This window comes from Shewanella sp. 125m-1 (assembly GCF_052977065.1).
Genome location: NZ_JBRILT010000026.1, coordinates 1 through 57,671, shown reverse-complemented (window position 1 = coordinate 57,671; position 57,671 = coordinate 1). Strand labels below are relative to the sequence as shown.

Below are 57,671 nucleotides of genomic sequence, written 5' to 3'. Positions count from 1 at the left end.
GTTAATTACAAGGTATGGGAAACCGCATTAGCCAACGGCAAAGTGGATCTTAATAAAGTGAATGTGATTTGGGAAAGTCCAGCTTACCCTGATTATCAGTGGACGATTCGCGGTGACGTTGATAAAGAGTTTGGCCCAGGCTTTGCTGCAAAAGTGGAGTCGGCGCTCATTGGCATGACCGATCCTCATCTGTTAAAAAGCTTTCCTCGCCAGTCATTTGTCCCGGCTGAGAATCAAGATTATGAGCCGATAGAAGATGTGGCTAAAGCAATAGGGCTGATAGACTAACCTCATGTTAGCGCTAAAAGATGTCGTTATTCAGTTTGGCGATAAAGTGGTTGTAGATCTTGAGAGCTTAGTCATCAGCAAAGGTGAAAAAATTGCCATTATTGGTCGTTCCGGTAGTGGCAAGTCGACCTTGATAAATCATATTTATGAACGATTACGGTCAAGCTCGGCGCTATGTTCACAGCGACAAGGTTTAGTTGAGAATTTAAGTGTGTTTCATAATATTTTTATGGGGGCACTTAATCGCCATCGCTGGTATTACAATCTATTGAACCTTGCTTATCCATTGCACCAGCCGTTAAAAGAGGTTAACCAAATTGCCACCGAACTGGAACTGGACTGCTCACTAACGAGTCCAGTTTCAACCTTGTCGGGTGGGCAAAGGCAGCGTGTGGCACTGGCGCGCGCCTTATATCAACATCAAACATTATTTATTGGTGATGAGCCTTTTTCTGCGCTCGATCCTGTTATGGGGCAACGCTTGTTAAGCCATGTTTTAGCCTGCCACAGTACGGTGGTAATGGTTTTGCACGACATGGATATGGCCTTGACCCATTTTGACCGTGTTATCGGTTTAAAAGAGGGCAGAAAAGTACTCGATGTGTCTGCAAGTTCTCTGGATGTCGATACGCTAGAAGATTTTTATCAAGATAAGTTAGCTACAGACTCTGCTGCGCACGCTTTATTTAACCGTCATTCAGCTAACAGTTCAGCTTGTACAAGCGCTTCGCTACAAAGCGACGCTAAACATCTTTAGTTTGCGCTCCCACAATCGCTCGAGGTTTAGTCTGTTTACCTTTGTTGGTTACTGGCAAAAAGTGACCTTGCTGCTATGGCTGATAACCTTTATCTGTTTTTATGCCGCGGATACCGAAATTATTGCCCTAGATCCGTGGGCAGAACTGTTATTGATTGCTAAAGGTATTGCCGCGCCGGATTTCTTTGCCACTGAATACCTACTCGATGCGTTATGGCAGACCGTGAGTTTTGCACTGCTAGGCATATTCTTAGCGCTGGTGTGGGGCGCGCCCGTATCCCTTATCTACCACAAGCCTTATATTGCCGCCATGTGTGCGTTTGTTCGCTCTATTCATGAGATTTTCTGGGCACTGCTGTTTTTACAGATTTTTGGTTTATCACCATTGACCGGTATTCTTGCTATAGCATTGCCATACGGGGCAACCTTTGCCCGGGTCTTTAGTGATATTTTGCAGCAAGCTCCCACCACAACCTTGCAAACTTTCCCCAATCAGACTGACCGAATTAGCCGATACTTTTATGGTCGAGTTGCACATGTTTTAGTGCCTATTCGAGCCTATGTACGTTATCGGTTTGAGTGTGCATTGAGAAGTAGCGCAGTGTTAGGTTTTGTCGGTATGCCGACCTTAGGTTTTTATCTTGAATCAGCATTTCGCCAAGGTCATTATCATCAAGGCGCTGCTTTACTAATGCTATTTATTGCCTTGATAGGCACTATTCCATATTGGGGGCGTATAAAATTACTGCCGATTTATTTTATAGTCGCAATATGGGCATTGCCAACCATACCTCATGTTGATGGTGGGCTTATTTGGCGTTTTCTAAGCCAAGATATTTTGCCGCCCATGTTTCAAGACTCTTCGCTGCAAAGTCATGCATATCAAAGTGGCGCGATTTCAGGCATGGCGTTACTGAGCCAATTTGTTGATTGGTTAAGCAGGTTACTCAGTGAGCAAGCATTACCCGGTGTGATAGCAACGCTATTACTCGCTTTAGCTGCACTGGGCATGAGCCACCTGTTTGCGCTAATAGGGAGCGCGGTGAGTGACAAACGCTTAAGTGGACGCTTTATCGCTAATATTAACCGGCTGGGATTATTGGTACTGCGTTCTGTACCAGAATATATATTTGCCTTCGTGTTTATGCTTTTGCTAGGGCCGTCAATGTTGCCAGCTATACTCGCTTTGGCAATTCATAACGGTGCACTTATTGCGTACTTAACCATTCGGCACGCGGACGATGTCACGGTATCGGCCCATTTTAATGGCAGACTCGATGGTTACGGCTATGAAGTGCTGCCTGCAATATACCCCAACATGATGGCGTTATTGTTTTATCGTTTTGAGGTGATATTAAGAGAAACCGCCATTTTAGGCATGTTAGGCATCGCCACATTGGGGTTTTATATCGACAGTAATTTTGAAGAGATCCGCTATAACGGCGCATTAGTGCTGATGTGTGTAACAGCTTTGGTCAATATAGTGGTTGATATCTTGAGTCGGCGTATTTTGTACAATAAAAACAAAACGCAGCTAGGGTGTGCTCATTAACAATAAAGCGTTGTAGGAGCTAGCTGCGTTTTTGATAGACGATAGATCTGTTAACTAAAGATGTTACGTTGCTTGCGTTTTTCGATGATGCCATTACCACACCAAGCCGCTAAAAGCGTAAAGGCAATAACACCCGCCATAATAGCACTCAGGCGATACCAAGGCGCGTCAGCCAATATTCGGGTTTGAATGTATTCAAAGCTACTAACTCCCCACACTAAAAATGCCGATACGACTAAACCCACTTGCAGTAATCGAGTCGCCCAATGGGTTTTAATAAACAGCAATAATGGACTTAGGGCAAAAGCAATACACGCCTCATTTTGTCCAAAGCGTAAAAAGTGTGCGCCGATAAGAAGATAAGCTAAACAGATAAGAAGGATCCGCCACCACATGAGACTCTACCTTTGAAATGATACTTGTGGTGTAGAGCTTACGTGAAAGTATAAGCGGTATTCTATAGGCGGCTTCACAATAATGACATTTAACCAGATTAGAAACACTGAAGCCAAGCATCAGACAGAAGCATCAGATAATACACATCGCATCAGAGCTGTACCTTATTCATACTGAGCCATCTACCACTACAACTTATCGCGGATACTTGCGAAAAACTTTGAGTTTACCAACTCACTTTTGGACAGAATGTATGGTACGCCCCGTTATTGCAAACAGTTTCAGTGCTAGTTGAGCAATCTACAATTATGACGGAACCTCTAGGAACAATCTTTGTTGACGCTCCCGGAACAGCCAATCCGTAAGCTTTAAAAGTTGTTAATAGCGATCGCCATTGTATTAGCGATAGACCGTCTGTTTTAAACTTCGGTGAGAACGGATTATTCTCATCAACAAGGTCAATTACATTACCGTTTTTATCAATAACTTTAACAAACTTAAGATGTATAACGTTATCCATATCTTCAAACGAAAGAACGGCATAAGCCTTACCATCATCAAATTCAAAAACGATTGGTCTAGCATTAATCTTTATATAAGAATTAGCGGCTACTGTGGTCATTGATTCTAAATATAAACCTGTTTTCTCAACAATAGTTTGCTTAACTGGAAGGCTGTTAAAGTAGTTACTAACTGCAGTTTCGTTATATGAGGCACCAATAAGCTCATATGCGCTATCTAAAACCTCTTTAGGTGTATCAATTGCAAATAACGATATTGATGAAAGGTGATTTTGTAGGTCTGCAAAATAGTTAAATGTATTCAATTCTGCGTTAGTTAGACTAACTTCGTTAGCAGTTAAGGTATGTTCAAGCCAACAATCGTAAATCCCCCCCCCTTCGCCATCAGGTTCTCTACCATTAGGGTCGCATACAGTTTCATTGTTTTTGTAAACGCTATATTTTTTTACGGTATAATTTTCAATGTTCATCACATGGATGTAAACAGTTTGTTTGGGTATAGCGTTATCTTTTGCAAACTGAGTGAATTGTGCATCAGTAACGCATGAATTACATTCAACATGATAGCTATCAATAGCTACAGCTGATGTGGTTAGCGAGCCAAATAAAAGCGCCGATGTTATAATTTTCTTTAACATTTCATAATCCTTAATGATTTTTATTATTCACGATACGAATTAACGTTTCCCCCAGATAGAGTGCAACACTTAAGTTGTACCTTTTTGTAATACAACATTGTACATATGTATCGCTCATCGCCACACCTAACAAATGTTTCTCGAGCATTTTTTTAGGTATGGTAAAGGGTTTGTAGATACAATATCTTTCATCGGCGAACTTCACTTTTATATTGAAAAGCAACTGAGCGGTAAGGTATTAATACGTTACATTGCAAAAGAGTTACCTCGTAGTAATGGCATAGCCTTAAGAGAAGCCAAACAAAAACAATTTAGGTGTATGCTACTAACCAGTACTATCAGTGAAAATGATTTTGGGGCATTTCCAAGTTGTAAGCCGAACAATTAAAGCCCAAATGTAAGTACCAATTATCCGGTGTAGATGCGGTTGAGGCCGTCGAAAACAGGGACGTTTTCGTTGAGCTCACAAGGACGTGCTCGCAGCGAGCCTCAGCAGTATCTGCACATTCCCCCGCTGGAGGCGATTGATAACTACGAAGCAACAAGTTCAAAAACTCTACTTGATAACACCAACCCAAAAATAAATGTAATCAATCTTCATTTGAAGGCTAACTCACTTTGGGGCATTTCCGTGTTAGACAACAAACCACTACGGCCTAATAAATACACCAATTATCCGGTGTAGATCCGGCCGTGACCGTCCATGATATGGACGTCATGGCCGAGCTTCCAAGGATGGACTTGTTGCGTGTCACGGCAGTGTCTGCACATAAGGTCGTTCCTTCACATCTGCCCCATAGGGATATGGGAAATGTCATTATGATGTAGGGAACATCATTGACCATGTGATCACGACATTCGGACGTCCTGTCCAGCACCCGCTGCAGGCGATTGATAACTCTAAAGCGACTATTTCGAATTAGCAGCCCCGTAGCCACAGCTCAGACAAAAAATGTAATCAACCTTCATTCGAAGGGCAACCAACTTTGGGGCATTTTCAAGTTAGACATCAAACCACGACTTCCCAAATGAAGGCGCCAATTATCCAACGTTGATACGGCTGCAACCGATGAAAACATGGCTGCTCTACGTCATCTATGTCATCTATGTCACCGCGGCATTTGTGAATCCATTCACATCAGATGTTTTCGTTAAGCCTACCTGGACCTACTAGGGGCGAGCCTCAGCAGTATCTGCACATAAGGTCATTCCTTCACATCTGACCCTTAGGAATATGGGAAATGTCATTATGATGTAGGGAACATCATTGACCATGCGATCACGACATTCGGACATCCTGTCCAGCACTCGCTGTATTCGATTTGCTAGTGTGATGCCACGAGTCCCGAGATAATCATCAGTGCTACGCCAATAAATACAAGCCCGGTAACGAGATTAATTAGTGGGCTGGCCTGTTTCATTTTAAGCTGAATAGTGAGCTTGGACAGTACTACCGCAATCAAACTAAACCAGATAAAGGATAAAGAAAACAATAGTAAAGCGGCCATACTCTTAGTTGCGAAACTGACCTGTGGGGTGATCAGAGTAGAGAATAGCGTGATGAAAAACACCAGAGCCTTGGGGTTTAAAATATTGGTATAGAGCCCTTGCATAAAGCCTTTATAAGGGGTTATTCCTCGCCCTTGCGTGGCTGTTTCAATCGATACAGGATCTTTCCAGTGCAGCCATGCAGCTTTTATCGCGCCCATGCCCATCCAGGCTAAATAGCTAGCGCCAGCCAACTGAACAAGGGTGAATAAAAGGGCAGAGCTTTGAATGATAAGGCTAACCCCCGTTAAACTGAGTAGGGTGTGCCCGAGAATCGCGACCGCTATGCCAAGCGCCGAGGCAACAGCTGCAGCGCGAGACTCTTGAGTGGCAAGGCGAACCACTAAAGCAAAATCAGGCCCTGGGCTTGCTAGCGCAATGAGATGGATGAATGACAGTGATATAAGTAATTGAAGTTCCATCTGATGCCTAGGTAATCATTTGATTTACTGCTGATTAACAGCAACATAGCTATTGAGTAAATGCCAAGAAGCTTAATTTAAAACAGCCGTGAGTTTAGAAATAATAAATTAACACGATTGTGAGTAATCAGCCCGTGAATAATCGCAACAATTGGCCCATAATAGACACCGATTTTATGCCAACACTATTGGAGCGCAGAACGTGAAAGGACAGATCTTAAGAGAAATGAAAGTGCTTAAGGCTATTGATCCCGCTTTTGAAATACAAAGACGGGTTGCATTTATTAAGTCAAAGCTTAAGCAGTCCAGTACCTCTTCTTTAGTTTTGGGGATCAGTGGTGGTGTCGATTCTTCATTGGCTGGTCGCTTGTGTCAGCTTGCTATTGATGAGCTGAACGCTGACTCAGAGACTAACCAATACCAGTTCATTGCAGTTCGTTTACCTTACGATGTACAAAAGGATGAAGATGAAGCGCAATTGGCTTGTCAGTTTATTCAACCTTCAAAGCAAGTTACGCTGAATGTAAAACTTGGCGTTGATGGTGTTCATAGTGAAACGCTGGCTGCCGTTGAAGCCGCGGGTATTAGCTTACCAGAAGATGATAAAATTGATTTTGTGAAAGGCAACGTGAAGGCAAGAATGCGCATGGTTGCTCAATACGAGATCGCGGGTTTAGTCGGTGGTTTAGTGGTTGGTACCGATCACAGTGCTGAAAATATAACCGGGTTTTATACTAAGTGGGGCGATGGAGCCTGTGATTTAGCGCCTTTATTTGGCCTAAATAAGCGTCAAGTTCGCCAGCTAGCTGCATGCTTAGGTGCACCAGAACAGCTGGTGGTTAAAGCGCCAACGGCTGATCTGGAAGAGGGCAAACCGCAATTAGAAGATGAAGTCGCACTGGGTTTAACCTATGATCAAATTGATGACTTTTTAGAGGGTAAAGAAGTCAGCCACTTCGTTAATGATAAGCTAGTTGGTATATACCGCGCGACTCAACACAAGCGTGAGCCAATTCCAACAATTTATGACTAGGGTCAAAGCGGCTGAGTAGCGGCTTGGGTTGCGTTAGATGCTAAATTTTATGAGCAAATAATGTGATTTATAAATTTTGATATTAACCCAATGACTTGATTAACAACAAAGGCGCCTAGGCGCCTTTGTTGTTTGTACTTGCCTAGAAAATATGTTGTTCTGTATTACAACATCGAGTATTGGCATGACTTTAAGAAACCGCTTTAAGCAACAGTTTTATACAATAGCTTTAAAAAATGGCTTTAAGTAATAGCGTTAAGCTTTATCTTTAAGCGGCATCGTTAAACCATAGCGTTAAGCGCTAACCTTAAGCAAACGAGCTCAGAGGTTGGCTTAGAGATTAGCTTAGTGCGGGCAAGTTTAATCTGGCCCTTAACTTATCTATTTGCAGGTTCGGAAATTGACGATAATCAAGATAAGGGCAAAGATAGATGGCTTGATTAAGGTGCCTGCTGATATAAGTTGTTGTGGGATCTACTGGATTAAATTGTTGTTCAGATAATGACAATGCGTGAGCGCTTTGCTGGCCACAAACAATGTGAAGTGTGGCGCCTGGCGTTAACTTGGTGGCACCGATGCAGATAGATTCGTTGTGTTTTAATAATTGTGTATCGCGATAGTGTTTCCACTGTTTATCGGTCACTGAAATTTTAGCCATTATGGTAAATATTTTACGCCAATGATTGCCATTAGCGTCGATAAGTTGCGCGATTGCATCGCTTGAGTGGTAATGCCAGTCATCAATGATTGCTGGTGGAGTGGGTAAGTAAAAGCAGGTGCTCGCGGTGAGTTCGCCGATGAGGTAATTATTTTTATTCAATGTAAGCCCTTATCTTTACCAGTTCGTATTAAAAACGTGTACGTTATCTTTTATTATATTGCCTGTTTAGGATGAATAGCGACGCTTATGAAAGCCATTATTATTGGATCAACAAAACATCTTGCCTTTGCTTTGTTTTATGCATCTTTAGGCACTAGCATTGCGTTAATTGCTATGGCCGTATGGTTTTTAAATTCCCGTCCCGATCTGTCACTTTGGCATACTACCGACTTAACCTCTGAATATCGCGTAAACAGCAACCTTAATAGCTTTGAAGAATATCTGGAGCTTGAAGATAAACTGTTCGCTGAGCTAGAAAGTAAAGTGTATCAGCAGCCTGTCGACCCACAGTCCTTCGATATCATTAATCGTTATGTGAGAGGCAGTTATTCGGATCCTGGCCACTGGGAGCAAGATTGGAATCGCAGCTATGAGTGGCCCAAAGCTGATGCCGAATACGGCGTGTTGCTACTGCACGGCATGTCTGATTCTCCGTACGCCATGTCACACTTCGGCAAGCATTATAAAAATAAGGCTCATGTTTTAGGGCTTAGGTTACCAGGCCATGGCACTTTACCCTCAGCACTCACCAATATCTACTGGCAAGACATGGCTGGAGCTGTAGCGCTGGCTACCCAGCATATGAAAACAGCGTTGGGGGACAAACCCCTCTACTTAGTTGGTTTTTCCACAGGGGCAGCGCTCGCGCTAAACTATGAATTAGAGCGCTTAGCGACGAAAAAACTAGCTGATTACTCGGCGATGATTTTTCTTTCTCCTGCAATCGGTTTACCTCCTGTTGCCGCAGGGGCTAAATGGCAAGCAAGGCTAGGTACTGTGCTGGGGCTAGATAAACTGAGCTGGAACAGTATTCAAGCTGAATACGATCCGTTTAAGTATGGTTCTTTTGCGGTTAACGCTGGGGATGTTGTTTATCAACTTTCAATGCGTAATCAACAGCTGATAAAGCAGCTCGGGCAGACGGGATTAAATGCTTTACCTCCCATTTTGACCTTTCAGTCACTGACTGATGATACCGTGGATACAAGCGCTGTGATAAGTGCACTCTATAGCCAGCTACCTGATGCAGGCCATGAATTGGTGCTATTTGATATTAACCGTACGCAAGTCAATTTAAGCCTGATTCTAAATGATCCGTTACAACCTTATCGACAGATGATGACCGATGGAGAATTCAATTATGATTTTACCTTAATTGAAAACCAGAGCCTTGATAGTCGTGCAATTCAAAGCCGTAGTATCAATGACGCTAGTGTCATACCGCTGTCATTAAGCTGGCCTAAGCAAGTTTATTCACTGTCACACGTAGCATTACCGTTTCCTATGAGCGATGGCTTGTATGGCCCTGTTTGGGATGCTGACAAGCAACATATTCAGATAGGCTCAGGTGCTTCTCGAGGAGAGAAAGGGGTGCTCAGTGTTCCGGCTAGCGAGATCATGAGACAGAAATGGAATCCATTTTATCCCTATATACTCAGTAAAATGGACGAGACGATTATCCCCTAATTGTCAGGGAGATCTTTATCTTCTAAGGTCGTGAACACTAATTGGTTTCGACCGGCTTCTTTGGCTTGATATAGGTTGAGATCAGCTTGTTTAACCCAGTCTTCCAGTGATGTACTAAAGGTACCATTACCAATAACTGCTCCGATACTGGTGGTGACTTGAAACGTTTGCTTAGCATCGATGACTAGACTTTCAAGTTTCTGTCTAAATCGTTCCAAGTGATGTTCAATTTTTAGTGCATTACACAGTGGCATGATCAACAGAAACTCTTCGCCGCCATACCGAACAATAATATCTGAATCGCGTTTAAACTCTTGTTTTAGCAACTTGGCAATGCGTTTAAGGGTGAGATCGCCTCCGTCATGACCATAGGTATCGTTAATAAACTTGAACTTATCAAGGTCTAGCAATGCGATTGCAATGACTTCATCGCTTCGTTGGCAAAGCTCTTGAATCGCTGGAAACTTATCTTCTGCATAGCGGCGGTTATATAAGCCCGTTAGTGGGTCTTTTTCTGCCAGCGCTTTTAACTTGCTATTGGCGTGCTCAAGCTCCAGGGTCCGTATTGCTACTTTCTCCTCTAGCTCTAGTTGATAACCAATAAGCTGACTCTTACTTTGCTGTAGACGTTTAAATAGCGAATAAACCTCCTGAGGAGACTCTTCGTTTACAGCATATTCGACATTATTACCTTCAAGGCTAGTGCTGAACTTATTGGCGATATTTTCTAAAGGCAGAGTCAGGCGCGCACTGATCACTCGTGAAATATAAATAGTGATCAATAATGAAATAAGCAGTATTGCAAACGTGGCTAAGTACATGCTTTCGACCAATTCTACCAATGGCCTAAAAGGATTCAGTACAAATAATTGCCAATCATTACTGAGCGTCACACTGGCATAAACATACTCAGGCGCCTTATTGTCGCCGTGGCTGATATTAAGCATTGGGAGAGAGGTAATATAGTTTTCGCTAGGTTGTGAGAAGCTAAACTCGCTCAAGGGCGCTATATCGAGTCCATCTGAGGCGTAAATCACTTTTCTATTTTTATCGATGAGCACAATGGACTGGTGCTGTGAATCAGTGTTGAATTTATCAACCTTTTTAAATTCATTTAAATTGAGTGAACCTTCGATAATACCTATCGGTTGATGAGGGTTGTTGGCTGGGTAAATGGGCGAGCTAATCGCTACAATAGGATCATTACCAAAGCCTTTACCTAAAAACGGTGGTGAAATATAAGCGCGTTGGTTTATATAAGATTCGATAAAATAGTTTCTGTCACGGATGCTAAATTTTTGAGGATTAACAGTGCCATTGGTAAGCAAGGACGCGGGGCTAGCGGCAATGACGTTGCCTTCGTCATTGGCGAGCAACATAGTAATGAATCCAGAGTAATTATTATGTAGCTCAGACAGTAATATTTGTTCTTCTGTCTTACTGTGTTTATTTAGGCTGAGCCAAGCAGCTGCATTGGTAATCGCTCTTGTATGCGAATCAAGATAGGCTTGCGTTGATAAAGCCAGGTGGTTGGCTGAGCTTTTAATATTGCTATACAGCAAGCGTTGTTGGCGTTCAATAAATTGGTTATTAAACAGTAAGGCTGACAATAGCAAAGCGATGGTGATGACGAGGGTAAAAGTATAGGTGAGTTGTGCATTGAACGTTCGACGCTGCTTGTCCTTTACTTTGTATGAAAAGTACCAGAAAGAGGGCGTTAAGATGATCAGCAAAGAGCCGATACAAGCATAAACCAGACCATTAATTCCCTGTTTTAAAATGACGAATGCAATATGACTGCTAGGCAAGTCAGAAAATAAAAAGATATAAAGGTAGAAGAGCGGCATACCGATAAATAGCCAAAAGCTAAAGCTGGCATATAAGGCGTAAATATCTTTTCTTCTAGCTAAACCTAAGCAGAGCGCTTCAACGCCGAATAAGACGTAAACGTGAGGGCTGTCCCAGGCAATCATTAAGCCGGTGACGGTAATGATTGCGGTATAAAGTGCATACCAAGGGCCCAGCAATACTGCGACAATAACGTAGGAAACGTTGCCAAGGATCAGTTGAATGTTAGCAAATAAGTGTATCGGGTATAGGTTGATGATTAAGCCGATTACGCCTAACGAAGTGGCTAACAATAATTTGTTTTTTTCTATTTTCCCCAAAAATATGCGCCTTAGTTAGGGTGGAAGTTTTTGTTTTGTCTTGGCAGTTTACAATCTATTAACTTTATAGCTAGATATCAACTTTTAACCAAATATTAGAGACTGAGTGTGCAAAAAGTAGCCAACAAGGTCAACTTGTTTGACTGAGGCTTTCTTATTGGGAACTATCAGGTTTAAAAGAAAAATATTTAAATTTGATGATATGTCAGACCTCGCTCACATCCTTTACAAGTCATCGAGGAGTCATTCAGCTTTTGTTCAATTTGATGGCTAGATTTAAGTTTCAGTTAAGGTTAATTCATATCATGGTAGGCAAGGGCTGCTGAGACACTAAGTCTTTCATTTATTAGGCAGCACTAACAAAATAAGCCTTAACAGTCTGTGACACCACAAACATTAAGTGCGATAACTCCGATATTAAGGAATGCATATGAAATATTTAACTTTGGTTGCTGCGTTAGCGTTTTCTGCTTCAGCTATGGCTGTAAACTGTACTGACTGCCACGAGACAATTAATGTTGAAGAGCATACAGAAATGGAAGCAAGCATTGCGACTTGTAACGATTGTCACGATATGGCAAGTGCTCACGAGTTAGATACAGAGATCCACACTCCTGACCTAACAATGAAAGAGTGTTCAGACTGTCACGAGTAAATACTCGGCAGTGATAAAAGCGCAGTAGTGATAATTTAACACAGTGCTTTTATCTAATTTGCTACTGCAAATTGCAGATACAAAAAAGCCAGCGATTAGCTGGCTTTTTTGTATAATTTGGTCGGGATAACAGGATTTGAACCTGTGATCTCTTGTCCCCCAGACAAGCGCCTTACCGGACTAGGCCATATCCCGAGATATTCTACAGAACAAGTTATAAAAGCATTTATAACTAAGGGGGTATTTCTGAAGAACCCGCACTTTATCAAGTCATTATTGTTAGCGCAAGCTCTTCATGTGTGATGAGAATTCGTTTGCTTAGTTTATAGTCTTTTATGCTATAGCAGTTTTAGTGGATGTAAAGCCTACGACCTTCTCGCATCACTTCCACAAGCTCTGGGGCACTTAATTTCTTTTTTAACGGCTTAGTATAGTCATTGTCGTAGATACGGTACTTACCATGTCGATCAATAACGGTAATTTCATGCTCTTGATAAATCGCAAAAATACGATGGTCACCAACATAAACCCAAGTCTTATCACTCGGTTGCATTAGGCTCTGATCAGAACTGTAGTCTGATGCAGGGTTGGTACAACCTAAGGTTTGAGTCAAAATTGCCGGCACTAAGCCGTTGTGCGTCGTGCGATATTTTATTTTTTTGGCTGTCTCTTCATTTGACCAATGGATAATCATTGGTACGCGAATGCTATCGGGTGACAGGTTGACTCTTGCTTCGTCAGAATTACTGGTAAACATTTTGCCGCTGATACCTGTAATGACAACCATAGTACTTTTTGGAAGTGTGCTCACAACCTGCTCAATCTGTTTGTCGATAAAGTTAAGCGACTGTCGATACTGGTTAAATAGTACTTTTTGTGCAGGCTTAAACTTTGACGATGCTTGAACCGTTTTAATACCTAAGAAGCCAATAGGCGTGTCATAGCTTTCTGGTGACTTTAGGTTGAGTAAGCTAAACCAGGGTTGGGCCGCCGATTGAGTCCATTTTTGCCAGTTAGCAACGGACTGCAGATCAGATTTTGCGTAGCTGTCGATATGCTCTGAGTTAACGCGTGTAAAGTCGTTAAATATTGCTTGGGGCTGCCCTAGGGTATCTTGAGTGGTAAATAACGCTAATTGATACCCTTTATCGCTGAGTTCTTGGGTTAATACTGGACTACGGAAATGTAAATCTACCGCGTTAGAGTAGCTACCTTGAAGCCCATAAAGCAGGCTAAACATGCCGCTACTAAACTGATTGCCACCGCTGAGGTGTTCAGTAAAGTCCATGTTCTTTTTCGCATAAGATGCAAGGAAAGGCATGGTCGCGCTATCAACTTGATCGGCTCGTAAACTATCAACTGCAATGACTAAAATGTTAGGTAGGTCATCAGCGCTACATTGCAGCTTTGCTAATGGGTAGTCTAGGCTAGCCTTTGGTGGCGTTTGGTTCTGCTGATCTTGAATACCTTCAATACCGTAACTTTCCATTAAGCTTTTAGCCGTAGCGGGGTAAGACAATGGATAAGCATCATCAAAATGGGTAATTTCGGTTACATCTGCGGCATCGCCCCAAATATGGATCAGGTGACTAGCAACAAAACAGGCACCAACAATCACGACTATTCGGTTACCTATATTCCGTTTGCGGATTTTTTCAATCCGTTTCCAAAGGAAATTCGCCAAAGTAAGCTCTATCGCCAAAATGGCGAGAGGTGTGATGATGTAGGAGGTGCCCCTTAATAAGGCATTTAAGTCCGCCCAGGCCAGATCAAATACAAAGGGACTTAGATGAAGACCATAATCATCATAGATAACCGTATCATAGAGTAATAAACATAAGCTCAATGTCGCCACTACAGCGGCATATCCCCTGAGGACCCTTGAATAAGGAAGCAATAAGGTAACAGGGAAGATAAGCACCAGATAAACCATAAAAGCTAAAAAGCTAAAATGACCTACGGTGCTAATAACTAAATAGCCCCAGCCAATAAATGATTCGGGAAGTCCGATGGTGTCGAGATAGCGATAGCCGACAATAATGGCCAGTAGTCCATTAATGAAAGCAAACCAGTGCCCCCAGCTTACTAAGCGTGAGACGCGATCACGTCCAATCTGTTTTTGTCGCTCGACCATGTTGACCCATTTATTGTTTAGGGGTTGTAGAGGCTAAAATCATTATTTTAGCCTCTACTTATTCTGCTTAATATATCTGTATCTTAGTTAGTTTTCACTGACTGCGACAATGCTTTAGCAAATTGCTCTGCAACTACTTGACGCGCCTCAGCTGGAACTTTCTTTTCTAGCAGATGAGTGACGCAATTACCAAGAGCCATCAAGCTTAAGTCTGTTGGAGATTGATGCTTTGCTAGCACTGCAAGTAAATCTGCAATAATAGACTCTACTTGGGTATTAGAATATTTGGATTGAATAGCCATAATTAAAAAGGTTCACTTTAAATCTTGATTAACGGCATATAATAACGGATTTTTTGCAGAAGCTCCGCACTTTTTATTGTACTTTTTACAGTGCTGGTTGCAGTGTTGGAAATTAGGCGGTGGGATTAAGTGACTCTTGTGTTGAAAATCGCCAATCAGCTTTTGCATCAAGCTAACATTCAAGCAATGCTACCTTGTGTGTTCACCCTTCTTGCTTTTGTTTTTATCTTGTTGATTTTCAATGTTTTTACCTTTATTTTCTCGTTTTAATTATAATCTGCTTATTCATTAATACTGCAATCATATGACTTTAAACGTTAGGCCTTAGTTCACTCAAGCAAATATAGATTTATTGCGACTCTCTGGTATGATAGCGGGCATTACAATGTGGTTGGATTAGGTAGGATTGCTCTTCCCTTACCAATGACAGATATCAATTGTTTCCAATAAGAGTGTGAGAAAGCCTTACGCTCCTTGCCAAATTTTATCGAGGCTCAATGAGTATTAACGTCGAACAAGCAATTATCCACTCCATTTCTCAAGATGGTGAAGGTCAACTTAGTTGTCGATTACGTCCACAACCTTTGCTAAATAGCCAAGCGGTTGAGGCGATGCTAGAAGAGTTGCATCAAACTTATACCACCAAAGCCGGTAAAGGGTTTGGCCATTTTGGTATTAGTGGTGAAGATGGCGAAGCAAACACTAAGTTTGAAGAAGCCTTAACCACTTATCGCAGTGGTGAGCTTGGCTTTGTCGAATTTTCTGGGATTGCGGGTAAGTTGCTACAAGAAGAACTGGCTAAGTACGACTTTAGCACTGGCGGGTTCTTGCTGCTATCTTGCTACACCTACATGACAAGCGATTACCTGTTTGTGTCTTTGCTTAACGCAAAATCATCGATGACAGTACTCGACGATATGGAACTGTCGCAAAATACACATTTGGACCTAAACAACGTACAACTCGCTGCACGTATTGATTTAACTGAGTGGCAGGCTGATCCAGAATCGAAAAAGTACATCTCTTTTGTGCGTGGTCGTGCAGGACGTAAAGTTGCTGATTTCTTCTTGGACTTTATGGGCTGTGTTGAAGGTGTTAATACCAAGGCTCAGAACAAGTCGTTGATGAACGCTGTTGAAGATTTTGTGGGTAATAGTGAGTTAACCAAAGATGAGCGTCAACAAGCTCGAGAGCGTGTATTTGATTACTGTAGCGAGCGCTGTGATGAAGGTGCCTCGATTCAGATTAAAGACTTAGCCGATGAACTTGCAGACCAAGGTATGGACTCTTTTTATGACTTTGCCCAAGGCGGCAATTATGAATTAGAAGAGGAGTTCCCTGGTGATAAGCCAACCTTAAGGCAGTTGAAAAAGTTCTCTGGCACAGGTGGTGGTGTAACGCTAAGTTTTGATGGCCAACATCTAGGTGAGAGAGTGATCTACGATCCTGTATCTGACACCATCATTATTAAAGGTGTACCGGCAAACCTTAAAGATCAACTCGATCGCCGTCTTAAGGGTGAGTAACCCCTTAAGCATTACAAATGCCTCTTGTTCATAGCTGATTATGAATAAAGGCAAATTTACAAGCCGAACCTTAAGTGTTCGGCTTTTTTGTGTCGGCTTATATTTCAAAACAGTTCTATAAAAGTGTATGCAGCAAGTTCTAATGGCAAATGTTATTTTGCAGTCAGTAATGAAGATGCATAGTTAACAGCTTCATGGATTGTGTAATGCTTGCTCTAAAAAAGGCAATTCACACTAAAAAAGTCGAATGTTGAGCTTGATCATTGTAAGCTGAAGTTATTATCAGAAGAGTCAGCTTACTGACTCATCAACACATTAGCATCCTGTGGCCATTGCTGCATGGACTAAGACAGGTAGACTGTTTTTCTACCTAGGAGCGAAAATGCAATTGTTTGTTAAAGATTTAACGGTTATCGATTTTTCTTACCTGTGCCCTATACGAGGCATGGTTGGTGAAAGCTGGATTGTTGATGTGTTGCTCGACGGTGGTTTAGATGAGCAAAATATGGTGCTCGACTTCGCGAAAGTGAAGCGCACCATTAAAAATACCATCGATGCGGTGGCAGATCACCGCCTGTTGGTTCCTACTGCCTGTAGTGAAGCCCGTTGGCAGCAACAAGGTGACAGAGTATGGATGGATTTTTCGAGCCAACAAGGTGATATTCATCTGGCCTGTCCGTCGCAAGCATTTGCACTTATTCCGAGTGAAATCATCGATTTTGACAGCGTGAATAAATTTTTACAACAAGCCTTAAAAGAAGTCTTACCCGCAAATGTAGAAGGTATTTCGTTGACACTTAGAAACGAAATACATGATGCTCCTTATTACCATTACAGTCACGGTCTAAAAAAGCACGATGGTAATTGCCAGCGAATCGCTCACGGACATCGTAGTCCTGTAACGGTATTTGAAAATGGCATTGCGGCGCCCAAATGGGATGAGTATTGGGCTAATCGTTGGAACGATATTTACCTCGCGACAATAGACGATCAAGTTCTCGTCGGTTCATTGTCTTTGTCTCCACAGACAGCAGTAAGCGATGCGACCCATTTTGGTTTCCATTACCAAGCGCCCCAAGGTGACTTTCAGTTAGCCATGCCTAAAGCGCTTTGCGATATTCTTCCTCATGACACGACGGTTGAGTTATTGGCTGACTATATGGCACAGACCTTATCTGACAAAGTCCCTAGCAGTGGTTTTAAAGTGATTGCTTACGAAGGCGTGGGGAAAGGCGCTATTGCGAGCAGGACGGTCGGATAACTCAGTATTAAAGGAGTGGCTTTGAAACCATTTACGCAGATTGTTTTTACTAGTTTATTGACTAGCTTAGCTTTTCAAACGAGCGCGGCAGTTCAGCTTAACGGTGAGTTATCTCAAGGGGCACTGATCCGAGCCCAGGTACAACCTGGCACTCAGGTGTTTTTAAATGATGAGCCGGTACGCGTGAACGAGCGAGGTCAGTTTGCGTTCGGCTTTGCCCGTGAAGCGGAGTCAGAGCAGATGCTTAAGCTTGTTTATCCCGATGGTTTGACTGAGCTGAAGCCGTTAAAGATTAAAAAGCAGCAATATAAGATCCAACACGTTAATGGGATCAGTAAGAAAATAATGAAGCCCGATCCTAACGCGCAAGCTCGCGCTGCAAAGGATTCTAAACAAGTCAAAGCGGCTAGGGCACAATTTACTGAGAGTAATGCTTTTGCGCAAAGCTTTATATGGCCATTAACAGGCAGGATCTCAGGAGTGTATGGCAGCCAGCGTGTATATAACGGTAAACCTGGCACACCTCATTATGGGGTTGATGTGGCAGCAAAAACAGGGACTGTGGTTATGGCACCTGCCGATGGCGTGATATCACTCTCTGTGCCAGATATGTTTTATTCTGGCGGCACCATGATCATCGACCATGGTTATGGCGTGAGTTCGAGCTTTTTACACTTAAGTAAGCTTTATGTGAAAGAGGGCGATACCGTCAAACAAGGCGATAAAGTTGCTGAAGTGGGTTCAACAGGCCGCTCGACAGGCCCCCATTTGGATTGGCGAGTGAACTGGTATCAGGTTCGGCTCGATCCAACGACCATAGTCCCATCGATGAAAAGTGTATTGGCACAAAAATAATAGCAATAAACCAGTAATTCTCTGATTTAAAGCCATTAAAAAGCAGTCTTGATGACTGCTTTTTTTGTGCTCTTTGTTCAACAAACGAACAGGCTATTTATAGCGTTTTTTCCACTTAAATAATACTGAGTATTTCCAGAGGTTTTTTATCACAAAGTAACCGACCAGTGAGAAAATACCTGCCAACACAATACAGCCAAGCAAAAACGGCGGACCTATGGTTTCAAGTGATGCTTGGACCCAGTGCCAGCTGGCTTCAAAATTAAATGCTTGTGGCTCATGCCCGAGTAAACTGGCGCCTAAAAGGTAAGCCATATAAAACATAAAAGGCATGGTGATAGGGTTTGTTATCCACACCAGCGCTACTGCAAGTGGTAAGTTTACGTTAAATAATATGGCTAAAGCCGCTGCCAGTACCATTTGAAATGGCATTGGGATCCACGCGACGAACAGGCCTACCGCAAATGCCCCAGGCGCTGAGCGTCTATTTAACGTCCACAGATTTGGCTTTAAGAGTAGATCACCAAACATGCGCAAGTGTTTATGTTCACGCAATGTTTCGGGCTTTGGCATAAATTTTTCAATAATTTTTTTTGGCATAACTTCAATTTGCTGTCTTAACTTAATTCACTATGAATCGATTTATGTGCGGTTACTGCATCACTATTCTGTCAACGATGCTTTGGCCATCCTTGGTGAACCTATACATCCTACCTTTGTTGATCGTAGTGGTTATTACAGCCTGTAAGCGTGCTCCATTTATTGCTGGCAGCTTATTAGCAATAAGCTGGATAAGCATTTTCTATTCACTACTAATGGACTGGAACACTGGCGAAAATATTGAAACATTGAATGTTGAGGCCGAAATCATATCACTTGTTCATACAAACGGCGACCGGATTAGTATGGATATTGTGCTGATCGATTCAATTTCACCCCATCTTGTCAGTAGGAGGATGAGATTAATTTGGAACGAAGCGCCGTTTATTGTTCCTGGTCAGCGTTGGCAATTACAGATTAAAGTTAAACCGATCACGAGCATTTTAAATCAAGGGGGATTTAACCAACAAAAGCATCTGCTCGCTAAGCACATTATAGGCAAAGGTAAGGTTATTAGTGGTCAAATTTTGACAACTGATTTGTCTTACCGTATGAGGCTAATCGAAAAGTTGAAACTAGTTTTATCACCTTATGAAAGTGCCGATCTGCTTTTAGCGCTGCTAAGTGGCGATAAATCAATGATATCGTCTGAGCGTTGGCAACAACTTAGAAATACAGGGGCGGGTCACCTTTTTGCTATCTCGGGGTTACACCTGTCAGTGGTATCACTGTGGTTGTTAATTGCTGCAAAATTGGTTTTGTATCGTCGTTTTCCAGTTTCGAGTCGGCGTAATTGGCTTTGTTGTTTAGCATTCTCACTGCTTGGCGTAGTGGCTTATGCTTATCTTGCGGGCTTTTCGGTGTCTACCCAGCGTGCGCTTATCATGTTGATTGCTTATATCAGCTTTAGCGTGCTGAGCCGTCACTCCTCAAGCTGGGAAAGATTGCTCTATGCACTTTTTGTCATTTTGCTTATCGACCCACTAAGCCCATTGAGCGCAAGTTTTTGGTTATCATTTTGTGCGTTAACCATTATTCTCCTCACGGTAACACGCTACTTCTCCGTAGCTGCTGAGGCGACATCAGGCTCACTAATGTCAGTGACAAATAGGCTTGAGACTCATTCGGCCCAAATCTGCACTTCCGCCCCCCATTCTCTTGAAACTAATGCTCCCGAAATCAATAGCCCGGCGGCGCCAACCCGTTGTATTACGGCTGCAGAAAATAAAAGCTCAATCCCTTATCGGCATTTATGGCCTCAATTAAAAATTGCAGCATTGGCATTTTGGGCAGTGCAGTGGCGCTTAACGCTAGGTCTAGGTGTTATTCAAGCGATTTTCTTCTCTGGGACTTCTCTGGTGAGTCTTTTGGTCAATCTGGTTTTGGTGCCTTGGTTTAGTCTAGTGCTTATTCCGATAAGCCTGATGTCTTTGCTAGCTTTTATCATTATGACAGCTCTGGGTTTTTCTGGCGGTGGTGTTTTTACTCTGGCAGCGCTGGCGATGACTCCTGTGGTTAATTTACTTGATTATGCTAGTGAGGTTAACTTTGTTTGGCTCGATCTTTCTGACGAAGTTGTAGCTGCGTTAATCATGGCCTCTATCGGCCTTTACTTACTGGTTAATATTAAGCAACTTACATGGCGTTTGCCATTGTCAGTAATGTTACTCCCGTTAGTGCTCAGCGTGTTATTTCACTTTAGCGGAGCACCAAAAGAGAACCGTTGGCAGGTTCATTTACTCGATGTCGGGCAAGGATTATCTTTGGTCATAGAGAAAAATAATCGGGCACTTATTTATGATACTGGCGCACGATATGGTGACACCTTTAGTTATGCAGATAGAGTGTTACTTCCTTTTCTAAAAAGTCAGGGGATCGGTAATATTGATTATCTTGTCGTCAGTCATGGTGATAACGACCATGCCGGCGGGGCTGCTTATATTATTGATAAGTATCCCGATGTCGCAGTGATCTCTGATTTGATCCCGATACAGCAACATAGCTGCAGACCTAAGACATTGGTTTGGCAGAATCTTAATCTTGAAATTTTAGCGCCGTTAGAGCCTAAAAAGGGGAATAACGGCTCATGTGTTATTCGAGTTAGCGATACCGGCAATAGCGTGCTACTAACGGGGGACATTGAAAAGCAGACGGAATATCGGTTACTTGAACGAGCAGCAAAGTACGGCTTTAGGTTACAGAGCCGGTTACTCATAGCCCCTCATCATGGCAGTAGAACCTCCTCTACCACATCCTTTATCGATGCTGTCGCCCCCGAGCTGGTTTTATTTCCGGCAGGATTTAGAAATCGCTATGGATTTCCTAAAAAGGAGGTCGTCGAACGTTATGAACAACGTGATATTGCTATGTTTACGGCTGGGGAACAAGGACAGGTTAGTGTTTTATTTGACCAAGAAACTATGAAAGTTCGAACATATCGTTCAGATTTTGCACCATTTTGGTATAGCAAAGTGTTTAGGTTTGGCCAGAATAAAAATCCAGAGTAGAATGCTTCTTTTGCCAAAATGTTAATCTCTCAATGACAACATCTCCTAAAAATGAAGTCTGGACTGTATTTAAGCGCTTATTAGGTTATTTGAAGCCTCTTAAAACAGTATTAGCTTTTGCCATAATCGGCCTCATTATGTACGCCCTTGTGGACGCAACATTTATTGCCGTGATTAAACCATTTATTGATGAAGGCTTTGGTGGTCAAGCAGGCCAAGCGGCCCAAGCTGCTGGTGGTGTAACGGGCGGCGTAAGTAGTCTCGATTTTGGTACTGGTGACGGTTTTAACTCTGGCAGTGATGTTTTGCTGTTGGCACCATTTGTCGTTATCGGCCTGTTCTCACTTCGTGGCCTTGCAAACTTCCTGTCGACCTACTGTATTTCTTACATGAGTGCACGGGTGATTATGGATATGCGCCAAGAAGTCTTCGAGCATTACTTGACTCTGCCGGTAAGCTACATGGATAAAGAAAACACCGGTAACTTAATTTCTCGTGTGACCTACGACACCGAACAGATTGCGCGCGCATCGGGTAGTGCACTGATCACTATCGTTAGAGACAGTATTACCGTGATCGGCATGATTGCTATCATGTTCTATTTCTCTTGGAAACTATCTTTAGTTATCTTAATTGTCGGCCCTATTATCGGCGTAGTGATCACCGTTGTGAGCCGCCGATTCAGAAAAGTGTCTAAGCAAATTCAGACCGCCATGGGCGGAGTCACTGCTGCGACTGAGCAGATGATTAAAGGCCATAAGAACGTATTGTCTTTTGGCGGACAAGAAACAGAAGCTCAGCGTTTTGCAAAAGTTAACGATCAAAACCGTTACCAAACAATGAAACTGGCTACAGCTCAGGCTATTAGCCAGCCGTTAGTGATGATTATCGGTTCGTTTGCATTAGCATTTGTACTTTATGCAGCCAGTATTGACAGCATGAAAGCAGAACTAACAGCGGGTACGTTTGCCACTATTTTAGGTGCCATGCTAGCGATGCTGCAGCCGATTAAAAACCTTACCCGGGTTAACGCTGAATTCCAGCGTGGTATCGCGGCCTGTACTACAGTGTTTGAACTACTCGATACTGAGCCTGAAAGTGATACTGGTACTCTAGAAGTTGAGCGAGTAAAAGGTGAGCTTGCCTTTAATCAGGTAGACTTTAGCTATCCAGGACATGAGAAGCTAGCACTAAGCGGTATTGACTTTAAAGTAGAGCAGGGGCAAACATTAGCATTGGTCGGCCGTTCTGGCTCTGGTAAATCGACCATTGCCAGCTTAGTCACTCGTTTTTATACTGGACTTAAAGCGGGTGAGATCACGCTTGATGGCCAAAATATCAATGATTACAAACTTAAGTCGTTGCGAAGCCAAGTTGCATTAGTCTCACAACAAGTGACCTTGTTTAACGACAGCATTGCTAACAACATCGCTTATGCATATCCAGGTGTGGCGACAAAAGAGCAGATCATTGAAGCGGCGACACTGGCTCATGCGATGGAGTTTATTGAGCCGATGCCAGAAGGGTTAGATACCCAAATTGGCGAAAATGGCGTGATGTTATCTGGTGGGCAGCGTCAGCGCATTGCAATTGCTCGTGCGATATTACGCAATTCGCCAGTACTAATTCTTGATGAAGCGACCTCAGCGCTTGATACTGAGTCTGAAAAGGCAATTCAGCAAGGGCTTGATAACTTACGTCAAAACCGAACCTCTATCGTGATTGCACACCGCTTATCGACGATTGAAAGCGCAGACCAAATTTTAGTGGTTGACCAAGGTAAGATCATCGAGCGTGGTACTCATGAGTCTCTGCTCGCCAAAGGCGGCGCTTATGCCAACTTGTATCAAATGCAGTTTGGTAGCTAAATGCAGTCCTGGGTAAATAAACTGTGGTATCAAGGTCATCCGCTGCGGTTTGCGCTCTGGCCGTTGTCGCTGTTATTTGCGCTGATCACAGGTTTTAGGCGCTTTCTGTTTCGCTTAAAGGTAAAAAAAGCGCTTAAGTTGCCTGTGCCTGTGATTATTGTCGGCAATATTACCGTTGGCGGTAGTGGTAAAACACCCACCGTCATTTATCTTATCGAGTTGCTGAGAAAGCACGGTTTAAAACCCGGGGTTATCAGCCGTGGCTATGGCGTCGAAATTGATGGTGTGCGTGCGGTTTTTCCCGGCGATAGCGCGGATAGTGTTGGCGATGAGCCTGCGATGATAGTGGCTCGAACTCAAGTGCCTATGGTGGTTGGTGCTAAGCGGGTCGATGCCGCTAAACACTTGTTGGTAGAGTTTGATGTGGATATCATTATTAGTGACGATGGATTGCAACACTATCAACTGGCTCGTGATATCGAGCTTATCATTCTTGATGGTGAACGACGTTTAGGTAATGGCATGTTATTGCCAGCAGGCCCACTACGTGAAGGTGCGTGGCGTTTACGCAGTGTTGATCATGTTATCGTTAATGGCGGTGTTGCACTTGCTGATGAGCAGGTGATGACCCTTGAACCTGCCAAATGGTTACCGGTTTCTGCAAATCATAATGCTAGTGCTGCTCCAACAAAAAGTGAACCTCTTGTGGCAATGGCTGGTATCGGCAATCCTCAACGTTTTTTTGATTCTCTGCAAGTGCAGGGATATCAAGTTGCGCAATCGCAAGCATTTGATGATCATAGTGCTTATAGTGAAACAGCGCTTAATCAACTAGCAAATGGCCGTTTGTTGGTGATGACTGAAAAAGATGCGGTGAAATGTCGCGATTTTGCAAAAGATAACTGGTGGTATCTCGCGGTAGATGCGAAGCTATCTCCCTCATTTGATAAACAACTACTGGCCAAAATTGATCGGTTGGTAGCAGATAAGTAAAGGCATTCGAAATGGCATTTGATAAAAAATTACTCGAAATCGTTGCGTGTCCAGTGTGTAAAGGCAAGCTTGAATACAATAAAGAAGCCCAACAGCTGATCTGCAAGGCAGACAAGCTGGCTTATCCTATCAATGACGGTATTCCGGTATTGCTAGAGAACAAAGCCGAGCCTTTGGCTGAATAAGCTAAGCTTGTTATTCTAGAACTAGAGAAAACTAAAAGCACCGAAGAGGTGCTTTTATCATTTTGGTTATCTAAGAGTGCATATGCTGGATAGCAAATAACGGCTTAATAAATTGACGAACAGTTTTAGATTCGTAACTGCTACAGCAATAAAAAAGGCGAAGGTAAACTCTATCGCCCAAGTGTTGCTATAGCTTATCTAGCTTCAAGCACTAGCTAATTTTTTACAGCGTTGACTTCGATATTTACGCCATGAGAAACCTTACTTCCTTCATTGTCTTCTAATAACACTGTTACACCGTCGTTAGCTGGTGTGGCATAATTGATAGCGGCTGCGCTATCAATACCAGGTAGAAGCTCAACAGTAAAGGCACACTCATAGAAATCGTTATCGTTTAGAGAACCACTATATCCAATGGTGTGTCCATTAGCACATGCTGGGTATGGCACAAATTCATGAGACCCACCGTCATTGAGCAATGTATGACCGGGTACCGGTGACAAATGATCAATCACAGACTCACCGTGTATGGTGATATCTGTTAAGGTCACATCTTCGATACCGGTATTTTTAATTTTCAACACCATAAGCTTACTGCTGGCAAATGTCATTGCTGTTACTGGTGGGAGGTTAGTAAAGGTTACGGTTTCATTATCACTGGCCTCTCGCTCTACTAGGTCATCATCGACACCGTAGACCGTAGCAAGGTTGATATGATTACCTCCAGCATCACCTTGTAGCTTCATGGTGATAACACAACTCGCTGAATCACCCGCTGATAGCCAGATACCGTTACCCAGAATGGTACCATTAACATCACAATCTGCTGTGATATCTGTGGCTGTACCAATGGGGTTCATGTTGGCATCCAAAAGCACGTCATCTAATTTGTAGAATTTAACAGCATCAACTGTGGAGGTATTGGTAAACATAAATGTATAGTCAACATCTCTATAGACTGAGGGGTCATCACCGGTTTCACTGACACTCTTTGGAACTGCTGTTTTAACCAGTGAGATCGTTGATGCCACATCAACGACAGCGACCATTTCCGTACTGTCACCAAGTGCTGTGTCACCTTCATCATCTTTGGCTATTGCATCCACTTTATTCATGTGTTTAAAGCCTGCATTGCCGGTAATAGCCTTAGTGAATTTACAAGTGTAAGTTCCGTTCTCAGCGATACTAGTAGACAGCGCGCCACAATCACCCGCTAGAAGATCACCGTATACGCTGTCAGATAGTGTCGTTAGCGTAAGTGGCGAGTCCCAGAATTCGGCATCATTTTTAACCTCAATGGTAAACTCAACATTGCCACCTGGTTCTAATACTTCATTTGGATTAGCCGTTTTAGTCACGGTAATTGCTGGTGGCAGGTTAGTGATCTGTACAGTGATCTCATTACTACAATGATCACCCTCAATACTGCCAGGAATATCGATACAACTATCACCGTCAACAACGGCTGTACCGTTCTTATCTTCTAACGAGAGCATGACTAAGTCATCGTAGAACTGCGGACTTTGGTCATTGGGTAAGTCTCTGTCGACAATGTGTACCGTGAAGGCACAACTGTAGGTGGCACTAGGCAGAATTTCACCGCCGTTAGCAGGCATAGAGCAGTTCGTCGAGGTCAGGTACTGTCCTTCAACATTTGTATTGACTGCAACTGGAGTAGCCCAAAGGTTAATTGAAGCATCGAACGTTCCCTCACCACCAATATCTATTTCATCAGTTAGTGATGTGATAAACAGTGATGTCTGAGCATTAGGGTTAGTAAAGCTTACTGTATAGTTAAAGGCTCCACCTGGTTCACTGCGGGTTGATGATTGGCTGGTTAGGGTTTTAATCACGGTTGGTGGGTTAGGTTTGATAAATACATCGATATCGAAGGTGTCACAACGACATTTAGATGGTGAACCTGCGGGAGTGGGAGCCCCGGCAGAACAATTGCCATATTCTTGTTGGTTCCAAGAAGCACAGTAATTAAAATCGGCCTTGTCTGAGTTATCATCATCACGACACAGCATGGTGATCGTTTCTCCGACATATTCGTGTACTTGACTGTTGCCTGCTTTTTTACTTATATCGGCACAGGCATCACCATCTAAATCGATACCAGGTAATTCAGTTGCACTACCACTTAACACCGAACAGGTATTAGTTTCGCTCTCGTCTTTAGCACTCCATTTGCCTTCTGGTAACCAGATCCCATAACCATAACGGCTGGTGGCCGTGGTTACAATGGTGAAGTCGGCTTTAAAATCAAATTCTTCTCCATCGGTACACTCGACCGGCGTTGTTCCGTCAGGGTTAGTCACATTTTTGACTTCACTGACTCGAATATCATTGGCGGTACAGGTTAAATGGCTACCAGAGTATTGGGCTAAGCAGACATTATTTTTCAGTTGCGGCAAGAATCCCGCATCTGCGGTTGACAGACTCGTGACGCCATAAAGGGTCGTTGCGCTTACCAGCGCAATACCGAGCGCTTTGATAAGTCGTTTGCATTTAAATCGTTTCATAATATTTACCATCTTAATTAGTTAATATGGATAAAACGTACTTGTTACTTTTTGCTAGCCAACTTTTGATAAAGTGCTAGCGTGAAATGTTTAGATATTCGGCGTAATTTAGCGTTGCGCCGTTGTCGACATAGTGCCGATAAAGCTGAACACCGGAGTGAAATAGCTCTATGTCACCGGGCTTCAGTGAGTGAGATTTAGTGAGTGGGTATTCAAACTTGTGACTAAAGAATAAGCAAACACTGCGCCATAGATGTAAGGTTCTGAATACAAAGTTAAAAGTGATACTTAGCGCAGCTTTAAAATGTATTGATGTTTCAAGGATGAAACAGGGGACGATTAGAGTTAATTTTTAACTGTTTGTTTGTGCTCGATTTACACTCTAATGTTGTTCAAGCAGATAGTGTAACGCTTGTTACACTTGGTGTTGCAGCGCATGTCTTTGTAGTATTGGATGTGTCGACATTATGCTGCAATAGTGGGAGTCACAAATGGTGTTTGCACCGCTAGAGTTCGATTTTGCATTTCTTAATCAAACGATAAAAGGTGGTTCTGGATATTTTAAGTTCTCGGGCAGCTGCCGATATATTGTGGTTATTACGTTTAATGGCATCGAGCAGTAGTTCTGTGTCGATTTCAACCCTGTGCTGGGCTAAGTCAACAACATCGTTGTCAGCAGGTTGAATCTTGGTGATTTTTATCCCTAAGTCTGCTTCACTTAACGGGTCACCATTTGCCATTATAATGGCTCTATGTATGCGGTTTTTAAGCTCTCTGACATTACCAGGCCACTCATAGGCAAGCATGGTTTCTGCTGCTTGAGGCGAAAGCGTGTATTGCTGTGCTTTAGAGCTGAAGATTTTTAAATATTCATTGGCGAGCAGTGTTATGTCCGCTTTATGCTCTCTAAGACTCGGTGCGTGAATGTGTAGAATATTAATCCGATAGTATAGATCTTCACGAAATCGCCCCTCTTCAACAGCGGTTTCAAGGTTAATGTGAGAAGCGAAAATAATTCTACAATCAATAGTAATGGCTTTATTGCCGCCTAGGCGCTCTATGATGTGTTCTTCTAGAAAATGTAATAGATTAACTTGAGACTCTAATGATAGATCACCAATTTCATCTAAAAATAGCGTTCCCTTATTAGCCCTTTCTATATGACCAATATATTGCCTATCAGCGCCGGTGAAAGCGCCTTTTTCATGGCCAAATAGTTCGGATTGAATAAGGTTTTGGGGAAGGGCGCCGCAGTTGATCGTGATTAATGGGCCTAAACGCCGTTTGGATTGCTCGTGGATCAAGCGGGCGCAAAGGCCTTTACCTGTACCTGTTTCGCCGCTAATGAGAACTGATTCATCAGAGCCTGCCACTTTGGATAGGTTACATCTTAGCTGCTTGATAAGCTTAGTCTCCCCGAGTAATTGGTGATTGTTACAAGGAGAGGGGCTGAGAGAAGAATAAGGACAGTTGCTCTGCTGGGAAAGCGTTTCTTTTATGACGGCCATACCATATGCGTGGCCTAATGTGTGATTTAGACGATCCCAGTCAATGGGCTGGTGGTGATAATCAGCAAAGTAGCTAGATAAACATGAGGTTAGGTTTTTATCCTGAGTATGCGTTTTTGCAGTGATCGCTATCCAGATAAGGTTATTTTGATGAGCATTGAGGTGTTTTATGGTGCGTAATATCTGTAGTTTGTGACCGTTTGAGATTATTGCTATTGCAACTTTAATCTTGGTTGAATTTACGCATTGCAGCGCACTAGCAAGGCCATCGGCCTGAGTACAGTGCCAATTAAAGGGTTTGAGTTGTCTCTCTCCTTGAAAATCGTGGTCGGTAAAGTTTAATACCAATAGCTCCCTTATCGGTGACTCGCTATGTTTAAAATTGCTCATGGTATTGTCTAGAAGAGGGCTTGTGCTTATTACCAAGTAGAGAATAAGTTATGCACAAATTTTAGGCTGTATATGGGGGATCGCAAGTCTCACAATGTGGGAGCATCTGCGTAACACAGTCTTAAGTCATCTAATTGTTTGTAAAAGCGGTTATTATTATTTTTTATGTTGTCTTAATATTGAGACAGTGGGCCTCAGCCTCCAAGCAGTGTTAAGTAAGCAGCGGTAATATGGTGTTTTTTGATGATGAAAAAATGAGCTCCTCCCTGAGCTCTTATTAGTTGTAGCATTAGCATTGGTTATAACTATTAGGTTATAGGCATTAGTATGGACTTGGGAGCGCCGGACAATCTGCGGGGGCGCTCGGTACATACTTAACTCCGTTACCATCGGCAACCTTCATGTTGTTAAAGGTATCGAGCAAGGTCTTGTAGTGATTTTGCGCTGCGGCGTCGGTACCTTGCCATGCCGCAATAGTCGCTGAAACGATATCTGCGCTAGACATAGTGCCTCCGCCAGGCATCATTAACACCGCATCACCGCCAAGGCGGTACTCAATATTGAACAAAAATGCCAGTAATTGCTGGGCAAGTTGTTCCCTTGGATCGCCGCCACCATTGCCGTCAATGAGAAAATGTGACACTTCGGCTTTCACGGTACCCGCACCTGCTGAAATTCCATCTGTGATTGAGTCATTTTTGTAAGCGGCATCGACAGGTGTACCATTGGTGAACATACCGTCAAATGGCTCATCGCCTTTACCGAAGTAGCTTGTTTCGCTGTCATAAGGGTCTAAACCATTGATATAACTTGTGACAAATGCTGCTTCCATTTCGCGCAGCCCGTTTTTGTTATGCCAATAGCCTTTAGTGCCGAAACTCGCCTCCTTGAAACAGATATTAGTAAATACCACGTCACCTAAAGGCGTGCTGCTATTGTCTAGGTAGGCATTACCCATGATAGGGGGTAATCGACCATCTGGGCCGCTAGCCTCGGAGCGCACATCAAACTCAAGAGTGACACTTGATGTTGCCATCCAGCCTTGAGCAGATGCCTCTTCAACTTGGTAGAAGTCTGATGGATAGAGAGTTAGCGGTGCATCACCATATCCATTGGGTAATAGAACGCTGAAGGTCATCATACCGTTGGCATCTGTTATGCGGTTTGCATAACCGTTTTCTAGGATCGGGTCGGCGGTGAGTCCAAAGCGTGCTACCACTTCGTCATACACGTCTTTATTAACCGTGCTACTGATAGTATCGGGTATAGGGCCACCGTTAGACTCAAGTAAGCTAGGTGCATACTTTAATCGAACTGGCCAGTTAGCTATCCCAACTTCGTTGGCATCATGGATCCCATTATTATTGGTATCGAATACTTTTTTAACCGCAATATTGGCAAAACCCACCTGACTTAATGTAAGAGTGATCTGTGGATCGCTAGCTACCATAGGCTCTACACCTAAGGCTGCAGGGATAAAATCAGAGAACTCATTACTGGTATGTGGCGCTAAGCCGTCATCAAACAAATCAGGACAAGGCATTTCCATGACGAAACGCTGGATAAAGTCATTAGCGTCATCGCCATCCCAAAGATTAGGATCCTCTGGGCCGGTATTGAGTGAGCTAAACGCTTGGTAGTCATGAACATAACCTGATGTGGTTAAATATTGACTATTGAGGTTCTTGTCTTGATGCTCTGTCCATCTGAAGTGGTCTAAAGACCATGTATCATTTAACTGGCCTAGTGCCTCTTTAAGCAAGATAGTGGTTGGGTCGCCACTTGACTCGTCATTGGTGTTATCGTCATTACGCACATTTATGCCATCTTCGATACCATATTGCCATTGCCAGATAAACTTCTCGCCTAGGTCTAAACGACAGTTTAAGTTGGCATCGTGGTAGTTACGCAGTGCGATAATACCGTACTGAGGTTTTTTCTCTTTTACCTTAAAGTTGTCGGTTTTAGCATAGCGTGGAATAAAGCCGTGAAAGCCTTCATTTTGCTCGCTATATTTATCCGTAGGGGTCATCCAAGCTTTATAAACTCCACCTTTATTGGGAGTGTCGGCATAAGGGTAGAGCTGAATGACCATGGCATTGAGAGGGGTTCCACCGTGATCGATGTCTGGGTTAAATTCATGAACCGTAATCGTTTTTTTACCATTGGTTGGGAACTCTGTACAGGAAACCAACTTTCCCTTATCCAAGTAAGTACGGCTCTCTCCTAGGTATTGGGTAATGACGCCATTTTCGATTTTTACTTCTCGGCAGTCGACAGGATCGAGGGAGAGTAGTTGCTTACCGCTAGGATCGGTGACTTGGAAATAGTAGTTACCATCAGGAAGCGCCGCAGCGGATGCTGGCGCATTCATTCTAGGCCCACCATCAAGATAGACTTCGAGTTTACTTCCATATCTCACATTCTCATTAACTATGCCACCATCGGCTGTGGTGGTGAAAATCGCACCCGATAGCGCATTAGCTGCTATTGGCAGTCCTGCAAACATAGGTAAAAATGAGAAACGAGGTTTATTGTGAATACTCATAATTGATACCTCATTTATCGCAATATTCATCCTGATTTAATACATATTTGATACCAACAATTAGGCTATAAGATTCAATGAGATAGACTTTACTCATGACTAAGGTGTCGCAAGAGGGTGACACTCCCAGTTATCTTTAGAGTCTTCAATGATTTAACGTGTCGCATTAGTGGAACAGAATCTTGGGGGCGGAGAAAAGAGGAAGGGCGAACATCTGCTATTTTTCTATGAATGCTTTCTATGAATACTTTTCTTTGAACTAAAGTGCAAAAAGGCTGAATAAACAGCCTTTTTGGGTTTCATCTACGTGTTTGTCTGTATTAATTCATCCAAGGTAATAGCCTTCTTGAGAATCTATCAGCTTGACCAAGGCGTATAGCACTGTTGTGACGCATTCTATACAGCGCTTGATAACACAAGGGCACTAAATACAAGCTAGTGACGGTTGAGAAGGTGAGGCCGCCGATAATCGCAATCGCCATCGGCGAGTATGATGGACCGCCACCGCCGAGCTGAGTATCACCCATGGCAAGTGGGACTAAGCCTAATACTGTTGTTCCTACTGTCATAAGCACTGGACGCAGACGGGTGAAACATACGGCGCTAATGGTGTCTGATAACTCATCAAGCTCAGGTGATAGTTGATTAATCTGATCCACCAGTACAATGCCGTTATTGACCACAATACCCATCAAAATCAAAATCCCAATCATCGCCATAATTGACATAGGCGTACCCGTAAACAGCAGTGCCCAAAATACGCCGGTAATGGAGAATAGGATTGAGGTGATAATTGCAGTTGGCAATAATAACGACTCAAACAGCGCGGCCATGACTATGTAGATCATCGCAATCGCCAAGATCATATTGGTTGCCATTACCGCTTCATCTTCATCTTGTTTTTGAAAGCCACCTCTTAATGAATAGCCGTAACCTGCAGGGAAGTTAACGTTGTCCATCACTTGAGTGATTTTGTTCTGCGCTTCCTCAGTCGTCAGTTCATCTAGATTTGCACCAATCGACAGTGCGGTCTGTCTATCGTAATGCCGAATGGTATCGAATCTTGGTAAAACCTCAACCTTGGCCAAGCTGTCTAAGGTGTAGACACGGTTATCGATGCGGATCACTGGCAGTTGTTTTAACTTCTCAAGCGATAATCGCCATTGCTGCTCAAACGACATTTCGATACGCAGTTCTCCATTGGGATCATGGCGAAATGATCGTAGAGGTGTACCTCGAAGCGCCATCGAGATGCTCGAGGCAATTTCATTGAGCTTAAGATCGAGTCTCGCGGCCATTTGGCGGTCGATGCGGATCACCACTTCTTGTTGGGCACCGTTTAATTCAGAACGCACATCAGTGAGTCCATCAATATTGCTAAGCAGAGGAATGACTTGCTGGCTAAGGCGAATTAACTCAGAAGTTGAACGACCAGTGAGAGAGACGCGCACACCGTTGTTTTCCCCACCCCAGCCAAATTGTGGCTTAGCGATGGCAAACTTAGGAAAACCTTCACGAATGGTTTTCTTGAGTGCTTTCATATCGACTTCGGTATCTTCTTTTAAAATCAGTGTCGATTGACCTCTGTCGGCAGAAAAGTAGCTGTATACCGAATCAATTTGGAACTTGTCTTTATTGGCATACAGATAGCTTTCCATCTTAGTTATCATGGCTTCGGTGACATCTAAACTATGGCGGCCTTCCACTTGATAGTTAATGTATAAACGATTATTGCCTTCACCATCTGATTGATCCTGGCTGACCATACTCAGGGGCAGTGCAGTTGACGCTAAGATCACGAAAGCTAACACACCCGATAGGCGTGGGTGAGCTAAGATCCAGTTGAGGCTACGACGATAGTTTGTTTGCAACCGACTCTGCTTAGTCGTCTTTTTGGCTTTAAAAGTCATTTTACTGAGCATTAATGGCAGCAGAGTTTTAGCGACTAACAAAGATGCAGCCAGTGAAATACAGATAGCGATAGCCACATGTTCTAAAAAGATGGTGAGCTCGACTTTGACGCCGAAAATATTGGGTAAAAATACGATTGCCGTGGTCATGGTGCCCGCTAGTACAGCAAGCGAGACTTTGTCGACGCCCAGAAGAATCGCGCTCGTCTTCATCGGTGCATTGACCGCTTTTTGCTCATCAGCGCTAGCACTCGGTTTAGCATTGCCATCAGTATCGAGTGCCTGCTTTTCTTGCAGTACGCTTTCGGTCACGACCACGGCGTTATCAATCAACATACCTACCGCAAGTAATAAGCCCATCATAGACAAGATATTGAGGCTGTAGCCAAGTAAATACATGGCAGCGAGGGTCATGCAGATAGCAATCGGCACAGAAGAGACAATCACTAAGGTCATTTTTAGATCGCGAAGAAACAGGTACAGAACGACAAATGACAGTAGGGCGCCAATTAACCCCGCAGCAAGTAAATCACGCAGCGATGAGGTAACCCCATAGGCCTGATCTTCCATGACAAACAGTTTAATGCCCTCAAACTGTGAGTCCTGTTTAGCCTCATCAATGACCTTCATGACGCGTTCTGATACCTCGACTAGATTCGCGCCAGACTCTTTAAACACATCTAAGCCGACCGCGTAGTTTTGATCTAAATGACGGCCATCTAATCGCTCCGGCAGTGAAAAACTGACCGTTGCAATATCCCCTAAGGTGATCCCCGGCGCGAGCACTAAGGCGGTAATATCATCTAAGTTTCTAAACTCGCCCTTTGGCGAGACTTGATAAGCACGAGAGTTAGTTTTTAGCACCCCCGCGTTAATGACAAAGTTTTCTTGCTGTAAACGGCGGTTAAGTGCTTGGACTGAAATATTGCTCGATGCCAGCTTATCGGCATTAATGCGAATTTCAATCTGCTTCTGTTCAACCCCATAAAGTGTAACCTGTGATACGCCTTCAACGCGCTCAAGCGGTCTTTTAAGCTGCTTGTCGAGCAGGTCAAACGCGCTAGATAGTTCGCGGTCGCTCGATATTCGCAAGTTGAGTACTGGCATATCGGCGGTACTAAATTGCCTGATAAACACTCGCTCAACATCTTTAGGCAGTAAATGGCGCACCGCATCGATTTTTTCGCGGGCTTCTAAGCTTTTGGTGGCAACGTTTTCTTCCCATTTCATTCTTAGCTCAATTTCAGCACCATTTTGTGAAGAACTCGAACGTAGCTCCTCAATACCGCCCATTGTGGCTAATGACTCCTCCAGTATATTAGTGATATCACGTTCCACTTCCGCAGGTGTTGAGCCTTTATAAGGCACCTCAACAATAACTTGAGGGATGTCGATGCCTGGGAACATCTCAAGTGGTAGTAATCGACTTGAAGCAAGGCCAAAGAGTAGGATTGCCACAAAAAACATTGTGGTGGTCACGGGCCTTGCAATGGCTAAGCGGGTGATATTCATGCTTTGCCTCCTTCAAGCGTTTGCTTGTTGACTACAACTGTCTCACTGTTATTTTTATCAAATTCCTTTCGGTCATACTCTTTTCTGTCAAAGACGGCATAAAGTACAGGCAGCACAACCAAAGTCAGTAAGGTCGACAAAGATAGACCGAAAATGACAGTAATCGCCATTGGCGCCCTCACTTCACTGCCATCACCTAGGCCAAACGCCATAGGAGATAGGCCCAGAGCGGTGGTCATTGTGGTCATGATAATTGGACGTAAACGGGATTTGGCTGCGTTTGAGATTGCAGTCAGCTTATCTTCGCCACTTTGACGTAGTTGGTTAATTCTATCGACCAGTACAATGGCGTTATTAACCACAATCCCCGCCAGCATAATAAGGCCGATAAACACCACCACACTGAGATGGGTTTGGGTGATATACAGACCTAAAATACTGCCACCTACCGCCATTGGTACCGCGATAAGGATGAGTAGGGGATGCAGCAGTGATTCAAATTGACTCGCCATCACCAAGTAAACTAAAAACACCGCTAATACTAAGGCAATTTGTAGAGACTTGAATGAATGCTCCATCTCCTCGTTCTGACCACCAAAGCGGGCTTGAACTGAAGTTGGCAGCGTTTGCGCGGCTAAAATATCGCGAGCGGTTAGCACGGCATCATTTAAGTCCCCGTATGCTAAGTTTGCAGACACAATGGCAACTCGTTGCTGGCTAATGCGGTTAATCGCAGAGGGACCAAGTTTTAGGCTGACATCAGCTACTGCGCTGAGCGATATAGGATGACTACTGTTTGGATTAATAATCATCGAATCGATATCGCTTATCTGATTGCGTTCTTCGAGTTCGCTACGGACCAATATGTCAATTTTACGATCTCTCACTGTGTACTGACTGGCAATCGTACCGCCAATGCGCTGGGCAATGCGGTTAGCGACGGTAGGAGCATCCATACCCAGTGCGGCTAATCGTTCATGGTCAAAGCGAATGCTAAGTTCTGGTTGGCCATCACGTAAACTGGTATTGATATCGGCAAAACGGTCAGATCCCGCTATGGCATCGACTAAATTGTCGGCAGTTTGCTTAAGTTGGCCTAAATCGTAACCAATCAGCTCAATCTCCAGTGGGGTTTTGAAGCTAAATAGCTCAGGGTGTTGCACCTTGGCTTCAAGCTCAGGAATGCGCATTGCTGTTGCACGTAGCTTATTCGCAACAGCATCAAAGGCATTATGATCGCTAAGCACAACTTGTAAACGCCCCCAGTTTTCACCCCCGCGTGAAGTGTCTGATGTCATTAAGCCACCACTACCTGCCTGACTATAGGCATGCTTTACATCGCTGCGATCTTTTATCGACAGCGCAAGGGTTCGCAGTACGCGATCTGTTTGAGCCACTTCAGTTCCAGGTGGCAGTAACACCTCCACATAAAACTCGCCTTGATTCATCGGTGGAATTAGCTCCATGCCAAGGCGCGGTATTAACAGCGTCGCTCCCGCAGTGACAGCAATCGCAATAGATAGCGTTAAGACGCGAAACTTAAGTGCGGCGGCTAATAGCTTATGATAGAAGCGCTCTAATTTGTGGTAGCCCCAGTTAAATGCGCCGCTAATGGGGCGCATTATCAACCCAGTTAACCAAGATAGACTACGTCCCACAATAAGCACTAAGGTTAAGAGTGCGCTTGGCAGATAGTTAAATATCAATACAAAAGGAAACGAAAAGACTGTTGCACTGTAATGTTTCAATTTGGCGATTTTAGTCTGAGGCTTTGGCTTAATGGTTTGTTTCAATAAAGGCGGCAAGGCTTTAAAGCCTTCGCGAGAGGCCAGCATCGGAATTGTCGTGAGCGCGACAAGCAATGAGGCGAGTAGGGCGAAGGTGACAGTTAACGCTTGGTCGGAAAACAGCGCTCCTGCTACACCATCGACAAACACTAATGGTACAAATACCGCAAGGGTGGTGAGGGTTGAAGCAAAAATAGCGCCGGCGACCTCTTTGGTCCCCGTAACCGCAGCTTCGAGTCGGTTCATACCGAGCGACTTACAGCGGTCGATGTTTTCTAGCACCACAATGGCGTTATCAACGAGCAGTCCTACAGCTAAGGCAATTCCCCCTAGTGACATGATGTTAAGGCTGATATTGGCAAAGTACATCATATTGAAGGTTGCGATAACCGAAAACGGAATAGAAATTGAGATAATCAGGGTCGGAATAATATCTCTTAGAAACAGGTAGATGACTAGCATCGATAGCAAGCTACCTATCAAGGCTGCAGTGGTGACTTCATTAACAGCACTTTCAATAAATTCAGATTGATCGTAAATAACCTTTAATTCAGCCTTGGCATTACGCTCATTAAGTTTATTCAGTTCAGCGGTGACTTTACGAGCCACGGCAACAGTATTGGCATCACCTTCTTTATAAATGGCCAGTTCAATCGACTCTTTATCGCCTATGCGAGTAATGTCATTGCGCTCTTTAAAAGCATCGACGATTTGGGCGGCTTCAAAGAGGCGAACCAGTGTTTGCTCATCACGGTAGATCACTATCTGGCCGAGCTCATCAAGCGAGTTAAACTGATTAAGAGTACGAACTAAGTATTCTTTGTCACCTTGGATTACTTTACCTGCCGAAAGGTTAATATTCTCTTCGGCAATACGACTGCGGATAAGATCTGCGCTTAAATTAAGCTGAGTGAGTTTTTGCTGGTTTAACTGAATATGAACTTCTTGCTGTAATCCACCTGAAAGCCTGACCGCTGCAACGCCAGATAAAGACTCAAGTTGGCGCTTTAACTCCTCTTCTGCATAAGTGCGCATCTGTTTTAATTCAGTTTCGCTCATCCCATCTGTTGTGCTTTGTCCGCTTTCACTGACATCTGCAACGGATAGGGCTAAACGTACTATGGGGTCTAAATTAGGGTTGAAACGCAGTAATAATGGCTTTTTCACATCCAGAGGCAACTCAATGGTGTCGAGCTTTTCTCGTACATCTAAGCTTGCCATATCCATATCTGTGCCCCATTCAAACTCAAGCACAACATCAGACATGCCTGAGCGAGAAATTGAGCTGATTTTTCTAAGCCCCTTTACAATACCTGCAGCCTCTTCAATGGGCTTAGACACAAGTTGCTCGACTTCAACGGGCGCCGCACCCACATATAGCGTACGAATAGTGATGGTCGGATAGCTCAAGTCAGGTAAAAGCTTTACCGCAAGGCGAGAGAATCCCACCATGCCGAAAAGAATGACCGCAAACATAAACATCCATACTGTTACCGGTCGATTAACCGCAGTTTTTATAATAGACATAACGTGCTCCGTTGTTACTTATCTATTTAGCTGACGCTAGATCTAATGAATGAGTTAACTCAACTGTCGCTTGAGGCTGAAATTTTTTGATAATAGACACCGCAGTCTCCCTATTTATTTGGCAGACGCTAGGTCTAATGAATTGATGACTTCGACTAATGATTGATCTTTGAGATTCTGTTGACCGCGGATCACAATCTGTTCTCCAGGCTCAATACCGGCGACGATTTCAACGGTATCGGCTTCGCGATAGCCAAGAGAGACACTGCGGCGATCGGCATTTTCACCATCGATAACATAGAGGGCAAATTCGTTGTCTTGGTTTATCACTGCGTTGTAAGGCACTGTGATGACATTACTATGAGTGTCGTACTTAAGCTCAACACGTGTGAACATACCGGCTTTAAGTGTGGCATTTTGATTTGGCACTGACAGCGTGACTTTAAAGGTGCCGCTTTGTGGATCAACGATGGGGCTGATCCGCAATACTGTCGCGTGAGTGGTTTGTTGGAGATGTTTATTAGCGTAAATCTCGGCTTGTTGGCCTAAACGAAGGTGCTGAAGTTGTTGCTCTGGCAGATGTACTATGCCGTAAAGTTCGTCTTGATTAACCACGTAAAATAGTTCATCAAACTCTTTCGCCATATTGCCAGATTTGACAAAGCGGGTGGCAACGATGCCATCGATAGGCGAGCGGATCAGACTTTCTTGGACATAAAGCGCGGCTAAATCTCGCTTTGCCATGGCGGCCTGTAGGTTGTATTCAAGTTTTGCCATAGAGTCGGCACTGAAAAACTCTTTATTGGTTATCTTTTTAAGGCGATTTAATTCTTGCTCAATGATCTCTACTTCTGCTTGAGAGCGGTCTAAATCAAACTTCTGTCTCTTAGAGTCGATAACAGCTAACAGTTGGCCCTTTTTAACTCTATCGCCTTCTTCAACCTTAATCTCTTGGATTAGACCAGCCACTCGAGTGACAACGTTAGCTTCTTGAGGTGCTTCTAATGTGGCAGTCGTGCTGTAAAAAGAAGAAACATCTCCTTGGATGACGGTTGCAGTCTCAACAGGAACAGCATACTTCTCTTCTTCCTTAGCTTGCTCTTCTGCGCCACATGCACTTAATAGTGTTGCGATTAGTAGAGTTAAAATGATTCTATTTTTATTTAACGTTTCCATGTAAGTAGGCCCTAATTCTATTTTCCGATAGGCCTGATAAAGCAGGATGTGTGCCAAAGTAAAAAGTTGTTTTTATTCAGCAGCTTATTTTCATGCTGTGTTCGTTTTTTGTGTTTTGATCACAAAATGTAGCGAAAAGTTACATATGTTGGTTTTTTTAACAAAAAAATACTCTGCTGACGATTTACTGCCTATTTACTGCCTTTAGCTAACTTTATAACAGTGCTTTATAACGATTTCTCACAGATATGAGTTGTGACTAATTGAAAGGTTTAGGCTAGATGAGCCATCAATATCGCGTATTTAGCTAACGGATATGACTGTTTTTACTATGTAGAAACGCCTTTTTTGCTGTCATTAACATTTTTCATGATGAATTTTATTTGGCGTATTATCTCAATTTAAGTGACGAGCTTAAATGTGATGATGACTGATATTTATCCGCGTTTATCTAAATCGATAAATTCACGCTTAGCATCACCCGTATAAAGCTGGCGAGGACGACTGATCTTATGATCAGGCTGATCTAGCATCTCTTTCCAATGTGCAATCCAACCGACTGTGCGGGCTAACGCGAACCATATTGGGTGAACATGCTGGAATATTCTATAGGATAGAACCAGATAATAAAAAAGGCACTCAATGAGTGCCTTTTAGGTCGTCGTATCTCAATTTAAGTGACGAGCTTAAATGTGATGATGACTGATATTTATCCGCGTTTATCTAAATCGATAAAGTCACGCTTAGCATCACCCGTATAAAGCTGGCGAGGACGACTGATCTTATGACCTGGCTGATCTAGCATCTCTTTCCAATGTGCAATCCAACCGACTGTGCGCGCTAGGGCGAACAATACAGTGAACATGCTTGTTGGAATGCCAATGGCTTTCATGATGATCCCTGAGTAGAAATCAACATTGGGATAAAGCTTCTTAGACACGAAATACTCATCTTCTAGTGCAATACGCTCAAGCTCCATGGCTACATCTAGAAGCGGATCGTTCACTTTCAGTTCGGCAAGCACTTCATGACATGTTTCACGCATTACTTTAGCGCGAGGGTCGAAGTTCTTGTAAACACGGTGACCGAAGCCCATAAGACGGAATGGATCTTCTTTATCTTTAGCACGTGCAATAAACTCTGGAATACGATCAACAGTACCGATCTCTTCCAGCATATTTAGGCATGCTTCATTCGCTCCGCCGTGCGCAGGACCCCATAGAGACGCAATACCCGCTGCAATACATGCAAATGGATTAGCACCTGAAGAGCCCGCTAAACGTACGGTAGATGTTGACGCATTTTGCTCGTGGTCAGCGTGTAGGATGAAAATACGATCCATGGCACGTTCAACGATTGGGTTAACCTTGTATTCTTCACAAGGTACTGCAAACATCATGCTTAAGAAGTTGCCAGCATAGCTTAAGTCGTTACGTGGGTAGACAAACGGCTGACCGATTGAATACTTGTAACACATCGCTGCAATTGTTGGCATCTTCGATACCAAACGATACGCGGCAATTTCGCGATGACGTTCGTCATTCACATCTAAAGAGTCTTGGTAAAACGCCGATAGGGCGCCAGTTACGCCACATAACATCGCCATTGGGTGAGCATCAGGTCTGAATCCTCTAAAAAAGAAGGCCAGTTGCTCGTTAACCATGGTGTGAGTCTTTACTGTGTGTACGAATTTTTCGTATTCAGCTTTACTTGGAAGCTCTCCATAAAGCAACAAATAGCATAAATCTAAGTAACTTGATTCTGTCGCCAGTTGATCGATCGGGTAACCGCGGTGAAGCAGTATTCCTTTCTCACCATCGATATAAGTAATTGCAGATTCACAAGATCCGGTCGCAAGAAATCCTGGATCGAAAGTAAAGTAACCTTTGCTACCTAACTTGCTGATGTCGATTACATCAAATCCTGCCGTACCTTCTTTAATAGGCAGATCGATTGAATCATTCCCTGGTAGTTCTAATTTGGCTATATTGTCAGCCATACCCCATTCTCCTTACTTCATTCTTATTGAGTGCGGCTTATCAAACGTCAATACTTTACAGTGAATCTAGATCACATTTCAATTTAAATAAGCGTTTAAATTCGTTAGACCATGGTATTAAATGCCATTAACTACCTGTGCCAACAGCAGCTTGGCAGATTTTTTTACCAAAAAAACTAAATTTGCATAATGTGATGTTTGTATTTGACATTTCACCCACGTATACTTGCCGCAGCTCAGAAGAGCTGCATACATTAGCGATTAGTTATCACTTATTTGCATGCTTAATTAGTGGTTGCTAAAACTGTTAAATGTTTGTTTCAAGTTTTCTTTTGTAAAAGTTCTAAACCGTGATCTTGATCACTGATTAGAATTTGAGCGAAAGCGGTTCATATAACAAAAAATAGCTCAATTGAGCAGAGTGAGCAGAACGTGAAAAAGCAAAGACCTGTCCATTTAGATCTGCAGACCATACGCTTCCCTGCAACAGCGATCGCGTCGATTCTTCATCGTGTATCGGGTGTCATCATGCTGTTTGCCGTCGGTATCCTTATCTGGTTGCTTAATGAATCATTAGCATCAGCCGAGAGTTTCGCTGGCGTCCAATCTCTTTTTGATAACTTTGTTGTTAAGTTCATCGTTTGGGGAATTCTTACCGCGCTGGGTTATCACTTAATAGTGGGTATTCGCCACTTAGTGATGGATGCTGGCTACTGGGAAGAACTTTCTTCTGGTGTAACTTCGGCTAAAGTCGCTATTGCCTTGTCAGTAGTGTTTTCAATCATTGCGGGGATTTGGGTATGGTAACTAACGCAGCAAGTTTTGGGCGCAGCGGTGTCCATGACTTTATTCTTATACGTGCAAGTGCAGTAATCCTAGCCTGTTATACCATTTTCTTGGTTGGGTTTATCGCATGTAGCTCTCCACTAACTTATGACGCATGGCATGGCTTATTTAGCACGTTGCCAATGAAAGTCTTCACCGTACTCGCGCTAGTTGCAGTGTTGATACATGCCTGGATTGGGATCTGGCAGGTGCTGACTGATTATGTAAAGTGTGTTTCTCTACGTGGTGTACTTCAGTTTGTTTTTGTCGTAGCAGCCTTCAGTTATTTGGTCGCAGGCATTTTGATTGTGTGGGGTGTTTAAGTGGGTATTCCAGTTCGCGAATTTGACGCGGTTGTAATCGGTGCTGGTGGCGCCGGTATGCGTGCCGCTCTACAGATTTCTAAAGAAGGTAAGAGCTGTGCGCTGTTATCTAAAGTATTCCCAACTCGTTCTCATACCGTATCTGCACAGGGTGGTATTACTGTAGCCCTTGGTAATGCGCACGAAGATCACTGGGAACAGCACATGTACGATACCGTTAAAGGTTCTGATTTTATCGGTGACCAAGAAGCGATTGAGTTTATGTGTAAGACCGGTCCTGAAGCCGTTATTGAGCTTGAGCATATGGGTTTACCTTTCTCACGTTTCGAAAACGGCACTATTTATCAGCGCCCATTTGGCGGCCAATCTAGAAACTTTGGTGGTGAGCAAGCGGCGCGTACCGCAGCTGCAGCAGACCGTACCGGTCACGCATTATTGCATTGCCTTTACCAGCAAAACGTTAAACATAAGACCGAAGTCTTTTCTGAGTGGTATGCACTCGACTTGGTTAAAAATGAAGACGGTGTGATTGTCGGTTGTACTGCAATTGAAATTGAAACTGGCGAAATTGTTTATTTCAAAGCAAAAGCAACGATTTTAGCGACAGGTGGAGCAGGTCGTATCTACGCCTCTACTACTAACGCTCATATTAACACTGGTGACGGTGTGGGTATGGCGATGCGCGCTGGCGTGCAGATGCAAGACATGGAAATGTGGCAGTTCCACCCAACGGGTATTGCTGGCGCAGGTGTTTTGGTCACTGAAGGTTGTCGTGGCGAAGGCGGTTATCTGCTAAACAAAGACGGCGAACGTTTCATGGAACGTTACGCACCTAATGCGAAAGATTTAGCATCTCGTGACGTGGTTGCACGCTCTATGATGACTGAAATCCGTGAAGGTCGTGGTCTTGATGGCCCATTAGGTCCGCACTGTTTACTTAAGCTTGATCACTTAGGTAAAGAAACCCTTGAAGCACGTCTTCCAGGTGTTTGTGAATTGTCTCGCACGTTCGCACATATCGATCCAGCAGATGGTCCAATCCCAGTTTTACCGACTTGTCACTATATGATGGGTGGTCTACCAGCCAAAGTGAGTGGTCAAGTTGTACGCCAAAATAGCGATGGCACTGAAGAAGATGTAATCGGTCTATTCGCGGTTGGTGAAATAGCATGCGTATCGGTGCACGGTGCGAACCGATTGGGTGGTAACTCATTGTTAGATCTTGTAGTATTTGGTCGAGCAGCGGGTCAACACTTAGGTAAAGCATTGGACGAAACACCGATTGCAAAAGATGCAACACAAGCTGATATCGATGCCTCTCTAGCGCGTCTAAATCGCTGGGAAAGCAACAAAGATGGTGAAGACCCAACGGTTATCCGTAAAGACTTACAACTTTGTATGCAGCTTAACTTCTCAGTATTTAGAAGTGGCGATGCGATGGCTGAAGGCCTTAAAGAGCTTAAAGCTATCCGCGAACGTTTGGCTAATGCGAAACTTTCTGATAACTCAACAGAGTTCAATACTCAGCGTATTGAATGTTTAGAGTTAGATAACTTGATGGCAACTGCAATTGCTACGGCAACAGCGGCCAACTTCCGTACAGAAAGTCGTGGTGCACATTCACGTGAAGATTACCTAGAGCGTGATGATGATAACTGGTTATGCCACAGTATCTACGACCCGGTTACCGAGCTAATGACTAAGCGTGATGTGAACATGGAACCAAAACTTCGTGCCGCATTCCCGCCAATTAAGCGTACCTACTAAGGAGAAGACCCGATGAAATTGGAATTTGCAGTTTATCGCTACAATCCTGATGTAGACACTAAGCCATACATGAAGGATTACAGCTTAGAAGTGGATGAAGGTACCGACATGATGGTACTGGATGCACTATTAAAGCTTAAAGAGTTAGACCCAACACTCGCGTTTAGACGCTCATGCCGTGAAGGCGTATGTGGTAGTGATGGTATCAACATGAATGGTAAAAACGGCCTTGCGTGTATTACGCCAGTTTCTACCTTTAAAGGGAAAAAAATCGAAATCCGTCCACTGCCAGGCATGCCTGTAGTACGTGATTTGATTGTTGACCTAACTCAGTTCTATACCCAGTACGAAAAGATTAAGCCTTTCTTGATTAACGACGAAAAAACGCCTGCGCGTGAACATCTGCAATCACCAGAAGAGCGTGAGCATTTAGATGGACTCTATGAGTGCATCATGTGTGCATGTTGTTCTACGGCTTGTCCTTCATTCTGGTGGAACCCAGACAAGTTTATCGGTCCAAGTGGCTTGCTACATGCCTATCGCTTCTTGATCGATAGCCGTGATACGGCAACTGAGGAGCGTTTATCTGGGCTTGATGACGCGTACAGCGTATTTCGCTGCCACGGCATCATGAACTGCGTTGACGTTTGTCCTAAAGGGCTTAATCCGACAAAAGCAATTGGACATATTAAGTCTATGCTGCTGCAGAGAGCCGTTTAGTATGCAGAACCAAGAGCCGATATTGATATAGCTCTATATGAGTCACTTTCCCTGTGGAGGGTGGCTCTTTTTTGTGTCATGGAAGACAAATATAACGAAAATCTGGAACTCTCGGGGCTACAGAGATTACATATCCTTTACGTTACTAAGGATCTGTATTTATGACTTTGGCTAAGCACGTGTATACAGTTTGAAAGGAATAGAAATGCACCAAGGCATCATGAAAGCCTGGCTCGAATCGTCACATCTTAATGGCGCGAATTCGACCTATGTAGAAGAGATGTATGAAGCCTATCAAGTCGATCCACAGTCAGTTACTGAAGACTGGCGTGTCGTGTTTGATAACCTCCCTCTAGTTAATGGTTCATCAGCGGATGTGCCAGAAGCTGCCCACTCTAAAGTACGCGACTATTTTCGTAGTCTTGCATTAGATGGACGTCAAAAAGGTTCACCTAAGGTGACCGATCATGAAGTCGATGCAAAACAAGTTAAAGTCCTACAGTTAATTAACGCTCACCGTTTCCGTGGTCATCAGAATGCCAATTTAGATCCGCTTGATATTTGGAAGCGCGACAAGGTATCTGAGTTAGACCCAGCATTTCACGGCTTAGATAGCGATGATATGCAGCGTCAATTTAATACGGGTTCATTTGCTCATGGTGGTGAAACCATGAAGCTGGTGGATCTCGTTAAAGCACTAAAGGCGACCTATTGTGGTTCTATCGGTGCTGAGTATATGCACATTACCGATACCGATGAAAAACGTTGGATTCAGCAACGTCTTGAACCGTCTCTGGGTGCTGCAAACTACTCAAAAGAAGATAAGACTCGAATTCTTGAAGGACTCAACGCCGCTGAGGGTATGGAAAAATACCTAGGTGCTAAGTTCCCAGGGGCAAAGCGCTTCTCGTTAGAGGGCGGTGATGCACTCGTTCCTATGATGCGTGAAATTATTTATCGCGCAGGTGATGCGGGTACCAAAGAAGTCGTTATTGGTATGGCACACCGTGGTCGTTTGAACGTGCTAGTCAATATTCTAGGCAAGAAACCATCAGAGTTGTTCGATGAGTTTGCCGGTAAGCACAGTGATGAGCTTAATGGCTCTGGTGACGTTAAATATCACCAAGGTTTCTCCTCAGATTTCGAAACGCCAGGTGGTAACGTTCACCTAGCACTTGCGTTTAACCCATCTCACCTTGAAATCGTTAACCCTGTGGTTATTGGTTCTGTACGTGCGCGTTTAGATAGACGCGGTTGTGATACGGGTTTGCAGGTGATGCCAATCACTATTCATGGTGACTCTGCCATTACTGGCCAGGGTATTGTGCAAGAAACCTTCAACATGTCGCAGACTCGTGGCTTTAAGGTTGGCGGCAGTATCCGTATCGTAGTTAACAATCAGGTTGGCTTTACCACTAACTTAACTGAAGACGTACGTTCAACTGAATACTGTACTGATATCGCTAAGATGGTGCAGGCACCAATTTTCCACGTGAATGCAGATGACCCTGAAGCGGTTGCTTTTGTTTCACAATTGGCAGTCGATTACCGTAACGAATTCAAACGTGATGTGGTGATTGACTTGGTTTGTTATCGCCGTCACGGCCATAACGAAGCCGATGAGCCAAGTGCTACTCAGCCTCTTATGTATGCCAAGATTAAAAAGCATCCAACACCAAGAAAGATCTACGCCGATAAGCTAATTGCTGAAAACGCAATGGGTAGCGATGACGTAACTTCGATGGTGAATGCTTATCGTGATGCACTTGATGATGGTGATTGCGTCGTGAAAGAGTGGCGACCAATGACACTTCACTCTGTCGATTGGAGCCCTTATATCGGCGCCGAGTGGAATGATGCATATGATGCGCATATGTCGATTGAGCGCATCAAAAACTTAGCTGATAAAATCAGTTATGTACCAGAAAGCCACAAGCTGCAATCACGCGTTGCTAAGATTTATAAAGATCGTTTAGCAATGGCTGCAGGTGAAAAACTGCTAGATTGGGGCTTTGCCGAGACCTTGGCTTATGCGTCGATTCTTGAAGACAAGAAACGTATCCGTATTACCGGTCAAGATTCTGGTCGCGGTACTTTCTTCCATCGTCACGCAGTATTGCATAATCAAAATGATGCAACGGCTTATATGCCACTGCGCAATATTGCCGATGAGCAAGGGCCCATTGATTTAACCGACTCGGTTTTATCGGAAGCATCAGTCCTAGCATTTGAATACGGTTACGCCACAGCCGAGCCGGGTGGATTAACACTATGGGAAGCTCAGTTTGGTGATTTTGCTAACTGTGCCCAAGTTGTTATCGATCAGTTCTTATCATCGGGTGAGCAGAAGTGGGGCCGTTTATGTGGCTTAACGATGCTATTGCCTCATGGTTATGAAGGGCAAGGTCCTGAGCACTCAAGTGCACGTCTAGAACGTTTCCTCCAACTTTGTGCTAACCACAACATGCAAGTGTGTGTGCCGTCGACACCAGCTCAGGTTTACCACATGCTACGTCGTCAGGTTGTACGCCCTATGCGTCGCCCACTCGTGGTTATGTCGCCTAAGTCATTGCTACGTCATCCATTAGCGGTTTCTAGCCTGGAAGAGTTAGCACACGGTACGTTCCAAAACGTTATCGGCGAAATTGATGAATTAAATGCAAGTAAAGTCGATAGAGTCGTATTTTGTAGCGGAAAAGTTTACTTTGAGCTCTTAGAGCGTCGTCGTAAAGAAGGCTTAGATAATGTTGCGTTAATTCGTGTCGAACAACTGTACCCGTTCCCACATGAAGAAGCGGCAGCAGCCCTTGCTGAATATAGCCACGTTAAAGATTTTGTTTGGTGCCAAGAAGAGCCACAAAACCAAGGTGCTTGGTATTGTAGTCAACATCATTTCTGGAGTGTCATTCCTGGGGGAGCTCAGTTGAGCTACGCAGGCCGTGAAGCTTCAGCTGCACCAGCATGTGGTTACCCTGCATTGCATGCTCAGCAACAAGAATCATTAATCAACAGTGCGTTAAAGCTGTAGTAATAGACATTATATAAAAAGGATCGTAATCCATGAGTATCGAAATTAAGGTACCCGTACTGCCAGAATCAGTTGCAGATGCAACCATTGCGACATGGCATGTTCAAGCTGGCGAGCAAGTTTCTCGTGATCAAATCCTTGTTGATATTGAAACTGATAAAGTCGTACTTGAAGTTGTTGCACCAGAAGACGGACAGATTGCTGAGTTTTTAGCTCAAGAAGGCGATACTGTTCTTGGTGAAGCTGTGATTGCAAGCTTCGTAGCGGGCGCAGTTGCAGGTCAAGAAGTCACTAAAGCTGAAGCTGAAGCTGCAGCACCTGCGGCTGATGAGTCTAATGATGCACTGAGCCCATCAGTTCGTCGTTTAATTGCTGAGCACAACGTTGATGCAAATGCGGTTAACGGTACGGGTATCGGTGGACGTATCACTAAAGAAGATGTTGAAGCTTTTGTTAAGAACAAAGGCGCAGCATCGGCTCCAGCAGTAAGTGCACCAGTTGCCGTAGCACCTCTTGCTGAGCGCAGCGAAAAACGTGTACCTATGACACGTCTTCGTAAAACGATTGCGAATCGTCTACTTGAAGCTAAAAACTCTACAGCCATGCTAACGACGTTTAACGAAGTTAACATGAAGCCAATTATGGATATTCGTAAGCAATATCAAGAGATTTTTGAGAAGCGCCACGGTATTCGTCTAGGTTTCATGTCTTTCTACGTTAAAGCGGTCACTGAAGCACTTAAGCGTTTCCCTGAAGTGAACGCTTCAATAGATGGTGACGAGATTGTTTATCACAACTATTTCGATGTGAGCATTGCAGTATCGACTCCTCGTGGCCTTGTGACCCCCGTTCTACGTGACACAGACAAGATGAGCCTTGCTGATATCGAGCGTAATGTGCGTGAACTCGCCATTAAAGGCCGTGACGGTAAGCTAACAGTAGAAGATATGACTGGTGGTAACTTCACCGTGACTAACGGTGGTGTATTTGGCTCACTGATGTCAACACCAATTCTGAATCTGCCACAAAGCGCAATCTTAGGCATGCATGCCATTAAAGATCGCCCAATGGCAGTAAATGGTCAGGTGGAAATCCTGCCTATGATGTACCTCGCACTTTCTTACGATCACCGGATTGTAGATGGTCGTGAATCAGTTGGTTACTTGGTTGCTATTAAAGACTTCCTAGAAGATCCAACTCGTCTGTTACTTGACCTTTAGGTCAAGGCAGACAATACCCTCGTTGCAGGCCCTACTAGGGCCTGTTGAAAAATTTATAAGAAGTAGAATGGATAGATCATCATGAATTTGCATGAATATCAGGCAAAAGCTCTATTTGCCGAATATGGTTTACCAGTGTCAGAAGGTTTTGCGTGTGATACTGCTCAAGAAGCAGTTGAAGCAGCGGGCCATATTGGCGGTGATATGTGGGTTGTTAAGTGTCAAGTACACGCTGGCGGCCGTGGTAAAGCAGGTGGCGTTAAAGTTACCGGTGATAAAGAAGAGATCCGCGCATTCGCTGAACATTGGTTAGGTAAGAACCTTGTTACTTACCAAACTGACGAGAAAGGTCAGCCAGTAGCTAAGATTTTAGTTGAAAGCTGCACTGATATTGCAAATGAACTGTACCTAGGTGCAGTAGTAGATCGCTCAACACGACGCGTTGTGTTCATGGCGTCTACCGAAGGCGGCGTTGAAATTGAAACCGTGGCAGAAGAAACGCCTGAGTTGATCCATAAAGCGATTATTGATCCGCTTACTGGTCCTCAGCCATACCAGGCACGTGATCTTGGTTTCAAGTTAGGTCTTAACCCAACTCAAATGAAGCAATTCACTAAGGTCTTTATGGGCCTAGCGAAAATGTTTGAAGACCATGATTTCGCACTACTTGAAATCAACCCACTTGTTATCACTGAAGAAGGCAACATTCATTGTCTTGATGGCAAGATTGGTATCGATGGTAACGCATTGTTCCGTCAGCCTAAAATCCGTGAAATGCACGATCCATCACAAGATGATGCTCGTGAAGCTCACGCGGCTAAGTTTGAGCTTAACTATGTAGCACTAGACGGTAACGTTGGTTGCATGGTTAATGGTGCTGGCCTAGCAATGGGTACGATGGATATCGTAAACCTACATGGTGGTAAGCCTGCTAACTTCCTAGATGTAGGCGGTGGAGCGACTAAAGAGCGTGTAGCTGAAGCATTCAAGATCATCTTGTCTGATTCAAACGTTAAAGCTGTTCTTGTGAACATCTTTGGTGGCATCGTTCGTTGTGACATGATTGCTGAAGGCATCATTGGCGCAGTTAAAGAAGTCGGTGTTGAAGTACCTGTTGTTGTACGTCTTGAAGGTACTAACGCTGATCTAGGTCGTGAAGTGCTAGCTAACTCAGATCTAGATATTATCGCAGCTACAAGTCTAACTGACGCGGCTGAGCAAGTAGTTAAAGCTGCGGAGGGCAAATAATGTCTGTATTAATTAACAAAGATACCAAAGTTATCTGTCAAGGTTTTACTGGCGGTCAAGGAACATTCCACTCAGAGCAAGCTATCGCTTACGGCACTAAGATGGTCGGCGGTGTTTCTCCTGGAAAGGGTGGTCAATCTCATCTAGGTCTTCCAGTATTTAATACTGTTAAAGACGCAGTTGAAGTGACCGGTGCTACAGCATCAGTTATCTATGTGCCTGCACCTTTCTGTAAAGATGCAATCCTAGAAGCAATCGACGGTGGCATTGAGCTAATCGTTTGTATTACTGAAGGGATCCCAACGTTAGATATGCTTCAAGTTAAAGTTAAGCTTGAAGAAACTGGCGTACGCATGATTGGTCCAAACTGCCCAGGTGTTATCACACCTGGTGAGTGTAAGATTGGTATCATGCCAGGTCACATCCACAAGCCAGGTAAAGTAGGTATTGTTTCTCGCTCTGGTACGTTAACGTACGAAGCGGTTAAGCAAACTACTGATGAAGGTTTTGGTCAATCAACTTGTGTTGGTATTGGTGGCGACCCTATTCCTGGTACAAACTTCATCGACGTATTGGAAATGTTCCAAAACGATCCACAAACTGAAGCAATCGTAATGATTGGTGAAATTGGTGGCACAGCTGAAGAAGAAGCTGCTGAATACATCAAGGCTAACGTGACTAAACCAGTTGTATCATACATTGCTGGTGTTACTGCACCTGAAGGCAAGCGTATGGGCCATGCTGGCGCAATTATCGCTGGTGGTAAAGGTACGGCAGAAGATAAGTTTGCGGCTCTTGAAGCTGCAGGCGTAACGACTGTACGTTCACTTGCTGATATCGGTAAGGCACTTCGTACTAAAACAGGTTGGTAATTTCTAACCTTGTTTAAAAAAGGCGCTTTTAGCGCCTTTTTTGTTGCCAGCTCTTTATGTTTACAATAAAGGTAAGTGTAATTTTTCAATTTTGTCAGTTTGTTTTTAGAGTTTAATTCTACCAAGAGGGGCAAAGCTAGAACTATTGGCGATAAATCCGTCTTATTTTGTCAAAAATATGGCGTAGTTTTAACAATCTGTTATACCTAATTTATCTATAGGGAACTTGTAGGTAACTTTTATGTCGATGGTTAGTGCAAAAGAATTTTCTGATTGGCTGCGAATGAGGTTTGGTGAACTCAACGAAGGTGTTTCGCTCACCCGTAAAGATATCAATCAGTTAACTGGCCGCCAAAACTTTTCTGCGGATTTTGTTAACGATATCCACTTTGAGCTAATGCGTCATGGGTTAGCCTTTGTAACAGATACGTCTAGAGAGCATTTTTACCTCGTGCCAATTAACAAGCAGTCATGGCGCGACCGCTTAGAGCAGCAGTTCGAGAAGGAGATCTTCTGTAATATTATTCCGCTTAATGTGTCTAGTAAGTAGTATGCTCTCGCTTTAAAGCCCTGCTTTTTATATCTGAATATCTTTATGTTAGGGACTAGGTTATTTCGATGTGGCTAACCCTTCGAGATGACATGGTGTCGCTATGATTTTTATTAGCTGTCAATTTAGCGTTGCCGGTAAAAGGTTTTAGATACATTTTTGACCTAGAAACCACAAAGTTTCAATCTTGTTAACACAACCACCCGTACTCTGCTATTATCCCTGCGCTCAATCTCAATCTCGCTCTAGCTTTATTTATAGCCATTGCTATTCTCCACGCTAGTAAGCCTTTATTTATAAAGGTATTAATTTGTTAAGGGATTTAACTTGATGTCGACGATTACTATCATCTTTCCATTACTTTTTATGGCGAGCTTAGGCTATTTTCTGACGGCGAAGGGGCCGTTTACTAAAGAAAGTATCGGTGGCATAAGCCTATTTACCTTTTATCTGTCCATACCGGCTTTTTTGTTCATTAATATGTACCAAGCCGATCTGGCTAAGAGTTTTGAGCTTAAAAACTTAATGGCTTTTTATCTGCCTGTGCTTGGTGTCTACGGGGTCGTTGCTGGATTATATTGCTGGCTAATGCGAGGGCGTAAAGCTTTACTCACAAGTAGTGCTGTTTATGGATTAGGATGTAGCTATTCCAACACGATTCTTGTTGGTTTGCCAGTTATCGTAGGCGCGCTGGGTGAGAAGATGATGGGCAACGTGTTTGCAATTATCACCTTTCATAGCGCCATGCTTTTTTCATTAACTTTTCTTTTGAGTTATAAGCAAAATACCTCTGGATTCAATGGATGGCAGTTTATAAAAGGCATAGTGTTAAACCCGATTGTATTGGGGATTTCTGCAGGATTACTGTTAAATTTACTCGCGATTAAAGTAGAAGATAACTTATTTAATGGGTTGCGCCTGCTCAGTGAGTCGGCTTTGGCATGTGCCTTGTTTGTGCTTGGGGCAAACCTGAGTTTTTATAAGATAACCAGTCATTGGCAATTAGCGCTTGTCGCTTCCATGGTCAAACTCTTGCTACTGCCATTTTTAGTATTTTTATGTGGATCTAAGCTGTTGTCGATCGATGGTGATAATTTAGTGGTCTTGGTTCTACTCAGTGCTTCACCTTTGGGGGTTAATGCCTATCTAGTTGCTATGCAAGTTCAAGCGCAACAGGCTGTAATCGCCAGTACCGTAGTGTTATCTACGGTACTGTCTGTATTAAGCATGAGCTTTTGGTTGGCGGTGTTACTGTAATCGATTATTAAATTTTGCTAAACAGCATTTCTAGGTCGCGACAGCTCTGCAGGAGAGAGGATATAAACATCCTCGCAATAGAAGTCTTCTGCTTGAGCCGTACGCCACCATTCATTCCATGGACCTGCAACTTTATTCTCGTTAACGAGATCATTCATTTGTAGCGGTTGGATTAAACTGCCTACCGACATTAATAGACCATAGGGAGTACGACGCTTGAGCATATGCGGCTGTAACTTTTCTGGATTGTCTAGCCCCATACTGCCGACTAATTCGAAAAAACTCTCGAGCGTGTTGTGGTGATAATTTTTGACTCGTTCGCTTTTATCTACAATATTAACCGCTCTACTGCGCGCAGGGTCTTGTGTTGCAATCCCCGTAGGACACATGTTGGTGTTGCACTGTCTCGACTGAATACAGCCTAAGGACATCATCATGGTCCTGGCCGCATTAACGGTATCTGCGCCCATCGCAATTTTTGCCAGTAGATCAAAACTTGAGGCTGTTTTTCCTGAGGCGATAATTGTGATCTTGTCTCTGAGTCCTGCACCCGTTAAGGCGTTATCAACGAAATAAATGGCCTCAAGGCACATCATGCCCAATCTATTAGTAAACTCGACAGGAGCGGCTCCTGTGCCGCCTTCTGCACCATCAACGGTAATAAAGTCTGGGGTGATCCCCGTTTCAATCATCGCTTTACATAAACCTAAAAACTCGACAGGGTTACCTACACAGAGTTTAAAGCCAACAGGTTTCCCTTCACTGAGCTGCCGTAATGTCTGAATGAAGTTAAGCAGGTCTTTTGGCGTTGTGCATTCAGGGTTTACAGCTGGAGAGACGCAATCTCTATCTTTGGGGATGTGGCGAATGGCTGCAATCTCATCGGTAATTTTAGCGGCAGGTAATACCCCTCCATGCCCCGGTTTAGCGCCTTGAGAGAGCTTTATCTCAATCATTTTAATTTGCGGGCGAGTGGCCATTGCTGTAAATGTGTCGGGGTTGAAATTACCTGCATCATCACGGCATCCAAACAAACCAGAGCCAATTTGCCAAACTAGGTCGCCATGATGTTTAAGGTGATAGGGACTCACGCCACCTTCACCGGTGTTGTGGTAACAACCCGCTTTTAATGCGCCAAGATTAAGGGATTCGATGGCATTAGCACTCAGTGAGCCAAAACTCATGGCCGAGATATTAAAGTAAGATGCTTGATAGGGCTGTAAACAATCGGGCCCACCAATTTGAATGCGTTTGTTATTTTTATCAACCTCTTTAGGGTGCAGTGATTGCCACAGACTGAGGTAGTTATCTTCTAATAAATTTCTCTGTGTGCCAAAGGCGATGGTGTCGCGCACGTTTTTTGCACGTTGGTAGACTAAAGAACGTTGTTCACGGTTAAAAGGGGTCTCTTCTGTGTCGTTAGCGATGAAGTACTGTTGGATTTCGACTCGATAAGACTCGAGAAAGTAACGTAGATAAGCGACAACAGGGTAGAGCCGGTTAAGTGTATGTGAGCTGTGGTAGATATCAAAATAACCGACAGCAGTATAGAAAAGGGTAAACATCAATACTAAGCTTGGAAACAGCCCAGTGTTGTTAAGCATATAATTGATGGCAATTAGGTTACCTAAGGTTGCAATAACCCAATAGACCTTTTGCATGATAGTCATAAAGCATTCCTTTGTTATTGACTCTAATCTAGCATTGCTATATTGAACGCGATTGGTACGATTTAAGCAAACATGTTTTAATACTTTCTAAACTAAACAAATAACGAGTATATTAGTTACCTAGAAAGGAAGTTGATTAAAAGGAGTTTATTGTGATTATTACTGAGACAGACAGGCTGATTTTGCGTTGGTTTGAGCCTAAAGATACTAAAGCTATCTTTTTGTTGAACAGTGTCCCAGAAGTCCTAACTTATATTCCTGGCGCTCCTATGACTTCAATGTCTCAAGCGACGCAGATTTTAGATAACGTTATTTTACCCAGCTATCAAGAGCGAGGCTACGGCCGCTGGGCTGTAGAGCATAAGTCGGATGGGAAAGTGATTGGATTTTGTGGCCCGACTTTTATTACTGAGTTTAACGAAGTGGAGCTGGGGTACCGATATCTACCACAATATTGGGGGCAAGGTATTGGCTTTGAGGCCGGCGCAGCGGCACTTGAACGCTTTCAGGATTACGACATTCATGAGGCTATTGCGTTAATTTTACTAGGCAATAAAGGCTCGGAAGGCGTTGCGCGTAAGGTGGGGATGAAGCAAAGAAACCGTGATAAATTTATGGGCCATAAAGTGAATGTGTTTCATAAGTTTCTATAGCGGTTACCTAAACAAAAAAACCAGCGACTAAGCTGGTTTTTGTCTCGAGGCGCAGTATTACGCGACGCCGTGGTCGCACTCATCGTTAGTACAAACACCGTATAGATATAAGCTGTGGTTAGTTAGCTTAATGTTATGCTTCATTGCGATTTCATCTTGACGACGTTCAATCATTTCGTCAGAAAATTCGATAACCTTACCGCACGATAGGCATACTAAGTGGTCATGGTGATGCTGAGACGAAAGTTCGAAAACAGCCTTGCCACTCTCAAAGTGGTGGCGAGTAACAATACCTGCATCATCAAACTGGTTAAGTACGCGATATACAGTAGCAAGACCAATCTCTTCACCAATATCCAGTAACTTCTTATAGAGATCTTCAGCACTGATGTGTTGATTCTCTGGCGCTTGCATCAATTCTAAAATTTTGACTCGTGGTAAGGTCACTTTCAAACCGGCTTTCTTTAGCGCTTGATTTCCATCTGTCATTATTGTTCTCTTGATTGCAGAACGATTAGCTATAAGTTAATCAGTTCATTTGTGGGTATTCAATCCATTATATGTGTACAAATTGAAAACTTAAACCTTTGATCTAGCAATAAAGCCTCATATGCAAATAAAAGCCATTAACTAGATATAAAACAAACAATTTAAACGTACTTTTTGTATTGTTATTGCCCATTTATACTAACGCCTAATGTCATCTACGCCGACAAAAAGGCAAGATAGTAGCAAAGACTAATAATAAGGACTGTAGATGTACCAGCAGATTGTAATATTGACCGGGGCAGGGATCTCTGCTGAATCTGGGTTACGTACCTTTAGAGATCAAGATGGTTTATGGGAAGAGCATAAAATCGAAGAGGTCGCGACCCCTGAAGGCTACGCCAATAACCCATTGTTAGTTGAACGTTTCTATAACGATAGATGGCAACAGTTTCATAATGGCTCTATCGAACCCAATGCGGGCCATATTGCACTTGCTAAGCTTGAGCAAGAGTTTGAGGGCGAGTTGTTGGTGGTTACACAAAACATAGATGATTTACATGAGCGAGCAGGCTCTCGACGTCTTTTACACATGCATGGAGAGTTATCTAAAGGGCGTTGCCCACGCTCACAGCAAACCTTCGTATTAAGAGAACCTTTTGGACCAGAACATACTTGTACTTGCTGCATACCAGCTCAAAGACTTAGGCCGCATGTTGTTTGGTTTGGTGAAATGCCTTTTGGTTTAGATAGAATTCAACATGCGCTAGATACATGCGATCTGTTTATTGCGATAGGCACATCAGGAACGGTGTACCCTGCGGCAGGCTTTGTTGATACAGCTAATCACCATGGCGCACAGACGGTTGAGATTAACCTTGTGGCTGCAGATAGGCACAGCCAATTCCAATATCATTTAGAAGGGAAAGCGAGTGAAGTGGTACCTAAACTTGTGGATGATATTCTTAGTGGCAAAATAGTGAATAACCTACTTTAGCCTTAGTGCTTGGGTGTCGTATACCAATGGGTATTAATAATGTCCTCGTAATGAGGCAAGTAAAAGGTAATTGTAGATGAAACAAGATACTGATGTTGGCGGCATTGCAATCATTATGCGTGGACTGCCGGGAAGTGGTAAAAGCTATTGGGTTGAACAATATGTAAAGTCATTACCAAAGTGTGATGATAGTGGATCGGTTAAGGTTTGCTCTACAGATGAGTTTTTTTATCTTGATGGTGAGTACCACTTTAATTCAAAACAATTATCTAAATATCATCAACTTAACTTAACGCGATTTATCCACGCAATTGCTAATAAAATACCTGTGGTTATTTGCGATAATACCAATATGGCTCTATGGGAGTTTGAGGGATATTATGCAGCAGCGAAAGCGGAAGGCTATCAAGTGCAGATCCAGCAGATTGGTGAGCCAAAGGATAAGAATCATCAGCTATTATGTGCCGACCGTAACAAGCATCGGGTACCGTTAAATAGTATTATTCGCATGGCAAAAACGTTTGAAGCCTAATGATTATAGAGGGTGTAACAGATTCTGTGTAACTGCAGTTTTAGTTAATATGTTTCACAAGTCTGTCTTCAAACTCAATAATAAA

General features: G+C 43.5%; 44 protein-coding genes and 1 tRNA gene (1 of these 45 running past the window's edge). 26 read left to right on the top strand and 19 right to left on the bottom strand.

The window, feature by feature from the left end; translation table 11 throughout:
* The 3 genes in view from ACVBIK_RS12655 to ACVBIK_RS12645 are tightly spaced (at most 4 nt apart) and all read left to right on the top strand, a layout consistent with a single transcriptional unit that may run on beyond the window.
* Positions 1-288, top strand: the 3' end of a protein-coding gene (locus ACVBIK_RS12655) for a putative selenate ABC transporter substrate-binding protein (protein WP_447162660.1). It extends 567 nt beyond the left edge of the window; 288 of the gene's 855 nt are visible here — the last part of the coding sequence; its start codon lies off the left edge, out of view; the stop codon is at positions 286-288.
* 4 nt (positions 289-292) lie between these two features.
* Positions 293-1,045 (top strand): ATP-binding cassette domain-containing protein, encoded by a 753-nt coding sequence (locus ACVBIK_RS12650; protein ID WP_447169813.1) that lies wholly within the window; start codon positions 293-295, stop codon positions 1,043-1,045.
* Between the two features lies 1 nt (position 1,046).
* The gene (locus ACVBIK_RS12645) at positions 1,047-2,597 is read left to right on the top strand and encodes a PhnE/PtxC family ABC transporter permease (RefSeq protein ID WP_447169812.1); all 1,551 of its coding nucleotides are present in this window, start codon (positions 1,047-1,049) and stop codon (positions 2,595-2,597) included.
* A gap of 50 nt (positions 2,598-2,647) precedes the next feature.
* Here the strand turns inward: ACVBIK_RS12645 and ACVBIK_RS12640 are convergent, their stop codons facing one another.
* The 3 genes from ACVBIK_RS12640 to ACVBIK_RS12630 all read right to left on the bottom strand — a co-directional run bounded on the left by ACVBIK_RS12640 (position 2,648) and on the right by ACVBIK_RS12630 (position 6,122).
* On the bottom strand, positions 2,648-2,992 hold the full coding sequence (locus ACVBIK_RS12640; protein ID WP_447162663.1) for a hypothetical protein: 345 nt from the start codon (positions 2,990-2,992) through the stop codon (positions 2,648-2,650).
* A gap of 227 nt (positions 2,993-3,219) precedes the next feature.
* Positions 3,220-4,152: a hypothetical protein gene (locus ACVBIK_RS12635; RefSeq protein ID WP_447162664.1), complete on the bottom strand. Its 933-nt coding sequence runs from the start codon at positions 4,150-4,152 to the stop codon at positions 3,220-3,222.
* Positions 4,153-5,477: 1,325 nt separating this feature from the next.
* A complete protein-coding gene (locus ACVBIK_RS12630) occupies positions 5,478-6,122 on the bottom strand; it encodes a LysE family translocator (protein WP_447169811.1) in 645 nt (214 codons plus the stop codon).
* Positions 6,123-6,324: 202 nt separating this feature from the next.
* On the opposite strand from ACVBIK_RS12630, the gene nadE reads away from it, so the two are divergent.
* Positions 6,325-7,155, top strand: a complete 831-nt coding sequence (gene nadE / locus ACVBIK_RS12625) for an ammonia-dependent NAD(+) synthetase (RefSeq protein ID WP_447162200.1) — start codon at positions 6,325-6,327, stop codon at positions 7,153-7,155.
* Between the two features lie 340 nt (positions 7,156-7,495).
* Here the strand turns inward: nadE and ACVBIK_RS12620 are convergent, their stop codons facing one another.
* Complete coding sequence (locus ACVBIK_RS12620) at positions 7,496-7,975, bottom strand: DUF6942 family protein (RefSeq protein ID WP_447162201.1); 480 nt, start codon at positions 7,973-7,975, stop codon at positions 7,496-7,498.
* Between the two features lie 87 nt (positions 7,976-8,062).
* Here ACVBIK_RS12620 and ACVBIK_RS12615 point away from each other — a divergent pair, with 87 nt between their 5' ends.
* Positions 8,063-9,502: an alpha/beta hydrolase gene (locus ACVBIK_RS12615; protein WP_447169810.1), complete on the top strand. Its 1,440-nt coding sequence runs from the start codon at positions 8,063-8,065 to the stop codon at positions 9,500-9,502.
* On the opposite strand, the gene ACVBIK_RS12610 is transcribed toward ACVBIK_RS12615, so the two are convergent.
* A complete protein-coding gene (locus ACVBIK_RS12610) occupies positions 9,499-11,670 on the bottom strand; it encodes a sensor domain-containing diguanylate cyclase (RefSeq protein WP_447164482.1) in 2,172 nt (723 codons plus the stop codon). The genes ACVBIK_RS12615 and ACVBIK_RS12610 overlap by 4 nt on opposite strands.
* 430 nt (positions 11,671-12,100) lie before the next feature.
* On the opposite strand from ACVBIK_RS12610, the gene ACVBIK_RS12605 reads away from it, so the two are divergent.
* On the top strand, positions 12,101-12,325 hold the full coding sequence (locus tag ACVBIK_RS12605) for a cytochrome c3 family protein (protein WP_447162204.1): 225 nt from the start codon (positions 12,101-12,103) through the stop codon (positions 12,323-12,325).
* A gap of 118 nt (positions 12,326-12,443) precedes the next feature.
* Here ACVBIK_RS12605 and ACVBIK_RS12600 read toward each other — a convergent pair.
* The 3 genes from ACVBIK_RS12600 to ACVBIK_RS12590 form a co-directional block, all read right to left on the bottom strand.
* Positions 12,444-12,520, bottom strand: a tRNA-Pro gene (locus tag ACVBIK_RS12600).
* Positions 12,521-12,674: 154 nt separating this feature from the next.
* Positions 12,675-14,459, bottom strand: a complete 1,785-nt coding sequence (locus ACVBIK_RS12595; RefSeq protein ID WP_447164483.1) for a DUF3413 domain-containing protein — start codon at positions 14,457-14,459, stop codon at positions 12,675-12,677.
* Between the two features lie 83 nt (positions 14,460-14,542).
* A complete protein-coding gene (locus ACVBIK_RS12590) occupies positions 14,543-14,761 on the bottom strand; it encodes a YejL family protein (protein ID WP_447162206.1) in 219 nt (72 codons plus the stop codon).
* A gap of 497 nt (positions 14,762-15,258) precedes the next feature.
* On the opposite strand from ACVBIK_RS12590, the gene yejK reads away from it, so the two are divergent.
* The 3 genes from yejK (at position 15,259) to ACVBIK_RS12575 (ending at position 18,403) form a co-directional block, all read left to right on the top strand.
* Positions 15,259-16,287: a nucleoid-associated protein YejK gene (yejK, locus tag ACVBIK_RS12585; protein WP_447162207.1), complete on the top strand. Its 1,029-nt coding sequence runs from the start codon at positions 15,259-15,261 to the stop codon at positions 16,285-16,287.
* Positions 16,288-16,669: 382 nt separating this feature from the next.
* A complete protein-coding gene (locus ACVBIK_RS12580) occupies positions 16,670-17,548 on the top strand; it encodes a 6-carboxytetrahydropterin synthase (RefSeq protein ID WP_447169809.1) in 879 nt (292 codons plus the stop codon).
* A gap of 21 nt (positions 17,549-17,569) precedes the next feature.
* Complete coding sequence (locus ACVBIK_RS12575; protein WP_447162209.1) at positions 17,570-18,403, top strand: M23 family metallopeptidase; 834 nt, start codon at positions 17,570-17,572, stop codon at positions 18,401-18,403.
* Between the two features lie 93 nt (positions 18,404-18,496).
* Here ACVBIK_RS12575 and ACVBIK_RS12570 read toward each other — a convergent pair whose 3' ends face one another.
* Entirely contained in the window at positions 18,497-19,003 is a 507-nt protein-coding gene (locus tag ACVBIK_RS12570; RefSeq protein ID WP_447162210.1) for a DUF2062 domain-containing protein, read from the bottom strand.
* Between the two features lie 32 nt (positions 19,004-19,035).
* Here ACVBIK_RS12570 and ACVBIK_RS12565 point away from each other — a divergent pair, with 32 nt between their 5' ends.
* From ACVBIK_RS12565 to ACVBIK_RS12550, 4 genes are read left to right on the top strand one after another with little or no spacing between them, the layout of a single operon-like run.
* Positions 19,036-21,510 carry a DNA internalization-related competence protein ComEC/Rec2 gene (locus tag ACVBIK_RS12565; RefSeq protein ID WP_447169808.1) on the top strand — a complete coding sequence of 825 codons (2,475 nt, stop codon included), beginning with the start codon at positions 19,036-19,038 and terminating at the stop codon, positions 21,508-21,510.
* A 32-nt stretch (positions 21,511-21,542) separates the two neighbouring features.
* Positions 21,543-23,378, top strand: a complete 1,836-nt coding sequence (gene msbA / locus ACVBIK_RS12560) for a lipid A export permease/ATP-binding protein MsbA (protein ID WP_447162211.1) — start codon at positions 21,543-21,545, stop codon at positions 23,376-23,378.
* Positions 23,379-24,371 (top strand): tetraacyldisaccharide 4'-kinase, encoded by a 993-nt coding sequence (lpxK, locus tag ACVBIK_RS12555; RefSeq protein WP_447162212.1) that lies wholly within the window; start codon positions 23,379-23,381, stop codon positions 24,369-24,371.
* A gap of 11 nt (positions 24,372-24,382) precedes the next feature.
* Positions 24,383-24,556 (top strand): Trm112 family protein, encoded by a 174-nt coding sequence (locus tag ACVBIK_RS12550; protein WP_084221416.1) that lies wholly within the window; start codon positions 24,383-24,385, stop codon positions 24,554-24,556.
* A gap of 215 nt (positions 24,557-24,771) precedes the next feature.
* Here ACVBIK_RS12550 and ACVBIK_RS12545 read toward each other — a convergent pair whose 3' ends face one another.
* From ACVBIK_RS12545 to ACVBIK_RS12510, 8 genes are all read right to left on the bottom strand, one after another.
* Positions 24,772-27,081 carry a hypothetical protein gene (locus ACVBIK_RS12545; protein WP_447169807.1) on the bottom strand — a complete coding sequence of 770 codons (2,310 nt, stop codon included), beginning with the start codon at positions 27,079-27,081 and terminating at the stop codon, positions 24,772-24,774.
* A 506-nt stretch (positions 27,082-27,587) separates the two neighbouring features.
* Positions 27,588-28,979 carry a sigma-54-dependent transcriptional regulator gene (locus ACVBIK_RS12540; protein WP_447169806.1) on the bottom strand — a complete coding sequence of 464 codons (1,392 nt, stop codon included), beginning with the start codon at positions 28,977-28,979 and terminating at the stop codon, positions 27,588-27,590.
* 322 nt (positions 28,980-29,301) lie between these two features.
* A complete protein-coding gene (locus ACVBIK_RS12535) occupies positions 29,302-31,527 on the bottom strand; it encodes a hypothetical protein (RefSeq protein ID WP_447169805.1) in 2,226 nt (741 codons plus the stop codon).
* A gap of 320 nt (positions 31,528-31,847) precedes the next feature.
* Positions 31,848-34,949 carry an efflux RND transporter permease subunit gene (locus ACVBIK_RS12530; protein ID WP_447169804.1) on the bottom strand — a complete coding sequence of 1,034 codons (3,102 nt, stop codon included), beginning with the start codon at positions 34,947-34,949 and terminating at the stop codon, positions 31,848-31,850.
* Positions 34,946-38,263: an efflux RND transporter permease subunit gene (locus ACVBIK_RS12525; protein WP_447169803.1), complete on the bottom strand. Its 3,318-nt coding sequence runs from the start codon at positions 38,261-38,263 to the stop codon at positions 34,946-34,948. The genes ACVBIK_RS12530 and ACVBIK_RS12525 overlap by 4 nt, the downstream gene beginning before the upstream one ends.
* A 114-nt stretch (positions 38,264-38,377) precedes the next feature.
* A complete protein-coding gene (locus ACVBIK_RS12520) occupies positions 38,378-39,439 on the bottom strand; it encodes an efflux RND transporter periplasmic adaptor subunit (protein ID WP_447162220.1) in 1,062 nt (353 codons plus the stop codon).
* A gap of 437 nt (positions 39,440-39,876) precedes the next feature.
* Positions 39,877-40,083, bottom strand: a complete 207-nt coding sequence (locus tag ACVBIK_RS12515; RefSeq protein WP_447169818.1) for a citrate/2-methylcitrate synthase — start codon at positions 40,081-40,083, stop codon at positions 39,877-39,879.
* A 65-nt stretch (positions 40,084-40,148) separates the two neighbouring features.
* The gene (locus ACVBIK_RS12510) at positions 40,149-41,438 is read right to left on the bottom strand and encodes a citrate synthase (protein ID WP_447162221.1); all 1,290 of its coding nucleotides are present in this window, start codon (positions 41,436-41,438) and stop codon (positions 40,149-40,151) included.
* A gap of 411 nt (positions 41,439-41,849) precedes the next feature.
* On the opposite strand from ACVBIK_RS12510, the gene sdhC reads away from it, so the two are divergent.
* The 10 genes from sdhC to ACVBIK_RS12460 all read left to right on the top strand — a co-directional run bounded on the left by sdhC (position 41,850) and on the right by ACVBIK_RS12460 (position 53,248).
* Positions 41,850-42,245 carry a succinate dehydrogenase cytochrome b556 subunit gene (gene sdhC, locus ACVBIK_RS12505; RefSeq protein WP_447162231.1) on the top strand — a complete coding sequence of 132 codons (396 nt, stop codon included), beginning with the start codon at positions 41,850-41,852 and terminating at the stop codon, positions 42,243-42,245.
* The gene (sdhD, locus tag ACVBIK_RS12500; protein ID WP_447162222.1) at positions 42,239-42,586 is read left to right on the top strand and encodes a succinate dehydrogenase, hydrophobic membrane anchor protein; all 348 of its coding nucleotides are present in this window, start codon (positions 42,239-42,241) and stop codon (positions 42,584-42,586) included. The genes sdhC and sdhD overlap by 7 nt, the downstream gene beginning before the upstream one ends.
* Positions 42,587-44,353, top strand: a complete 1,767-nt coding sequence (gene sdhA / locus ACVBIK_RS12495; protein WP_447162223.1) for a succinate dehydrogenase flavoprotein subunit — start codon at positions 42,587-42,589, stop codon at positions 44,351-44,353.
* Positions 44,354-44,365: 12 nt separating this feature from the next.
* The gene (locus ACVBIK_RS12490) at positions 44,366-45,073 is read left to right on the top strand and encodes a succinate dehydrogenase iron-sulfur subunit (RefSeq protein ID WP_220781975.1); all 708 of its coding nucleotides are present in this window, start codon (positions 44,366-44,368) and stop codon (positions 45,071-45,073) included.
* A 205-nt stretch (positions 45,074-45,278) separates the two neighbouring features.
* On the top strand, positions 45,279-48,101 hold the full coding sequence (gene sucA, locus ACVBIK_RS12485) for a 2-oxoglutarate dehydrogenase E1 component (RefSeq protein WP_447162224.1): 2,823 nt from the start codon (positions 45,279-45,281) through the stop codon (positions 48,099-48,101).
* 32 nt (positions 48,102-48,133) lie between these two features.
* Positions 48,134-49,321, top strand: a complete 1,188-nt coding sequence (gene odhB / locus ACVBIK_RS12480) for a 2-oxoglutarate dehydrogenase complex dihydrolipoyllysine-residue succinyltransferase (RefSeq protein WP_447162225.1) — start codon at positions 48,134-48,136, stop codon at positions 49,319-49,321.
* Positions 49,322-49,402: 81 nt separating this feature from the next.
* Positions 49,403-50,569, top strand: coding sequence for an ADP-forming succinate--CoA ligase subunit beta (sucC, locus tag ACVBIK_RS12475; RefSeq protein ID WP_447162226.1), 1,167 nt, complete (start codon positions 49,403-49,405; stop codon positions 50,567-50,569).
* Positions 50,569-51,441: a succinate--CoA ligase subunit alpha gene (sucD, locus tag ACVBIK_RS12470; RefSeq protein WP_447162227.1), complete on the top strand. Its 873-nt coding sequence runs from the start codon at positions 50,569-50,571 to the stop codon at positions 51,439-51,441. The genes sucC and sucD overlap by 1 nt, the downstream gene beginning before the upstream one ends.
* Before the next feature lie 241 nt (positions 51,442-51,682).
* Entirely contained in the window at positions 51,683-51,991 is a 309-nt protein-coding gene (locus ACVBIK_RS12465) for a hypothetical protein (RefSeq protein ID WP_447162228.1), read from the top strand.
* A 330-nt stretch (positions 51,992-52,321) separates the two neighbouring features.
* The gene (locus ACVBIK_RS12460; RefSeq protein WP_447169802.1) at positions 52,322-53,248 is read left to right on the top strand and encodes an AEC family transporter; all 927 of its coding nucleotides are present in this window, start codon (positions 52,322-52,324) and stop codon (positions 53,246-53,248) included.
* 17 nt (positions 53,249-53,265) lie between these two features.
* Here ACVBIK_RS12460 and ACVBIK_RS12455 read toward each other — a convergent pair whose 3' ends face one another.
* Positions 53,266-54,918 (bottom strand): FMN-binding glutamate synthase family protein, encoded by a 1,653-nt coding sequence (locus tag ACVBIK_RS12455; protein ID WP_447161957.1) that lies wholly within the window; start codon positions 54,916-54,918, stop codon positions 53,266-53,268.
* A 152-nt stretch (positions 54,919-55,070) separates the two neighbouring features.
* On the opposite strand from ACVBIK_RS12455, the gene ACVBIK_RS12450 reads away from it, so the two are divergent.
* Positions 55,071-55,571 carry a GNAT family N-acetyltransferase gene (locus ACVBIK_RS12450; protein ID WP_447161958.1) on the top strand — a complete coding sequence of 167 codons (501 nt, stop codon included), beginning with the start codon at positions 55,071-55,073 and terminating at the stop codon, positions 55,569-55,571.
* A gap of 57 nt (positions 55,572-55,628) precedes the next feature.
* Here the strand turns inward: ACVBIK_RS12450 and fur are convergent, their stop codons facing one another.
* On the bottom strand, positions 55,629-56,060 hold the full coding sequence (fur, locus tag ACVBIK_RS12445; protein ID WP_447161959.1) for a ferric iron uptake transcriptional regulator: 432 nt from the start codon (positions 56,058-56,060) through the stop codon (positions 55,629-55,631).
* 268 nt (positions 56,061-56,328) lie between these two features.
* Between fur and cobB the strand changes: the two genes are divergently transcribed.
* Together cobB and ACVBIK_RS12435 are read left to right on the top strand one after the other, a co-directional pair.
* Positions 56,329-57,054, top strand: a complete 726-nt coding sequence (cobB, locus tag ACVBIK_RS12440) for a Sir2 family NAD+-dependent deacetylase (protein ID WP_447161960.1) — start codon at positions 56,329-56,331, stop codon at positions 57,052-57,054.
* 76 nt (positions 57,055-57,130) lie between these two features.
* A complete protein-coding gene (locus tag ACVBIK_RS12435) occupies positions 57,131-57,586 on the top strand; it encodes an AAA family ATPase (RefSeq protein ID WP_447169801.1) in 456 nt (151 codons plus the stop codon).
* Positions 57,587-57,671 lie beyond the last annotated feature (85 nt).

Bases quoted from the DNA above. Each gene is read 5' to 3' on its own strand.
- ACVBIK_RS12640 (WP_447162663.1), bottom strand. From the start codon at position 2,992: ATGTGGTGGCGGATCCTTCTTATCTGTTTAGCTTATCTTCTTATCGGC.
- ACVBIK_RS12520 (WP_447162220.1), bottom strand. From the start codon at position 39,439: ATGGAAACGTTAAATAAAAATAGAATCATTTTAACTCTACTAATCGCA.
- ACVBIK_RS12650 (WP_447169813.1), top strand. From the start codon at position 293: ATGTTAGCGCTAAAAGATGTCGTTATTCAGTTTGGCGATAAAGTGGTT.
- odhB (WP_447162225.1), top strand. From the start codon at position 48,134: ATGAGTATCGAAATTAAGGTACCCGTACTGCCAGAATCAGTTGCAGAT.
- ACVBIK_RS12525 (WP_447169803.1), bottom strand. From the start codon at position 38,263: ATGTCTATTATAAAAACTGCGGTTAATCGACCGGTAACAGTATGGATG.
- ACVBIK_RS12605 (WP_447162204.1), top strand. From the start codon at position 12,101: ATGAAATATTTAACTTTGGTTGCTGCGTTAGCGTTTTCTGCTTCAGCT.
- ACVBIK_RS12565 (WP_447169808.1), top strand. From the start codon at position 19,036: ATGAATCGATTTATGTGCGGTTACTGCATCACTATTCTGTCAACGATG.
- ACVBIK_RS12545 (WP_447169807.1), bottom strand. From the start codon at position 27,081: ATGAAACGATTTAAATGCAAACGACTTATCAAAGCGCTCGGTATTGCG.
- ACVBIK_RS12630 (WP_447169811.1), bottom strand. From the start codon at position 6,122: ATGGAACTTCAATTACTTATATCACTGTCATTCATCCATCTCATTGCG.
- msbA (WP_447162211.1), top strand. From the start codon at position 21,543: ATGACAACATCTCCTAAAAATGAAGTCTGGACTGTATTTAAGCGCTTA.
- ACVBIK_RS12615 (WP_447169810.1), top strand. From the start codon at position 8,063: ATGAAAGCCATTATTATTGGATCAACAAAACATCTTGCCTTTGCTTTG.
- ACVBIK_RS12580 (WP_447169809.1), top strand. From the start codon at position 16,670: ATGCAATTGTTTGTTAAAGATTTAACGGTTATCGATTTTTCTTACCTG.
- sucC (WP_447162226.1), top strand. From the start codon at position 49,403: ATGAATTTGCATGAATATCAGGCAAAAGCTCTATTTGCCGAATATGGT.
- sucA (WP_447162224.1), top strand. From the start codon at position 45,279: ATGCACCAAGGCATCATGAAAGCCTGGCTCGAATCGTCACATCTTAAT.
- ACVBIK_RS12595 (WP_447164483.1), bottom strand. From the start codon at position 14,459: ATGGTCGAGCGACAAAAACAGATTGGACGTGATCGCGTCTCACGCTTA.
- ACVBIK_RS12435 (WP_447169801.1), top strand. From the start codon at position 57,131: ATGAAACAAGATACTGATGTTGGCGGCATTGCAATCATTATGCGTGGA.
- ACVBIK_RS12635 (WP_447162664.1), bottom strand. From the start codon at position 4,152: ATGTTAAAGAAAATTATAACATCGGCGCTTTTATTTGGCTCGCTAACC.
- ACVBIK_RS12570 (WP_447162210.1), bottom strand. From the start codon at position 19,003: ATGCCAAAAAAAATTATTGAAAAATTTATGCCAAAGCCCGAAACATTG.
- ACVBIK_RS12455 (WP_447161957.1), bottom strand. From the start codon at position 54,918: ATGACTATCATGCAAAAGGTCTATTGGGTTATTGCAACCTTAGGTAAC.
- sucD (WP_447162227.1), top strand. From the start codon at position 50,569: ATGTCTGTATTAATTAACAAAGATACCAAAGTTATCTGTCAAGGTTTT.
- sdhD (WP_447162222.1), top strand. From the start codon at position 42,239: ATGGTAACTAACGCAGCAAGTTTTGGGCGCAGCGGTGTCCATGACTTT.
- ACVBIK_RS12590 (WP_447162206.1), bottom strand. From the start codon at position 14,761: ATGGCTATTCAATCCAAATATTCTAATACCCAAGTAGAGTCTATTATT.
- ACVBIK_RS12540 (WP_447169806.1), bottom strand. From the start codon at position 28,979: ATGAGCAATTTTAAACATAGCGAGTCACCGATAAGGGAGCTATTGGTA.
- yejK (WP_447162207.1), top strand. From the start codon at position 15,259: ATGAGTATTAACGTCGAACAAGCAATTATCCACTCCATTTCTCAAGAT.
- lpxK (WP_447162212.1), top strand. From the start codon at position 23,379: ATGCAGTCCTGGGTAAATAAACTGTGGTATCAAGGTCATCCGCTGCGG.
- ACVBIK_RS12535 (WP_447169805.1), bottom strand. From the start codon at position 31,527: ATGAGTATTCACAATAAACCTCGTTTCTCATTTTTACCTATGTTTGCA.
- fur (WP_447161959.1), bottom strand. From the start codon at position 56,060: ATGACAGATGGAAATCAAGCGCTAAAGAAAGCCGGTTTGAAAGTGACC.
- ACVBIK_RS12510 (WP_447162221.1), bottom strand. From the start codon at position 41,438: ATGGCTGACAATATAGCCAAATTAGAACTACCAGGGAATGATTCAATC.
- ACVBIK_RS12530 (WP_447169804.1), bottom strand. From the start codon at position 34,949: ATGAATATCACCCGCTTAGCCATTGCAAGGCCCGTGACCACCACAATG.
- ACVBIK_RS12550 (WP_084221416.1), top strand. From the start codon at position 24,383: ATGGCATTTGATAAAAAATTACTCGAAATCGTTGCGTGTCCAGTGTGT.
- ACVBIK_RS12460 (WP_447169802.1), top strand. From the start codon at position 52,322: ATGTCGACGATTACTATCATCTTTCCATTACTTTTTATGGCGAGCTTA.
- cobB (WP_447161960.1), top strand. From the start codon at position 56,329: ATGTACCAGCAGATTGTAATATTGACCGGGGCAGGGATCTCTGCTGAA.
- ACVBIK_RS12465 (WP_447162228.1), top strand. From the start codon at position 51,683: ATGTCGATGGTTAGTGCAAAAGAATTTTCTGATTGGCTGCGAATGAGG.
- ACVBIK_RS12490 (WP_220781975.1), top strand. From the start codon at position 44,366: ATGAAATTGGAATTTGCAGTTTATCGCTACAATCCTGATGTAGACACT.